Source organism: Atopobium fossor DSM 15642, assembly GCF_000483125.1.
GTDB lineage: Bacteria > Actinomycetota > Coriobacteriia > Coriobacteriales > Atopobiaceae > Atopobium > Atopobium fossor.
In genome coordinates, this window is record NZ_KI519553.1 from 507,639 (window position 1) to 565,309 (window position 57,671).

The following is a 57,671-nucleotide window of genomic DNA, read 5'->3' on the forward strand; positions in this document are numbered from 1 at the left end:
AAAAATCCGAGCTGAGCAATGTCATTATCGCTCATACGTCCTGCCGCTAATAAAGCTGCACGACCATCTAAAGGTCCTAAAATTTCAAATACTTCTCTGGCGGCGGATTCATCAAAGCCACGCACTACAAAGCCCTTGCGCGGAACGCGCTCCAAATAGCCTTCATCAGAAAGCTGCATCAGTGCTTCTCTGACAGGAGTACGGCTTACAGACAGAGCATCTGCAATGCTTTGCTCGCTAACATGTTCAAACTCGCCGAGCATACCTTCGTTTATGAGATCAGTAATGTGTGCGTATACGTGGTCTTTGAGGGAGAGGTATCTGTCTTTTGCCATGGGAAACCCTATTCCATTAAATGTATTTAAAGCAATATTGTATACAATCAACAATATTGCTTATATAAACAAAAAAGTAAAGGTAAAAAGTACTTTTTAAACCGTTTACAGTTCAAAATATACCACTTAAGTTCACAGTGTACATAGGTGAAGGACCATCAAGATATGTTGGGATTGCAAGCACACAGTGCAAGCAAATCTATGCGATCGCAAGTAACAGTTGAGGTAGTTCTTTGGAAAAGAGGTTTTAAAATGACCAAGTTTACGCACTGCATCGTTCGTCGTCCAAGCCACTCTTTGCTCGATGGTATCACCTCTGCTCCTGAGTTGGGCAAACCTGATTATGATCGCGCTTTAGAAGAGCATAATGACTACATTGATGCACTTACGCGCTGTGGTGTAGACGTTACCGTTTTGCCTGCTTCTGAAGAGTATCCAGATAGCTGCTTTGTCGAGGATACCTGTGTAATTACACGCTGTGGTGTCATTGTAGATAACCCTGGTGCAGACAGCCGTCGTGGTGAAGCTGCGCTACTTGAGCCTGTTTTACATCGCTTCTTTGACTATGACAAGATTCGTCACATTACCTCACCTGGCACTCTTGAAGGCGGAGATGTCATGATGGTAGGAGACACTTTCTATGTAGGTAGGTCTAAGCGTACCAACGAAGAGGGTATTCGTCAGTTTTCTGCCATCTTGGAAGAGTGGGGGCTTAGGTGTGTAGAGGTTCCTCTTGAGAAGGTTTTGCACCTTAAGACAGGCGTTAACTACATCGAAGATAACAATATGCTGGTTTCCGGTGAGTTTATCGACAAACCCGAGTTTGCTCAATACAACAAGATTGTGGTACCAGAAGAAGAAGCCTATGGTGCCAACTGCATCTGGATGAATGGCACTGTTATTGTTGCAGAGGGTTATCCCACGGTGCTGAAGGCTGTTCAGGATGCTGGCTATAAGACCATCGTGGTTGATACCTCTGAGTATCGCAAACTTGATGGCGGTCTATCTTGTCTCGGCCTGCGTTTCTAACATGAGTTTGTAATCCCCAAGGGCTGCATGGATCTTTTCTGGACGGGTTCGTGCAGCTCTTTTTACGGAAAGGGGCTTTACGATGGAAAAATCCCATATACCAACAAGTGATGCAGACAATCTTTTGGTGGATGAGCAAGGCAATAAGATTATTGATCCTCATGGCATGGGTCTGCTGCGTCTTTCCATGATGGTTATTACCGCAAGTATTTGTGGTGGCATATTTTCGCTTGCAGGAGATTTAGCTGCGGGTGGAGCTAATACAGCTGCCGTACTGGTAAGTTGGGGTATTTGTTTTGTAGGTGTGTTAGCTTTGGCTATGTGTTTCTTTGGATTATCGCGGGCTCGTCCTGATCTTACGGGTGGAATATATGCCTATGCGGCGGCTGGCTTTGGTGACTTTGTTGGATTTATTTCTGCGTATGGTTACTGGATTTCTGGTTGCTTATCCAATGTTTCGTTTGCCTTGTTGCTCTTCTCGGCATTGGGATACTTTTTTAAGCCGTTTGAGAGCGGTAACAATTTACTTTCTTGTATTTGTGCCTCTGCCTATGTTTGGTTTTTGGTGTGGCTGGCAGCCAAGGGCGTTAAGGAGGCGGCAAAACTCAATATTTTTGTAACGATTGCGAAGATTATTCCGTTAGGCCTGTTTGTAGTATCTATTTTGCTGTTGGGAAAGTTTGATCCTGCCATTTTTATGGATAACTTTATAGGTGAACCTGGCGGGCCTGGCTTTTACGAGCAGATTGTTTCTACTATGGTGGCATTGGTCTGGATCTTTACCGGTATTGAGGCTTCAGTTGTTATTTCTGGTCGTGCCCGCTTAGCTAAAGATGTTGGACGATCTACCATTATTGGATTTGTATTTATCTTTGTGCTCTACATGTTTATTTCGGTATTGAGTATGGGTGTGGTACCTCGTGCTCAAATGGCAGAGTTGTCAACGCCTTCCATGGCAGGAGTGTTGGAAGCTGCTATTGGTCCTGTGGGTGCTGCCGTTGTTAACCTAGCTGTTGTGTTGTCCTTATTGGGCGCTATGCTGGGTTACGTCATTATTAATGCAGAGACTCCCTACGAAGCAGCAAAGAAGGGCACATTTCCCAAAGTGTTTGCACGCTCAAACGAAGCAGGATCTCCCATTGTTACCCTGATTGTTTCCTCTGGCATTACGCAGTTGTTCTTGGTTTTGGCGGTATTTGCTACATCTACCTATCAGTTTATGTACAACTGTGCTGTGTGTACAATCCTAGTTCCCTATGTGGCATCTGCTTTGTATTTTGCAAAGATTGCTTGGCAAAACAAGTATATGGGGGACGATGGTGCTGGTAGTGTAGCTAAGGCACGCTTCTTTGGTACCTTAGGATGTATCTATAGTATCTTTTTGGTGTGGTCTTGTGGTGTCACAGGCATCATGATTACTACCATTTTGTTTACGCCAGGCATTTTGTTATACGCTTGGGGAGAAAAGACACAGGACAAGAAAATTTTGCCAACTACTACCGATAAGATCATTGCCCTTCTTATTGTTGGCACTATGTTGGTATCCGTATATCAAATTGCAACAGGCGCTATTTCTGTAATCTAGCTATTTGTCTTTAGCATTACCTTTTTGATAGTTTTTCTTAGATGAGTACCTATACCTTGTTTGGGTTAATCTCAAGCAAGGCATAGGTACTATTGGCATAATGTATCTGGAATAATGCATGAGGACAGCTTTATTTTAGAAATGCTGGTGTGAGGTAGGATATGCAGCAAGAATATAAAACCTTGGCACAAGAGGTAGTGCATATGGCAGAAGTTATAGATCGCCGTAGTCGTTTTATTGCCGCGCTTACTCATGTTTCTTCGGAAGCAGCAGCACAGGCGTTTATTGCCTCTGTAAAGTCACAGCATTACGATGCTCGCCATAACGTTTTTGCTTGGGTGTTGGCAGATGGTCGTGAACGTTTTTCTGATGATGGTGAACCTTCGCGTACAGCGGGTATGCCTGTACTCGATGTGCTTCATGGTGCTGGTTTAGCAGATGTGTGTTGTGTTGTTACGCGCTATTTTGGTGGCACGCTGTTGGGGCCTGGTGGTCTGGTGCGTGCATATGCTGCTGCTACACAAGCCGCACTCACCAAAGCTCAAGAGGCAAATCACATAGTTAGCATGGGGCTTACCACGCGCGTAACCTGCTGTATCCCATATTCTTTATATGATCGCGTAGTACATATGGCAACTTCTACTGGCGGCAAGCAGTATGATGCAATCTTTACTAATGAAGTGCAGCTTACGTTGAGTTTTGCCACGGGTACAGAGCAAGCCTTTCTTGCTGCCATGTACGAGTTTGCTAATGGAGAAGACCTCTGCGTGGTGGCAGATCCCGTTTTTACTGCACGATAATCTGACAGGTCTCCATAGCGGCTAATGCGCGTTCGTGGCTTTGAGGAGTAACGCCTGCGCAGCAGTTTTTCTCTACAACAATGCGTGCTTCGGGTAAAGCTGCCTTGGCGAGCAGGGCATTGGAAATAACGCAAATATCTGTACAAAGACCAATAAGTGTAATGGTGTCAATATGCTCGGTGGTGTTGAGCTGCTGTAAATAGCTAGCAAGCTCTATGCTGCCAAAGCTGGGTTTATCAAAAATGTGTACACCGGCAGTCTGGACAGCATCTGCAAGTTCGGGAATAATCTGCCAGCCTTCACTATTCTTTATGCAATGTTCTATTGGAAGATTGATGCCTTCTTGTGTAGATAAGTAATCAACTGGGTGGGTATCGCGTGTAAAGATGATTTTCTCATTATGCCTTTGAGCTGCATTAATACGAGCTTTAACGGCGGGCACTATGGTAACTGCTTCGGGTGTGCCCAACGCATGGGTTACAAAGTCGTTTTGCATATCAACCACAATCAAAATGTCCATGTCATACTCCTCAAATCATTGTGAGGTTGTTAGCGCCATATGCGCATGTTTCCAGTAGAGTGTTTGAGCAAAAAATTGCAGGTTAAACGTGCTTTTGTAGCTACGACTAGTATAATTATTCAAATGCTTAAACGCAGGTAAAACACACTAAAAGGATGAGGAGTTCATTATGAAGGCACGCTTTGTTCATCGTTGTACACATGTTATCGATCGTGAGGCTACCGTTGCATTTTATGAGAAGGCACTTGGTTTAGTTGTAAACCGCGTTCAGGGACCAGAGGACGGTAGTTGGTCAAACACGTTTATGGTTGACCCTCAGTCTGGTTTTGAAATTGAGCTTACATGGAATCGTGGTCAGGTAGAGCCATACGATAATGGCGGTATGGATACCCACATTGCCTTTAGGGTGGATGATTTTGAGGCTGCTCATAAGTTGCATGAAGAGATGGGCTGCATTCAAAAGGAGAATCCCAAAATGGGCTTGTACTTTATTGTGGACCCCGATGGCCAGCGTATAGAAATTTTGCCCGAGAACTAACTGAAGTGCAGTATGCATCCTATTTTGACTTTATGTAAAAAATGTCGGTCTTCTCTGTAATTCTTGGCTTTAACAAAGTTAGTTGATTATTACTTAAGATAGCTGTACTAGGATGAATAGTTACAAGCAATACGTCCTGAGAGTTTGCAGGTTTAGGCCTGCAATGGGATTCGGAGCACTATGAAACATTTAGACAGACAAGGTATAAACAAAACACTACGAGCGCTACGTGCGTTACTTTTTGGCGTGTCGTTACTCGTAGTGTTAGGCCTGCCTAGTACGGCGCTTGCTACAGAGATATCTACAGGGGTGGTATTAGCCTCGCCAGATACTACAACATCTGATGTTGTGGTAAAAAAGGGTACTGCTGCAGATCAAGCTAATGCAGTAGTGGAAGAGGCAGTTTCTACAACTGAGCCTGCAACAGCAGATAAAGCAGACAATGCTGAGAGCGAAGATGCTACCACAAGCGCTGCTCCTGAGGCGCCCAAGCAAGATGATCAGCCTGCATCAGAAGAGCGCTCGGCAGCTCCAGTTGCTGCGGATTCTGCTGCAAGCGCTGCCGATGGTCTTGTTGCGGGGGATACCTACTATATCCGTTCGGCGATAGATTCGGATAAGGTCTTGGATGTATCTGGTGGTTCTGCTGCAAATGGTGCTAATGTGCAGTTGTGGGATAAGAATAATACTGCAGCGCAACGTTGGAAACTTATTCGCAGTGGTCAGTATTACATGCTTATTAATGAAGGTTCCAATAAGGCTTTGGACATCTATGCTGGCCGTGTCTTTAATGAAGCTAATGTACAGCAGTATCAAACCAACTATACAAATGCGCAAAAATGGATTTTGAGGCGCATGACTGATGGTAGTTTTGCTATTGTATCCGTACAAGATCCAAGGTATGCCCTTGATTTGTATGCTGGCAAGACTGCCAATGGCACCAATATTCAAATGTTTATGTATGCTGGTGGTTCCAACCAAAGATGGTGGCTAGAAAATGCATCGGCATCCTTACGTGAAGCAAAACAGGCTCAAGATGCCGACCGCCTACCTGAAGGCGATTATCTGATAGAGACTAACGTAACTACTGGTAAAGCCATGGATGTGGATTATCCTACCGCTGATTCCGGTTCGAGCGTATTATTGTGGCAGACTACTCGCCACAAGACTCAGGTTTGGCATGTTTCTTACGATAAAGAAGGTCTAGCCAAACTTACCAATAAGTATTCCGGCAAGGTTTTGGATGCGTATGGCGGAAAAGCTGCAAATGGTATAAACGTTCAGCAGTTCAATTCCAATGATGGTAGGGCTCAGCGCTGGCTTATTGTTAAGATGGCCGATGGCACACACAAGATTTTGTCGGCAATCGATCCTAGCTATGCTATTGACCTGCATGGTTCTTATACAGCAAACAATACCAATATTGAGTTGTTTGCTGTTCATAATGGTGCTAACCAGCGTTGGCGTTTTATTTCGCTTGATATTGCCGTTCCTGGCACACAGCCTGATGTAGCAGGTTCGCTTGAGTCTGACGCAATGTACACTATTGCGAGTGCTCAAAATACGGATTATGTCATGGATGTTGCAGGCGGAAAGACGGATAACGGCACCAATGCGCAGCTCTACAGTGCAAACGGAACATCTTCTCAGGCCTTTAGTTTTGTTTCTGCAGGTAATGGTTATTATCTTTTGAAGTCTGCTCGTGGCAATATTGCTCTGGCTTCTACGGATGGTATTCCCACGTCTGGCAACAATGCTCAGTTTTGGCAGGTCAATACTACCGATGAGAACCTGCAGTTTGCAATAATCCGCAATGCAGATGGAACTTACTCCTTTAGGAATGTTGCTACAGGATTGTTATTAGATGTGCAGGGTTCACTGCGTAGTGGTGCAAACTTGTATTTGACGAGTTTTAGTGCCAATCCTTCGGATACCCAAAGATTTTCGCTGCAAAAAATTACCAATATTATTCCGAGCGGTTTGTTTACTCTTAATGCTGCTGGCAATAACTCAATGGCGCTTACCACAGATGGTTCTGCTTTGTCCATTGCTTCCAATAGTAAGCGCTTGAATCAAAAGTGGGCTATTAAAAAGGTTGAGGGGAAGGACAATACCTATACGCTTCAATCTTTGGATAGCGGCAAGTTTTTGACTACGATGAATAATCGTGTGGCATTTTCTGGCTCTTCTACTACATCTGCCGCTCACTGGCTTGTAAGTTTTAATGGGGCAAATTTGCAGTTTAAAAATGTGTTGTCGGGTACTGTTTTAGATATCAACAATAGTAAGTACACCTCGGGTACTTCTGTTGCTGTTTGGAAGGCTCACGGTGGAGTTAATCAGCAATGGATTATAGTTCAGGCAATTGAGCTGGAAAACGGTACGTATGAGCTTATGTCTGGTGTTGGTAACAATATGGCACTCGATGTAGACAATGCATCTAAGGAAGATGGTGCAAACGTCCAAATTTATACCAGCAACCATACGGGTGCTCAGAAGTGGAATGTATACCGTCTGTCGAGTGGCTCTTATGTGATTATTAATATTAATAGTGGCAAGACGCTTGATTTGCAAAACAGCCAAGTCAAAAATGGCTCCAATATTTTGCAGTTTAGGCACACTGGTAATTCTAATCAGCATTGGTATGTAGAGTGGAACGCTAAGGGCTACTTCGTCTTGCGCTCAGCGCTTGACCCTAATTTTGTTATAGATGTAGCTGGCGATAAAGCAGCTAACCAGACCAATGTACAGCTTGATAAATACAGGGGTTCCTCTGCTCAAGGTTGGAACTTTAAACAAGTATCTTCCTTTGGCAATAACGATGACAATCAGCAATATAATGGCACCTTCCGTTTGTATTTGGATGCTGGTCATGGTTATAGTGCACCAAAGGGCTGGGATCCTGGTGCTATAGGCAACGGCTATAGGGAAGCAGATCTTACGCATGAGTTGGTAAATCTTATTGCTCAGCGCTTGGATAAAAAGGGTATCGATTACCGCAAGTCTGAGGCAGATGGCGTTAATTACGACCGTAGACAGGAAGCCGCAGCTAGTCACGGTTGTACCACCTTGCTATCAATCCACTTCAACTCGAATCCCAATGCAAGTGCCTCTGGTTTTGAGAGCTATAGGCATACCTATAATGCAGAACCTGGTTCTATCGATCTTCAGCGTTACATGCATCAAGCTCTAAGAGCTTCTGTTGGTCTATCTGATCGCGGTATGAAAACACAGGAAATTGCTGTAATCAGTGGTAAGAAGGGGCATTTACCTGCAACACTGCTGGAGATTGCGTTTGTCTCGAATGCATATGACATGCGTGTATATCAGCAGCGTAAATATATAATTGCAGATGCATTGGCCGATGCTATAGAGAAGTACGCCAAGGACTTCTTTAAAGGTAATTCGCCTGAACCAGATGTTCCTTACCCTGGTTTTGATGAGGGTCCCAACAACGATGTTCCCTTTACGCCGGATTATTCTTCTGATGATTCTTCACAGCCCCTTCCTCCCACGGAAGAGGACTTGAGTGCACAGACCTATACCATTATGGGTAGCTCAAGCGTAACAGCCAATCAAATGGTTGCTTTATTTAAGCAATCAGGCAAGACATATCCCAGCTCCGTATACACTCGTTATGGTGCGTCCTCTATAGAGGAGTTTTGTGGACTGGTAATACAAGAGGCTGCTGCAGAGGGCGTTCGTGCTGAGGTTGTATTTGCTCAGGCCATGCATGAGACGGGTTGGTTGCAGTTTGGCGGCGATGTTAAGAATTGGCAGTGCAATTTTGCAGGACTTGGTGCTACCGGTAATGGTGTACAGGGTGAGGATTTTAGTACGTACGGTAGTCAGGCCGTACGCTATGGCCTTCGTGCTCAAGTGCAGCATCTTAAGGGTTATGCAAGTACGGATGCCCTTAATAACGCCTGTGTAGACAATCGCTTTAAATACCTTACCAATAAGCGTGGTTCTGCTCCAACTATCTCGGGTCTTACGGGTACCTGGGCAATGGATCCTAATTATGGGAATGCATTGTTTGACCTCGTTAAGCGACTCAGGGCAATGCCTTCACGTTAGTAGCTACACTCTGTCGTGCAGCAAAAATAGTAATAAAAATTCAGCCGTCTCTCTTGTGAGGGGCGGCTGAATTGTATTGTACAAGAATGTAATTTCTTATTTGCCTTGGCCTACACCTAGAGCAAATCCACTCCAAGGAGCGCATTCTTCAGCAGGGGCGTTATCCCAAAGATCGCGAATCTCGCTAGGCAGGAACTCACGACGAACAACAACCTCACCGCCGTAGATACAAAACCACTCAGCGCTCATGTATAGATAACCATCCTTGCCAGAATCCTTACCCCAGCTGTTTTCTACACGCCAAGCAACAGGAGCGCCTTTCTCGTCAAGCTCTACGCCTTGGAAGGTCATAGCGTGGGTGAGGGATGTTTCGCCCATGTCTAGCATGTCAGTGCGGCTCATACCCAACTCCATGCCAAACAGGCCATCCAAATCTACGCCATCCATGGCTAAAACGCCCTTGAAGTCCTCAATGTTTCGAGGATACTCCTGCATAACATCGCAGGCCATACTTACGGGCTCACCAGCCTTAAGCTGAGCGATGGCTGCTTGTTCCAGTACAGATTGCTCTACATTAAGGAAGCGGTTAGGACGACCACCTTCAACGCTGTCAATAGAGCAAACGTGATAGGGGGTATTGAGCTTGGAATCACTGGAAGGAATGCAAACGAGCTCTGCATAGTCGTAGGGATTAAAAGGAACGTAGCGCTGGGCAAACTCCTGAGGAGTAATGTTGAGGTCGCGCAACATACGCTTGGGGTCTTTAGCGTCCGTGTCTTCTTGGGTGGGAAGAATAGTGACAAGTTTAGAAGTATCCACCTTACAGTTTTTGCCTACACGAGTTTCCAGATTAAAATGTGTAGGAGGCTCGCCTAAGCAGATGGAGAGCAGCTTATACACGTCTGCAAGCATTTGCTGTTTGTGCTTTTGGAGTTGCTCTGTTGTAAAACCCGCAGCAAATTCCTTGCGAAGAATAGAAGCATCCTTGCGTAGTAGGCGTTCTAGCTGAGCATTCATCTGAGCAGAGGATTTAGAGCTGGCGGTTTCCGGCATAACATCTTTAGGAACCATACCCCACTTGTTAATGAGGTTCATAGCAAAAATCCAGTAACCGCCATCGCCCATGCCATCGGATAAGACGCTCATAAGCTCGCGATCATCATTGGGTTTATCGGCAAGACGAATAATGTTCTCTAGCATTGCATTGGCTTTTTCGAGCTTGTCATAAAACATGCCGTATGCCTGAGAGAACTCAAAGCTATCTACATCAAGAAGCTTCATAGTGGCAGTACGGGCTACGTTGTAGGCACTAAAGAGCCAGCATCGTCCGCTTTGGCGCTGATTGGTAATGGGTGCAGTTTTAAGCTCTACGCTGTAGCTGTCATGGTACGTGCGCATACGGTTATAATCACGTGCGGCAGCCATCACATTCATGCTGGTAACGGCATTGCGAGCTACGCGATTGGCACGCTCAGATGCAAAGGACTCGTTTTGTGTAGCAGCCCAAGCAGGATCAACGGTATGTAAACTCATATAAAACTCTCCTTAACGGGCTAGTGAACCCATGGGGTCCCAAGGGGCGAGCTCAATATCATCATGAGCGTCATAGATTGCACGTTGCTCTTCGGTTAGATACTTCTTGTCTACTACAATTTGGTAAACATACTCATCAAACCATGCATCTGAGAGAGTATCAAAGCCATTACGACCATGATCTTTACCCCAGCTGTTTTCTACCTTCCACATGGCAGGCTTGCCCTTATCATCAAAGCGCACACCCTCCAAAACCATGGCGTGTGTCATAAGAGACTCACCATAGTCAAGACGCTCTTCTCGGTTAAGGGCGGCTTCGATAGCAAAACCAAACAAGCCGTCTACATCTATCGCAGCGGTGTCCATAATGCCCTCATCTTGCAGGTAAGACTGCATAACGTCACAGCCAAACCATACGGGTAGGTTGTCTTGCATCTGTGCAATGGCTACATGCTTAAGTTCCTCAATGGGGAGGTTAAGGTGGCGTACCTGACCAAATTCAACTACATTACCCAAGCGAGAAACGGTAAAGGTGCGATTATAAGGTTTGTCCGCAGTGGGAGCAGAAATCAAGGAGATGTAATCATCAAGATTGGTTTGAACGGTCTTCTCAAAGAATTCTACAGGTGTGAAGTTGCCAGAAAGTACGAGCTTATCGTCCTTATCGCGCAGACGAACATCAAAGTTTACAGGTGGTTCACCCAAAGAAATTACAAGCAAACGGTAAATCTCACTCATCATTTCTTTCTTCATAGCAATAAGGTCCTCATGAGAGGAACCAGCTGCTTTAGTCTCGCGCAAACGTTTGGCGGCACCGCGCAAATAACGAGTGAGGTAGGTGTCTAAATCGTGGGTATTGCAGGAGTTAGCGGTTTCTGGCATTGCCTCTTTGGGGACTACACCATATTTCTTTACCAAACCCTTAAACATGTCCCATTGACCACCATCGCAAATGGGGTCAAACAAAAGATAGCTCATGAGACGGCCATTAAGCGGCTCATCCGTGGTGTCTAAAATGTTTTCCAAGAACCAGTTGCACTTTTCCAGCTTGTCCCAAAACAGGGGATAGGCTTGCGACAACTCAAACGTTTTAAGGTTGTAGTTTTGCATGATGCGAATACGAAAGGTGTTAAGGGATGCAAACATCCAGCAACGGCCAGAGCGCTCCTGGTTGGTACGATCGCCCTGCTTTACCTCCACGTCAAAGGCTAAGGCATTGTGTGCAATGGCCTCGGGCACGCGGGCAACAGTGCGAATACCCTTGGCAGTTGCAGCATTTTTAGCAACAACATTGGCACGCTCTGCAGCAAAATCCTGGCGAGCGGCAGCAATGTCGTCAAAGGTGACAGACATATTTTGATCCATGAAAATCCTCCATACAAATAGGGTTTTAACATAAGAAGAATACCATGTCTTTTTTGGGTGACATGCACTTGTATATGCCCGTTAACATTCATTTATTCTGCGCGCTATACTATGTACATACTGTCTGCTGTTTATCTGTTGTTTGTCTGTTGTATATCCGTTGTTTGAGCCAAAGGTTCATCTATGAGCCATTACATTTTGCCAGCTAGTTTGCCCGCATATGCTCTAGCTGTGTTGTCTACTTTAGAAAAAGGTGGATATGAGGCCTGGGTGGTTGGTGGCTGGGTACGAGATGCCCTTTTAGGCATGCCTTCGCATGACGTAGATGTGTGTACCAATGCACCCTGGCAAGAGTCTGTACGTTTGCTCAAGGCGGCAGATATAGAGGTGCACTGCACGGGTATTCAACACGGGACCGTAACGGCTGTGTTGGAAGGTCATCCAGTAGAGGTAACCACGTACCGCGTGGAGTCTGGATATTCTGATTTACGTCATCCAGATAGCGTGCAATTTGTGGATTCAATTTTTGACGATCTTGCACGCAGAGATCTCACTATCAATGCTATGGCCTATCATCCTATACGCGGCCTTCTTGATCCTTATGCTGGCGAGAAAGACCTTACGTTACGGCTTATTCGTGCCGTGGGAGATCCATATCGTCGCTTTAGCGAGGACGCCTTGCGTGTGCTTAGGGCTGTGCGCTTTGCCGCGCGTTTAGGTTTTGAAGTAGAGCCAGCTACACAAACCGCGTTGCAGCAGTGTGCGCCCGAGTTGGCACACATTGCGCGCGAGCGTATTGGTCACGAGCTCACGGGTATTATCGCCACCGGACACCTTGCTTGGGCTATGCGTACTCAGCGTTGTGTGTTGTTGGCGGCACTACCTTCACTTGCTCCTATGGTAGGTTTTGAGCAAAACAGTCCCTACCATTGCTACGATGTGTACGAGCACACCATGCAGGTGGTTGCTGCAACAGAGTGCTTTGCAGGCGGTCATGCATCTATGCGCTTACGCTGGGCTTCTTTGTTGCATGATATTGGCAAGCCGCATACCTTTACTATGGACGAGAAGGGCCAAGGTCACTTTTTTGGTCACCCTTCTGCAGGTGCTCAAATGTCCGAGTCTATTTTGCGCATGCTTGCTCTTCCAACAAGCCTTATTACGCCTTGCCTAGATTTAGTACGTTTTCACGATAGGCCTGTTAAAGCCACACGTCACTCCGTGCTTCGTATGATGAGCGATCTTGATAGCCGTTGCCCTGGTCAGGCCGTGCCACTTGCTTTTGAAACACTTATACTTAAGCGCGCGGATGCTATGGGTAAGGCAGCTCCTTATCGTTCGTATGCCATAGAGATAGATAAAATTGAACTAATATTGCGTGAGCTAGTGGGTCAGCAGGCTCCATATCGTGTAAAGGATTTGGCTATAAGCGGTGCCGATGTTGTGGAAGTTTTGGGTGGACGTCCTGGTCCCTGGATTGGCACCATCCTAGAAAGTGTGCTGCGTGAGGTGGTACATGGTCGTCTGGATAACTCAAAGTCCGCTCAAGTAGCTTGGATTTTGGGCGAGAAAAGCGTGTAATTGTTGCTTAATACTACTTTTGACCTGATGTTTCAATAAATTTTCCAAAACTTGGTAATTTTTTTCAAATTAGGACTTGCACTTAAGTCATATATCCCGTAAAGTACTTTCTTGCGTTAAGGCGCGTAGGACGTATCCCTTGGGACGTCGTCTAATGGTAGGACAACGGATTCTGGTTCCGTCAGTGGGGGTTCGACTCCCTCCGTCCCAGCCAAGAGTCCTACCTTATAGTTTGGCCCGTTCGTCTAGCGGTTCAGGACGCCGCCCTCTCAAGGCGGAGATCACCGGTTCGAATCCGGTACGGGCTACCACATGTTCAAGGGTCGGTTATCCGACCCTTTTTTCATAGCTCTTACGCACTTATAGTGGGTTTACTTGCCCTGGGGTGGGCGAGTGTTGCGTGCTCCTGTATCATTTAAGTACTACAACTTAAACGAAGCACTTAGTTCTATCAACTGGAGATTCATGTCCAACAAGGTTACTCATACTTCTGAACCCCAGAAGTCCAAAATAAAGTTTGGCTCAAAACCAAAAACGCGTGTTACGTCCAAGGATGAAGAGACGTCAAGTGTGCGAAGAGGAGCTCAATTCTTAGCAGTAGTTGTGGCTGCTTATATCATTTTCCTTATTGTAACGGGACAAATGGCAACTTTTATTGATGCGCTTGCTCATGCAAATCGTGCCTGGATTTTTGGGGCAGTAGTATGTTTTGTGCTCTACTTTGTTTTTGGCGTTATTGCATATGCTATTGCGGTTTGGCTCGATCCAGATTCTCCCGTTGGCATTCGTGACCTTATGAGTGTTGAAGCCTCGGGTATTTTTTTTGGTAACCTCACGCCCATGATGGCGGGTGCAGTTCCTTCTCAGATTTTGCGTCTCACGCGTACGGGGTTAGATGCAGGTGAGGCATCTGCCACGCAGTTTACACGCTTCATTATGTTTCAGTTTGGTGTTGTTCTCTTTGCTGCGCTTGCGCTGCTAGGTAAGTTTGAGTTCTTTTTGCATACCTATGGTGATATTGTCATTTTAAATCTGTTTGTGTTTGGTATGCATGCTGTCGAGCTCATTGTTCTTTTTGTAGTGTGCTTGTGCCCAGGTTTTGTTAAGCGCTTTGGAAATGGCTTTTTACGCTGGATTAAAAAGCGCGGTCTGGTTAAGGACACTTCCAAGTTTGATGATCTTATCAATCGCCAAGTAGATGAGTTTGCAGATGCCTTTAAACGTGCTGCTGTTCATATCCCTAGCATGGCGTTAACCTTGCTTGTTACCATGTTGCAGCTTGCTGCGTTTTACACCATTCCATGGTTTGTTTTGAATGCTTTTGGTCAGACTGCGGACTTTTGGGCCTGTTTGGCTGCAGGTTCCATGGTACAAATGGTTGCAACTGCAGTACCTTTGCCTGGTGGAACTGGCGGTGTAGAATCTGGCTTTGCCCTGTTTTATGGTCCGTTGTTTGGCGCTTCTGCAACGGCTGGTTATTTGGTATGGCGTATCGTTACCTTTTTTGCACCTACAATTCTTGCTGCTCCTTTATTGGGGTTGCGTTCTAACAACCCCGTGTCTATCCGTCATAGATGTGATCGTATGATGGGTAGGCGTTTTGTAGCTGAGCCTGGTAATAAGCGCAACTATGGTGGCGCTGGTATGAGTGGTGCTACGGCTGCTAAATTGGCTGCTCGTGCCCATAAGCAGTCCTCTGGCAAGAAGCACGATAAATCTAACTAAAACCGTACGGTTTTAGTTACAGCCACCGCACGCAAGGCAAGAAGGAGCTTGTGCAAGACCGCCTAAGGCTGTTTCTCGCAACGTTGCAGGAATGGACTTGCCAACGGAGTACATAACAGCTACAGCCTCATCAAAGGGGATGGGGCAACCCACGTTGGAAAGAGCAAGCTGAGCAGCACTAAAAGCATCAGAAACACCAATGGCATTGCGATCTTGGCAAGGAAATTCCACTAATCCACGTACGGGGTCACAAACTAAACCTAAGAGATTAGCAATAGCTATAGAGGCCGCTTCCAAGGCTTGTTGCGGACTTCCGCCGTGTAACTCCACTAGAGCTGATGCTGCCATAGCAGCCGCAGCACCAACCTCTGCTTGACAACCACCCTCTGCACCAGCAACAGTTGCATTACGAGAGATAATGGCACCAATAGCTGCAGAATTCCAAAGGGCATTGAGCAGTTCTGCTTGGCTTGCCTGTCTAGCTTGAACGCTTGCGAGTACAGCTCCTGGGACTACGCCTGCAGATCCTGCGGTGGGAGCAGCAACAATAACACCCATTGCAGCTGAGCGTTCAAGTACTGCCATTGCGCGTGCCACTGCACGGCTGAGTGTGTCACCCAAAAGTGTGGATGCATAGGTAGATGTATTATTAGCAACAGCCTTAGCCTGACCATTTAAAAAACCACCAAGAGAAAGCTGGGGTTCTGTCAAAGGCTTAGTGGACTCTTCTTCCATGACTTCTGCTACGTGGACCATACGCTTATTTTGAGAAGTAAGGTCAGTATGTTCCAGCTCGGCCTCACGTAAAGCCATAATCTCGCCAATGGTTTTATCGGTTTTCTCACAAAGAGCAAGAAGTTCTGCTCCACTATCAAAGCCATAGGCAAGCTGAGCATCGGGAGCTACTTCGCTGGTGCCAGGTACCTTTACCATGGCGGTTTCCACTACATTGTCCATAGAGCGAATGGAATCAAGATATGATTCGGGCAGTGCTTCGTCCGTCTCGATAATCGTATAAGCACGGCCACCCTTAGCAGTGCGGTAGGTACGAATAGTAGCAATATTTGCCTTAACATCGGCAAAGAAACCAGTAAGAGAAGCCAGAACGCCGGGGCGGTCCCAATGGCCTACAAACAATGTGGGGTAGTCACCTGTAAGGTCCACTTCAACACCATTGATGGAGCTCAAACGTACACGACCTCCACCAAGAGATTCACCACGAACTTCTAGGGAGCTCCCATCAGTGCAGGTCATACAAATATCTACGGTGTTGGGATGTAGACCAGGATCGTCTCCAGCCTCTACAAACTCTACCTCTACGCCAGCTTCTTTTGCTAAAGCAAAAGAAGTGCGCATGCGTGTGTCATCTGGCATGAGACCTAAAATGCCAGCTACCAAGGCACGATCGGAGCCGTGACCCTGGTAGGTATGAGAAAACGAATTATGTAAAATAAAACGTACGCTCGCCAGCGGTGCGTTGATGAGCGAGCGAGCGACCAAAGACAAACGAGCGGCACCAGCTGTATGAGAGCTGGAGGGGCCAACCATAATGGGGCCAAGAATCTCAAATGCCGATGTTGTCATCATGGGCATGTGTCCTAACTATGCGTTACGCTTGGGCTAGCTCATAAGCTTGCTCAAGGCGTGCCAATACAAGATCACGGCCAAGGAGCTGCAAAGACTCGCCCATAGGAGGCGATACTTGGTTGCCGCACTCGGCTACGCGAACCGCAGCATAAAACTTACGCTTATTTGCCTCAAGCTTCTCGGGAAGTGGTGCTAATGCCTCATCTAGGTTTGAAGCTGTCCACCCATCTGCATCAATAGAGCTTAAAGCCTCATAAGCGGACTTAAGGTAGACAAGCGTACCTGGTTTAGCAAGGTTTTTGGTTACGCTCTTTTCGTCATATGAAAGTGCACTGCCTTCGTACAAGAAGCGAGACTTTTCCACTACCTCAGGCGCAAGCTTAATACGTGGCTTGAGGATAGAAGCTAAAAGCTCGTACCACGCATCCTCATGTGCACGTTCACCATCCTTCTCAAACCCTGCGGCTACCAGTTGAGGGATGAGCACATCACGGGCAAAATCTGCATCAGTCTTTGCTGCAAGATACTCACCATTTACCCAATCCAGTTTGGTTTGATCAAAGGTTGCAGGATTTTTTGATACATGCTCAAGAGAAAACTCACGCGCAAGTACGTCACGCGGAATGATGGTTGTCTTACCGTCGAGTGCCCAACCCAGCAATGCTAGGTAGTTTACAAAGGCATCGGAGTCATAACCTGCCTCACGATATTCTTCTACGCTGGTAGCGCCGTGACGCTTGGAGAGCTTCTTGCCATCTGCACCCAAAATCATAGAGATATGAGCAAAGGTGGGGATGGGTGCGCCAAGAGCCTCGTACACCATAACTTGACGTGGTGTATTGGATAGATGATCGTCGCCACGAATAATGTGAGTAATGCGCATATCTGCATCATCCACAACGGTGGCAAAGTTGTAAGTAGGGGTGCCGTCAGAGCGGAAGAGAATAAAGTCATCCAGTTCTTTAGCGTTAAAAGTAACATCACCATGAACTGCATCATGGATTATTACATCGCCACGATCTTCAGGTACTTTAATGCGAATGGTATAAGGTTCACCTGCTTCTGCACGAGCACGAGCTTGATCGGGATTAATGTTGCGGCAGGTACGTTGATAGCCCTGGAAGGAATCATGACGTTCTTGGGCTGCCTTGCGGTCTGCCTCGAGCTTATCGGGAGTACAGAAACAATAGTAAGCCTTGCCCTCATCCACCAGGCCTTGAGCAGCATTGCGATATATATCTAGGCGTTCGGTCTGCCAATAGGGACCGCAGTCTCCACCAACCTCAGGACCTTCATCCCAGTCCAAACCAAGCCAACGCATGGCACGCAAAATAATTTGAGTGTTCTCATCTGTGGAACGAGTTGGATCGGTGTCATCAATACGCAGAATAAAAGTACCGCCGTTAGCACGTGCAAAAGCCCAGTTATAAATGGCTGTACGAGCACCACCAATGTGAAGTTTGCCAGTAGGTGAGGGTGCAAAGCGAACGCGAATTGGTGTGGTGTTGGACATGCGTAACTCCTCTAATGATAAAAGCGGCCGCTGGAAAATATGTTCCAGCGGCAGTTGTACAGTTTATTGCACAAACCTAATCGACTTATTATAACGCGCTACCTAGGCACTGTGTGGTGTAGTCATGCGTGTGTAGATAGACGGTAGGTGCTTTACATTGCCTGAGTACAATCTGAATATACCTGATATCTTTGTTTTATACAAAAAGAAGAAATTAATATGCCAATTGTTACCTACTAATGCAATAGGATTATGTACAATTCTGTTTATCTTTAGGTTAAATACAGCTTTGTTGTTTTGCGGATTTTATGACTTCTTAGTATAAGAGGTTTTATCTGGGTAAAACGGTGGCATTACTGTATTTTTGATACGGAGTTAATTTTTTACATGCAGGGTTTTTAAAGTTCTGGAGAGATACATGTCAGAAGCTACAAAGCAAAAAACAGCAAAGAGTATGCGTACTCGTAAAACTATTCTTGCAGCTGCAGCAGACATCATTTCCGAGCGTGGACGCGTTGAGTTCCAAATGACGGAGGTGGCGCAGCGTTGCAACATCACCAAAGGCGCCTTGTATTATTACTTTGCAGATCATGACATGATTGTGGATGAAGTACTGGACGATGCCTTTGCGGGCTTTTTGGAGCTGTTAAGTCAAGCTGCCGAGAAGGGCGATGGTTCGTTTGAGTCTTTGCGCAATCTTTGTTTGGTATTTTGTGAAAGTTTGTACGACAGTCCTACCATTGCAATTGCTCTAGCAGATGACATTGCTGAGTCTGATGCCTTGGTGCGTGACCCTAATTCTCGTTTTGCTTTGACATCTAAGATTATTCAAACTGCGCTCGAGAAGGGCAAAGAGACTGGCAGTGTACGGGCAGATCTTAACAGCCAACTTACAGCAGATTGCCTAGTAGGATCATTTTTCTTTGCCGCACGTAGTGTGGCAGAACAAAGCGATAGCGTTCATGTGTCTGATTTTGCACGCAGAGTAGTAAATGTTGTGACATACGGTATTGCAGAGCCAGAAAAGAAATAACCTAGCTATAATTTAGGTATTCTCGTCAAGAGGCGCTTGTATGTATGCCATCAGCCATGGCGGCACACATACATGAGCGCATAGAGCTGAGGGACCGAGCCCTGTGAAGCTCCGGCAACCGACTCCAAAAGTGGGGCGCGGTGCCAAATCTCGGCAGATTGTATCTGGAAGACGGGGGAATATACACGCGGATGTATGCTGCCCCCACGTTATAGAGCTGGGGGCTTTTTGCTTTCTAGCTACAGACTTACTGACGCTTGCTGCGTTAGAAGACTGCATGAAAGGGTGTTTTGCATGGCTGGAAAAAGCTATTTGTTTACGTCAGAAAGTGTGACAGAGGGTCATCCCGACAAAATGTGCGATCAGATTTCTGACGCAATTGTAGACGCTATTCTCACTAAGGAGACCCAGCTCGAAGCAGCTGGCTATGTGGACTGTGATGGTGTGCCTGCGCGCGTGGAGAATGTACGTTGTGCGGTAGAAACCTTTACTACCACGGGAACCATTGTGGTTATGGGTGAAGTTCGTACCCAGGGATATGTTGATATTCCAGCTGTGGTACGCAATACAGTTCGCGAGATTGGCTATGACCGCGCCAAGTATGGTTTTGACTGCGAAACCTGCGGTGTCCTTAATCTTATTCATGATCAGAGTCCTGATATTGCACAAGGTGTGGATGGAACCTATGCGGATAAGAACTGCGATCCGCTGGACAAGATTGGTGCTGGAGACCAAGGTATGATGTTTGGTTATGCCTCTAATGAGACAGAGGCACTTATGCCCATGCCAGCATACCTAGCTCAGCGTATGGCTGCACGTCTGACTGCTGCACGCAAAAATCATGTGGTTGACTATTTGCGTCCCGATGGCAAAACCCAAGTAACTGTGCGTTATGAGGACGATAAGCCCGTGGAGGTGACAGCCATTGTTGTTTCCACTCAACATGACAGCGCCGTTGAAGATATGAATATCATTCGTCAAGATATGATTGAGCATGTGATTGCCCCTGTTTTGGATGAGGTTGGCATTGTTTGGGACAATGCTCATATATACGTTAACCCTACTGGTCGCTTTGTTATTGGTGGTCCCATGGGAGATACTGGTTTGACGGGCCGCAAGATTATTGTGGACACCTATGGCGGTATGGGTCGTCATGGTGGAGGCGCGTTTTCCGGTAAGGATTGCACGAAGGTAGACCGCTCTGCTGCATATGCTGCACGTTGGGTTGCCAAAAATGTTGTTGCCGCAGGCTTGGCTTGTCGTTGCGAGATTCAACTAGCCTATGCCATTGGTGTTTCTCAGCCACTATCCATTATGGTGGATACGTTTGGCACAGGTATAGTAGATGATACTCAGATTGAGCAAGCTGTCGAGAAGGTTTTTGATTTACGCCCCGGTGCTATTATCCGTGATTTAGACTTGTTCCGTCCTATCTTTAAGAAGACAGCTGCTTATGGTCATTTTGGTCGCATGGATGCAGACTTTACTTGGGAACAAACCAACCGTACGCAAGAATTGCTCAATGCTCTAAAGTAGGTGTGTGCCTACTGTCCAATCATGTAGTAGTACATCTCGTTAAGAAGCGAGTCCACGGTAATCTCGGAAGAGCGGGTTTCTACCATATGCTTGGCTGTAGGAACATCATCGGTAATGATGTTGTCCACACCGTTTTCTAGAACGCGTTCCATATTAGCAGGCTTATTAATGGTCCATGCTAATACCTGCTTGCCATTCTCATGAGCAAAATTGACAAAGCGCTTGGTGCAGCTGTTTTCTTCTACAGAATAAATGTTTGCTGCATCAAGCTCGTCAATCTTGCCATATACCAAGCTCATGACATACACGCGGGGCATATCAGGTGCTACTTGTGCAATATTTTTGACGCACTCGTAGTTTTGAGAGGTTACAATTACGTTTTTGGTCATGCCTGCATCGCGGATTTCTTGGGCTGTTTGCGCTTCAAGATTAGTGTAATGTTTGTTGGGCTTGAGTTCTATATTAAGACGCATATCATTGGTTTTAGCCCAAGCAAGTACTTGTTTGAGAGTGGGGTAACGCTCACCCTTGTATTGCTTATTCAAGAGCCCACTTGCATCGAGCTTGGCAATTTCTGAGTAGTCCATATCCCAGGCATTTTTATTAACGCCAGAGATTCTAATAAAGTTAGAGTCATGAGAAATAAAGAGCACGCCATCTTTACTTTGTTGGACGTCTAATTCCACCCAATCTGCACCCTGCAGTTTTGCACCGCGAAACGCTGCCATAGTGTTTTCTGGGTAGTACTTACTGGCGCCACGATGAGCGGTCACTTCAACCTCAGACAATTGTTTTTCAGTATCTAAATCTTCGGTGGTAATGGAATATTGTGCAAATGAAGTGGCGCTTACACAGAGGATTAAGTAACACGCAGCAGCAATGCCAATAATCCAGCGGTTGGTTGGCGTGGTAGGAAGTCTAATCCATTGAGGAGGTTCTGGATTAGGGATTTCTTCTTCAAGTAAAGTTAAATGGTTCCAATAACGTGTACAGACAATGGCATAACTGGTAGCGGAGCCTAATACAATGGTGAGTAGCATAATGGCAGCTGCGGTTGCTGCAACAATACCGACAACAACAGATTTGATAAATACGCCTGCATTACTGAGAAAAGCCATCATGGCAATGATGCTTGGTATGGCCACAATAACAAGAAGCATGCCATCAAAGAGAAATTTCAACCCAACAATAGAGACAAGATCTCCCCAAAAATGTTTCTTGGTTAAGCAAAAAGAGCGTTTTACAGACTTAACAAAAGACTGTCCTTCTAGTAGGAAGCTTGGAAAGGTATAAATCAAGCGAATGAAGATATAACCCATTACAAGGGCAATGCATACATACGCAGCAGTGAATGCTTGATTTTCCAGAATATAGTCCATGATAAATTCTGGAATGGGAATTGAATTGATTACGTTGGAGGTAATACCTAAGTTAAGGAGGGGTACCAGCAACAATGCATACAAGGGCAGCATGATGTTACGTGGATAAAACGTACGTACAGACTGCTGAAGACCAAAGGTAAAGGCCTCACGTATAGTAATGTCTTTATCTTCTCGAGATTGATCAAAGATGAGCAATACAGCCGAAACATCAAAGATTGAGATAGCAGATAGTATCAGTAACAGGATGAGTATGGCTAATAGTACGCCGGGATGTGCCAAGAAAGCAGGAAGACTTTCCAGCGTAATAAATGAGTAGCCATAAAAAGCCATAAGACGATCTATAAATAGCTGAACTACAGGCACAAGAGCAAGGGTGGTAAGCAGTCTGAGCACTGCCTCAAAGCCAAGCAGTGTCCAAAAGTTACGAGCCAATAAATGAATAACATAGCGAATCGTTTTCATAGATTCCTTCTAATCAAATCCGAGTCAATATAGTGTACCAGTAGCCTTATATATCTTTGTCATATTTAGCAACTATTACGAATTTGTAAGTAGAATAAAAAGACCTAATTTGAGGTAGAGCTTTGAGGTATACAAACCTAAAGAGGTAGGGAGGGGACATGTTTGCATCGGTAGTGCTGGATATTCCAACACGCTCTATTAGCACTGCGTTTGATTATGTTGTTCCCGCCAATTTGGAATCTAGCTGCAAGGTTGGAACAACCGTATTGGTTACTTTTTCTGGTCGCGCTGCGGTTGGATATGTAATTGCTCTGGTACAGCATGCACCAGCGGGTGTGCCGGCAGGTAAAATCAAGCCCATTGAACGCGTTCTTACAGATTCTGCTTTTGATGAGAAATCCGTTGAGCTTGCTTGGTGGATGTGTGAAGAATATGCCGCTCCACTCTCTGATTGCTTACGCTTGTTTATTGCGCCTGGTCAATCCATGCGTGTGCATCGAGAAAATGCGTCAAGTCCCTGGGAGCTTATCTGTGAAGCAACAGGTGCTGTGGACGACCGTTGGATTGAGCTTAGTTCTACTGCTCAAGAGTTTATTCCTCGCAAAAATGCTGCACGTCAACGTGCGGTGCTTGCTGCACTTACATCAGGTTCTTTGCGTATGTCAGAGCTCAACGCAACTATTGTAGGGGCTTCATCTGCAGTTCGTACACTTGAGGCTAAGGGTGTTGTGCGTATTTTTACCAAGCGTCGAGTGCGTGGATATGCCAACACTACACTCTCGAGCGCTCAGGCTGCTCAACCTGAGCAACTCACACGCGGCCAGCAAGATGCTCTTGCAGCTATTAATGCTGCCTGTAAGAGTGGCAGAGGAGATGTTGTTTTAGTAGATGGCGTTACAGGCTCTGGAAAAACAGAAGTGTATCTTGCTGCTATTCAAAAAGTACGCGAACAAGGCAAAGGTGCCCTCGTATTGGTGCCAGAAATTTCTTTGACAGCTCAGACGGTTGGCCGCTTCCGCTCTCGTTTTGGAGATGATGTTGCGGTTCTCCACTCTCGTCTTTCTGCGGGAGAGCGTTTTGACCAGTGGGATATGGTGCGCCAGGGTCAGGCGCACGTAGTGGTAGGAGCACGGTCTGCTTTATTTGCACCGCTACGTAATGTAGGGCTTATCATCATTGATGAGGAGCATGAAAGCTCCTACAAACAAGATTCGAGTCCACGCTACCATGCACGTGAAGTAGCTGCACGCCTAGCTCAACTTTGTGAGTGCGCACTGGTTTTGGGTAGTGCTACGCCATCCTTAGAGAGCCTAGCTCGTACACAACACGGCACCCATGCAGGTGTTAGTTGGGTACGCTCGAGCATGAATGAGCGTCCCGGCACTGCGGTATTGCCTCGTGTGCAAATTGTAGATATGACTCAGCAATTTGGTGCGGGTAACCGTTCCATTTTTTCGGAACCGCTTGTGTCTGCCTTGCATGATGCTGTTTCGCATGGCGAGAAGGCCGTACTCATGCTTAATCGTCGTGGTTTTGCTAATTTTTTAATGTGTCGCGAGTGTGGTTGCGTACCCACTTGTCCACACTGCTCAACCTCTCTGACTTACCACGAGCGTACGCATGAGCTTATGTGTCACAGCTGTGGGCGCACCTGGCCAGTACGAGCATTTCCAGACCCTTCCACCAAGTGTCCAAGTTGTGGAAGCCGCTATTTGGCGCAGTTTGGTGTAGGTACTCAGCGCGTCGAAGATGAGCTTGCTATGCTGCTGGGTCCAGATGTGGATATTATTCGCATGGATGCAGATACCACTAAGGGCAAGGGTGCACATCAACGTCTACTCGAACAGTTTGATGCAAGTCCTTGCGCAGTGCTTATTGGCACGCAAATGATTGCTAAGGGTCTGGATTTTCCGGATGTTACGCTTGTAGGGGTTATTAATGCAGATACCACACTTAAATTGCCGGATTTTCGTGCAGCAGAGCGAACGTATAACTTGCTAGAACAAGTTGCAGGTCGTGCGGGTCGTGGTAGTAAGCCAGGGCGGGTCATTGTGCAAACCTACTGGGCTTCTCATCCAGCTATTCAGGCTGTTTTAGCACATGACCGTAGATTGTTTTTAGAGCCAGAACTTCTCGATCGTAAAGAAGCAAACTATCCGCCCTACACTCGACTGTCCAATGTGGTGGTATGGGGTAAAAACGAACGAGCGGTCAAACAAACAGTAGCAAACTTTGCCGCTGTTTTGCGTGAGGAAGTGCACGATATGGACAACTGGCATGTTTTGGGTCCTGCGCCATGTGTAAAAGCCAAGGTTAAAGACCGTTTTCGTTGGCATATTCTTGTAAAATCGCCTGTAACTTCTAATCCTGGTTCTGTGCTCAGTACGTGTGCTGCACAAATTGGACCAAAGTTGGGTATTAACATGGCATTGGATATTGACGCGTATGACCTGCTGTAATGTTGGACTCTCTTGATGTGTCAGTCCAAACAACCAGTTTACCTGATGGTCGTACGAGATAAGACATAAGGAGAAACCATGAGTGCACTCGATGACATTGTATTGTCACCAGATCCACGCTTGAAGCAAGAATGTGCTCCCATTGAGCATATTGATGCCAATATCAAACAACTCGCCAAGCGCATGCTTAAGGATATGTATGCTGCTGAAGGCTGTGGTTTAGCTGCGCCACAAATTGGCGAGAACATCCAGATGGTTGTTATTGACGTAGATTATGCGGAAGACAAACCAAATCCCTATGTTTTGATAAACCCAGAAATTATTAAGGCCGATGGCGCTCTAAGTGTCTACAACGAGGGTTGCTTAAGTTTTCCAGGCATTAGCGTTCCCGTAGAGCGTCCTTCTCACGTAGTGGTTCGCGCTCTTAACTTGGATGGCGAGCTTATGGAATATGAGGCAGAAGGCAACTTACTTGCCATATGTTTGCAGCATGAGATTGATCATTTGCATGGCATTACTATGGTGGATCATTTGTCTATCACGCAGCGTGCTGCCGCTATGCGTGAGTACGAGCAGGCCTTGGCTGCTGGCGCTCGTCCTGGTGATACAGATATTGACTAGCGTGTACTGATTGGAGCCTCATGCGTATTGTATTTATGGGTACGCCCAACTTTGCTGTCCCGTCGCTTGAAGCTGTTGCTACAGCGCACGAGGTTGCTCTTGTAGTAACACGCCCTGATGCGATACGTAAACGTGGCAAAAAGCTGGAGCCCTCCGCTGTTAAAACGCGTGCATATGAGCTCGATTTGCCTGTGTTAGAAACCGCTCGCATGACACCAGAGGCACTTGCTGCTATACAGCAGGTTCGTCCAGATATTATTGTAGTTGCTGCATATGGCTGCATTTTGCCCGATGAGCTGCTCGCCATTCCAGCTATTGATTGTATTAATGTGCACGCATCCTCACTGCCGCGTTGGCGTGGTGCGGCACCCATTCAACGTGCAATTTTGGCAGGAGATAGGCGTGCGGGTGTGTCCATCATGCGTGTGGTACACGAGCTGGATGCTGGTGCTTATTGTGCTCAGGCAGATCTTGAGATTGGTACAAGTAATACCACCGAGCTTACTGAGCGCCTTGCTGTTCTTGGTGCCCAGACGCTTATACATGCGTTAGATGCTATTGCAGATGGAAACGCTGTTTGGCAAGATCAGGATGAGGATCAAGTTACGTATGCTTCCAAGGTCTCCAAAACGGAAATGCTGCTGTCTCCTAAGCTGTCTGCTGTACAAAATGCACTTTTGGTACAAGCTTCTTCCGATACTGCCCCTGCACGTGTAGTAATTGCTCAGAAGGGTGTGCGTGTGTTAGAAGCCTTTGTGGTAGATGCAGACAATACAGCTACCATGGTTGCTGGAGAGGTTATTGTGAAGCACGGTCATGTCTATCTTACTTGTACAGATGCCCTTCTTGAGCTTGTGGTAGTACGACCTGATGGTAAGCGTGATATGCCCGCTCAGGCATGGTCTGCTGGTCTGCGCGGTGAGGGACTTACGTGGGAAAAGCTGTAGGACAGCAACACAGTCAAGCCACGCTTGCACGTACAGTTGCTCTTTCATTACTTCAAGAGGTTCGCCGCCGAGAAGGACACGCACGTGATATCTTGCGCATGAGCAAAGATCTTCGCACTATGGATGCACGAGATGTGGGTTTTGTGCAGCGTCTAGTGTTAGGTGTAACACTTGCTTCTGGCATGCTTGATACGTTCATTAACAGTCATGCTATCAAGCCTTCTAAGATTCAACCGCAGGTGCGTGATGCTTTGCGTGTTGCCTGCTATGAGCTTTGCTACTTACAAACTCCGGCACATACTGCTGTTAATCAGGGTGTTGAACTAGCACGCGGCGTTGTACCCCGTGCAGCAGCTATGGTTAATGCAATCTTGCATCGTGTGGCAGACCAAGAGGTGGCTCGTCTTGTTGCAGCACGTCAAGCAGCACAAACAAAAACACTGCCAACCATTGAAGACCTTACGCTTGTTATGGCAGCTCCCAAGTGGTTAGTGCGGCAGCTCGTGGATTCTATGGGGCTTCATGCTGTTTGTGATATGGCGCTGTGCGCTCATGAGCCCGCACATGTGTGGGTGTCTGCTAATAGTGGCAAGCATACACAACAACACGTGCAAGAACTTCTCACCAACGAAGGTATCAAGCTAGAACATACGGTGTTTCCAGCTGTGTGGCGTGCAAAAAATACCGCTGCGTTAACCTCATCTTTGCTGGTTAAGCATGCAGATGTAGTTGTGAGCGATCTTGCTCCTCGTATGATTTGCTATATTGCGTCTCCACAGCCTCGCTCTACAATTCTTGAAATTGGGCAGGGTAGAGCCACTAAGTCCATCTTGCTTGAAGAGATTGCTTTGCAAATGGGCGCACCAGCACAGTTGGTTGGTGTGGATATATCTCCCTTTAAGACTGCTATTGCTACGCGTCGTCTTGAAGCAGGTTGGAGTTCGTATTGTCAGTCTCTTGCATATGATGCCTGTATGCTGGGGGATTGTATACAAGATGAGGACTTGTTCTATCCCAGCAATACCTTGCCTAAACCACTACGTCGTAATTTTGATGTGGTATTTGTAGATGCTCCCTGCTCTGGCACGGGTACTATGCGTCGTCATCCAGAAATTGCGTGGACTCTTGTACCAGAAGCATTACAGACTAAAGGCGTACATGCTATTCCTGCCATCCAGCTTCGCATGCTTGTATCGGCAGCAAGTCGTGTACAAAAAGATGGTGCACTGGTGTATTCCACGTGCTCGGTGCTCAAACAAGAAAATGAAGATGTTGTACAAGCCTTTTTACAAACCAAAATTGGGCAGCATTTTGAACTTGTGTCAGCTCTGGATGCTCCTGCAGTTTGCATGCTTGCACAGCAAAACCCGCGGGCATATGAACTTCTTTCCAGTTGTGTAACAGATGAGGGCATGTTCCGTTCACACCCGCAAACAGGGTCGTTCGACGGTCATTTTTGCGCACGTTTTGTGAGACGCGCCTAGCACTTGTGTAAGTTAGTTACGCTGCAAGCATAGTGAACACGGCACGATAAACGTGAGGGGTGTAACTGTGCGACAAAGTTTAATTTCTAATTTTCAGCGTGTGTGCGAAGCAACAGCAATTGAGGCATCTAAATGGGCCGGTCATGCAGATAAAGTATCTGCTAATAATGCTGCAATGAAGGCAGTTCGCCACGGTTTGGGCGATATGAGTATGTCTGGTCACGTGGTCATTGGACAGCGTCCTCTTACGGAAGGTCCCCAAGATCAAGCTGCCGAGAAAAACGATGATCTGCTGGTGGCAGGTGAAACGCTTGGACGTGGGGGTGATTCCTTAGATATTGTTGTTGATCCAATTGAAGGCACCAATTTGGTTGCTAACAATCAACGTAATGCGATTTCTGCCATTGTGTTTGCACCTCGCTCTACGCTGCTTAATGCTCCTGTTAAACGTATGGCAAAAATTGCTTGTGGACCTGCGGTTCATCCCGAAGCTGTGGGGATTGATAAAACGCCGGAAGAAAATATTGCTGCTGTGGCACGTTCGCTTTGCAAGCCTGTGCATGATGTCATGGTATGTATCTTAGACCGTCCACGCCATGCACAGCTTATTGAGCGTGTTCGCGCAACAGGTGCGCGCGTTAAGCTTGTATATGATGGTGATGTTCAAGCTGCTCTTGCAACAGCTATTCCCAATACAGGTGCAGATCTCATGTTAGGAGAGGGCGGCGGTCCAGAAGGCGTCTTAGCGTGTGCAGGTCTTAAGGCGCTTGGTGGATTTTTCCAAGCACGCTTCCACTTTACAGAAGAAGGGGAGCGTGAGGCGGTGGCTGCTGCTTGTGATTTTGATATCGATCAAGCTATTACTATGGATGAGATGGTCCGCACTAACGATATTCATTTTGTTGCAACAGGCATTACAAATGGCAGTATGTTGGCGGGTGTCAAGCATAATTCTGATGGCTCTATTCAAACGCACTCCATTGTAGTGAGCTCCATAGACAATACCACCTCATATGTCACGCGTATTTATCGTGATGGAAGCTTTGGCTCTTCCATTTCCGAACCTGGATTACATGACTCTATTTTCTAAAGTCATACAGCATCGGTAGCAGTCTGTATGGCTTGTATGATATGCATAATAAAATGCACCTTGCTTGCATAAGCAGGGTGCATGTGTATAAAAGCCAAGGTAAAAGGTTTTATAAAGGCTAGAGAAAACTATTTTTTACTACGCTGATCCGTGTTGTAAAAACCTGTTCCTTCAAACTTAATGCCACTAGCTGCAAAAAGTTTCTCGGCCTTTTTGCCACAGTTGGGGCATGCTATCTCCGGTCGCTCCGACATAGGATGCTCAACCTCAAATGTGGTGCCGCAGGATGGGCAGCGATAGTCATAACGAGCCATACAAAAAGCCTCCGAAATTATGCAAAACAATACTGCGTTGCTTACTTTACCCAAAGTGAGTGCCAAAACATCTCGACATTGTACTCAAAAAGGCTTTACCATGAACCCTGCACGCATTTTTATTCGATAGAGGAGCATGTATGGCAATAAGCGGTGCAATTTTTGACTGTGACGGTACCTTGGTGGACTCTATGCCCATGTGGTGGAATGCATTTCCCCGTCTGCTTGCTAAGCATGGTTTTGCCATGTCTCCTCAGATAGAGAAAATCTTGGAGGAATGCGAAGCTGTGAGTGTGGATGAAGAAATCCAAACCTTGCGTAATGCCCTCGCCATTCCTGCCACGGTAGATGTGTTAGCTCGTGATTTGTCCAAAATCATTAGTGATGCTTACGCGTCAGAGATTAAGGCTTGGCCTTATGCCCAAGCCTTTCTTAATCAATTGCGCGATGCTGGCATTCCTATGATTATTTGCACTTCTACCGGCGCTAAAGAAGTTGCACTGTGTTTGGACCATTTGGGTTTGCGTGACTACTTTATAGATATTGTGAGTGCAGAAGAAAAGAATTTTACCAAGACTGAGCCTGATATTTATTACTATGCCTTAGAAAAGCTTGGTACTACTAAAGAGACCACTTGGGTATTTGAGGACGCTCCTTTTGGCTTGACCACCTCCGAGCGCGCGGGCTTTCCCAATGTATGTGTCTTTAATAATCATGACCTGCGTGATGAAGCCTTCCTACGTGCCCATGCAACCAAGTTTACCTACATCTACGAGGATTTATCCCTTATGGATTTGCAATCGTACCCAACTCAATAGCTCAAAGTAGCTTGATTTGGATAAGTGGGAAATTCAAGTAAGAAGTTCTGGCGAGAAGATTGAGCGAGAAGTCCATGACACAACAGCCTATACATACAGTTTTATTAGTAGCTGGCTCTCCAGAATCCAGCTCTGTGGACCTAGTGCGAGAGCTTGCTAACAATGCTCACTATGTTATTGCTGTTGATCGTGGTGCCAACGTGCTAAAACGTGCTCATGTGCTACCCAACCTGTTTGTTGGTGATGGAGATACTGTTTCGTTTGAGGCTCGTACTTGGATAGAAGATAACCAGGTACCTACACGTATTTTCTCGCCAGAAAAAGACTATACAGATCTTGACCTTGCGTGTAAGTCTGCTGCTGCATACGGACAAGACAATAAGGTACAAATTGAGCTTATGCTGTGTTGTGCTACGGGAGGCAAGCCTGATCATGCATTGTGTGTGTACGGCGTTATGGCACATTATGCACAGCTGCGCCCCACTCTGGTAGAAGATGGTTTTACCTGCAAGGTTTTATCGCCAGAAGGTCAGTCTTCGTGGACGTTGCATGATGCGCAAGGACAGAGTTTCTCGGCAGTGGCCATAGCGCCGCATACCATGATTTCCGAGAAGGGATTTTTGTGGGAGGTGGAGTGCTTGGAGCTTCCGGTATTACTTGACAGAGGAGTGTCTAATTGTGTGAAAACTCCCGAGGCAAGCATTGTGTGCACAAGCGGTGTTGTGGCTGCTTTTTTGCATGCCGTATAAGAGATATACATATGTGATGTTATTACATAAAAAGTATGAATGTACAGGTGTATGGGTAAAATTTCTCCTAACGTTTAAAAATATTTTTAAAAGTTTGGGAGAGAATGTAAATAATGTCTCATACACCATCTGTATTACGTCCATCACGTTTGAGCGTATTTGCTCGCGTGTCTCTGAGTTTTCTTTTAGCAAGTTCTTTGGTAGTACCACATGTTTCTACAGCGTATGCAGCTCAGCAGGCGCAGGAAGACTACCAAGATGTTGTACAAGAACAAACACAAGAACAGGCGCAAGTCGTCCAAGAGCAAACCTTGGATACTGCATCCACTCAGCAAGGGCAGCCATCTTCAACCGCTAGCGATTTGATAGATCCTCCTACAGAGCCAGATACTGCAAAAGCTACCGAGAAGCCCGAGCAAACTGCTATAAGTACAGAATCCAAGCCTGTCCAGACGCAGAAGTCTGATGCAAGCTCATTGTTGGCTTATCAGACAAAAACAATCGTCGTTGCAGATAGTACTATTACCTTGACTGGATATTTGCCTCAGGATGTCCGCGTGGTTGCAAAGCGTGTACACCCCTCTATTCCAGGGCAAACAGTTTTGTATGCGTATGATATTACTATTTATGATATGAATGGCTCAGTATTTGAGCCACAAGATTCAAGTATTGCGGTACGCATTACTAATCAAGCTCTTGCCAAAAGTTCTTCTACGCGCGTCTATCATCAAAACAGCTTAACTGATCCTGCCCAGCAGGTAAGTTCTTCTCAAAACGATGCTACGGTGTCGTTTGAAGCAAATCACTTTTCTATTTATACGGTAACTACTTCAGAAGCACACTTTACGCAAACATACGTCTTTCATTATCTCAATGAAGAGGGGAAAGATGTAATTGTTTCCACCCAAAAGCTTTCTGATGGAGAAAAAGTTACCGAACCTACTATCCATGGCGTAAATCCACAATATATTGCGGGTTGGTATACCAAGCCAACTGATGGAGAGAAGCTCGATATTTTTGGGAAAACCATTCAAGAAATTAACGGGGCAGCTCTTACCAAAGATGTAACAGTGCAGGTATATGCCCGTCTTACACATGACCATAGCGTTTACTACATGAGCGATTCTTCCAATGATGCTAAGGTTCTTTTTACACAACTGTATAAAGATGGGGATGCAATTAACGCTCAAGGTTTAGATTCTATTGCTAAGCCTAAACAAGCAGAGCAATCGTTTTTAGGTTGGTCGCGTAACCTGGATGCAGCTACTCCTGATGCAGATCTTGGTATTGTGGAACATGCAGATGTTGTCCTCTATCCTGTATTTGCTACAGGAAACTGGCTTTCTTTTGATTCCAACGGCGGAAGTCCGGTAGATGCTCAATTTATTGCACAGGGGCAAAAGACTCAACAACCTGCACAGCAGCCTTCCAAGGTTGGATATGATTTTGTAGGTTGGTTTGACAAAGACGGCAATGCCTTTGTATTTAACACAGCCATCTCTGCTCCTACTACGGTATTTGCACAGTGGAAACCAAGTGCCAATACGTCATATCGCGTACGGTATTGGATTCAAAATACGAGCGATTCACTTACTGCTACGGATGAACAAAAAACATATAGCTTGATTGCTACTGAGCTACAAACAGGAGAGACAGGACGTGAGGTTACTGCTGAGCAATTTAAAAACTACAGCACTCGTTATGGTAAGTATGCGATTTTTAATCCAACAAACTCTTCAAAAACTATAACAATTGCTGCTGATGGCTCTAGTGTTGTAGATGTTCGCTTTGATGTTCGTATACTCACTGTTAAGTACTACAAAGATAAAAGCGATGTGGATAATGACATTGTTTTAGAGCAAGATGGTAAGAAGCTGCAGTTTAACGGCTATGCGCTTACTCGCTATACGCAATATGGTTATACCGTTCCTAACCCTGCTCTTGCTGGTGAAGGAAATACGGTTTGGGGATATACCAACGCTGGTGGTGGTGTCTCGGTTCTTAATGGAGCTTCATTTAGTACGGTCACACACGGTGATAATGAGCTGCGTGTGTACGCTCTTAAACGAGGTGTCAGCTTTACTGGGCTTCAAATTAACGAGGGTATACATACTAAGATTGATTCTGTTTCTGTAACTAAGGCGAGTAGCTCTGCAACTGGAACCTTAACAATAAGTCCTTCGGAAGGCTATACCCTTGTGTTAGCTGCCTATAGTGACTCTGTGTATGAGACTCAGGAAGATATTGCGGCGCATTGGGACGAATTGCAATGGTTTGGTCGTGGCTATACCGAGGGCGGCGTTGAGCTGTGGCAAACACAAAAAGTTGATGGCATTAAAGATAAGTTCCGCTTACGTGGAAAGAAGGCTGTCTATTTGTATCGCAAGCTTAATGAATATGATTTGCAGTTGGTGCATGCAAAGGTAGAACGTAGTCATATTGATGCGTCGGGTACCACTTCTAAGTCTTTGCTTTCCCAGGCGGCTCCTGTTAAACCTGCCGAGAAGGTTAAATATACTGCACCTATTGATTCATACCTTGTTATAGATATGAATCAATATCGTCCAGCAAACCTGCCTTCGTATTATGTGTTTGCGGGCTGGTATCTTGATGAAGATTTAGCCACGCCACTAGAGGATGCCTCAAATCTCACGATGCCTGCCAAGCAATTAGATCTCTATGCTAAGTGGGAAGCACCCAAGATTGATGTCACCTTTATCTATGACAATGGAGATGCAGATAAAAAGCTGACGATAGATGCAGGTTCTACAATTCAAGTTCCTGCAAAACCTGAGCGTACAGGTTATGTATTTGCTGGTTGGGTAGATCAAAACGGACGTCCAGTACACTTTGGTGATGAGGTTACTCAGTCAGTTGTTTACAGGGCTTCGTGGGTAAAACTTACTAACTATTACAACGTTAGTTACAACCTTAATGGTGGTGTGGGTTCAGTTGTTGATGCTAATGAGTATGTGAATGGCATTACGGTACTGGTAAAGTCACCTACTGGTGTTGTTGCTCCAAAACCACATGAACAGTTTAGTCATTGGACTGATGACAAAGGCACCATTTATTATCCTAATGACAACTTTATTATGCCTGAACATGATGTGGTGCTTACTGCTCACTATGCACCGGTTGCCAATCCTGACAGTCGTCCAACGTCACTTGTATATGCACAAAATGATGGTAGTAATACTATTTTGGCAACCGTTCAAATTGAGCAAGCGAATGCTGCATATGTCATTGCACAGCAAGATCCTGTACGAGATGGATATACGTTCTTAGGTTGGAACACCGCTGCCGATGGTACGGGTGTTACGCTGCAATACGGTGAAACTATTTATGTAGACACCATTAATGATCACGAGAATGTGTTGTACGCACAGTGGAAGAAAAATCCTCAGCTAGCTAACCAGCCCACTAAGAAACCTGTTAAGAAGTCCAAGATTCAGCCACACACTATATCGGTACTACCTAAAACATGGGATGACTTTAATGGTTCTGCCGTGGCCCTTTTGGCTGGAATAGCAGGTGTGATTTGTGTTGTAGCCTTAGTTATTAAAATAAGGAACAGCAAGCGCTAGGGCATAAGTTTGTAAAGCTTTTAGCTATTTGTATGCTCAAAGATTAAGAGATGGTTTGAATATATTCAAACCATCTCTTTTTGTTCTATAAGCGCTTTGTGCTGACATAATAAAAAAGCCGCCTCAAGGACGGCTTGCAAATACCTGTTAGTTAGAGTTATGAACGAGCAACCTTGCCAGACTTAAGGCAGGTAGTGCAAACGTTCATCTTTTGGCGATGACCATCAACAACAACGTTAACAGACTGAATGTTTGGCTTAAACTTACGATTGACAGTGCGGTGGGAGTGGCTAATAGAGCGACCAGCAACGGCGTGCTTACCGCAAACTTCACATACCTTCGACATGGTTAATACCTCCGTTGGAGTGCACGCGCAGGTGCACGCAATGACACAAAGCTGAATTATATTAGCACACAGACGGTATTTTGCAAAAAGAAAAACCCTGATGATGTGTTGGTTTCGTAGTGGCATCCGCAAAATATTGGTAACGGCGTGATGAGTCGTTGTCATTTGATACCAAAAACCCTCGGTGGTCTATACTTTACTATGGTAAAGCGAGAAAATATTTCAACGCATTTGGCGTTTTTTATCGAGAGGAGAGGGCATGGCAAATTCCGTACCCGGTACCTTGAGGGTTTCTAATGATTGCATCGCTGACCTTGCGGGATATGCGGCACTTGAAGCATACGGCATCGTGGGTATGGCTTTTATTGATGCAAATGAAGGTGTAGCGCGCTTGCTCCCCAATAGCCGTTTGCGTAAGGGTATTGATGTAGATCAGAAGGATGGCCAACTCACTATTGATATGCACGTTATCGTAGAAGAAGGCGTCAATATGTCTGCTGTGTCTGCCAATCTTAAAGATAATGTGGCGTTTCTCATTAAGAAAATCGCTGAGATAGATAACGTACTTGTCACTGTTCACATCGAGGGTATGCGTACTCACTAGTACAGCTCCAGCGTAAGACCGTTTATAGAACCGAGGATCTAACACATGATTTCTTCCGTCGTTAGGAAATGCTTTCCTGTTGCTGCACAAGTAGTTGCTACCAAGGCCGAGGACATTAATAAGCTCAATGTTTTCCCTGTGCCTGATGGTGATACTGGAACTAATATGTCTCTTACATTGGGGACTGTAGTAGGCGAGCTTAATGCGCTTCCCGCAGATTCTGATATGGCTGCTATTGCAAAGGCCATCACGCATGGCTCTTTGATGGGTGCTCGTGGTAATTCCGGTGTTATTACATCTCAGATTTTGCGCGGCGTTGCCGAGGGTTTGGTAGAAGCTGACGAGAATAACCTCAGCTCTGCTGATATTGCTCGTGCATTTCAGCGTGGCCAAAAGGTTGCTTTCCAGGCAGTCCGTAAGCCGGTAGAGGGTACCATCCTTACCGTTTTGCGTGATGTAACCACCAAGGCATCAGAGTGTGCTGCCACCAAGATGTCCGTAGAAAATACCCTCACCGCACTGGTGGTAGAAGCCTATGAATCCGTAGCACGCACACCAGATTTACTCCCTGTTCTTAAAGAGAATGGTGTTGTGGACTCTGGTGCTTTTGGTTTTGCTACATTTATGGAAGCTTTTGTTAACTGTGCTTTGGACAACGATACAACACTGGATTTCTCACCAACTATTGTTTCGGATGATGAAGCTAAGGCTCACGTAAGTGCTAAGGTAGCCATTGAGCTTAATGATGACTGGGAGGGCTCGGAGTTTCGTTACTGTAACGAGTTCTTATTCCAGGCAAATGATGATTCTTTTGATGAAGATGCAGCCCTTAAGTTTTTGTCTACCATGGGTGACTGTGAGCTTTTGGTGGGTGATAACCCTACCTATAAGGTACATGTTCATTCCAATAATCCAGACCAAGTGCTAAAGTACATGCTTCAATATGGTCAGGTATTTAATGTGTTTATTCACAACATGGACCTTGAGGCTCAGGAGCGCACCGAAAAGATTGCATCCGACCAACAATCGGTCCAAGAAGAAGAGACAGCACTTCCTCACAAAGAGCTTGGTTTTGTAGCAGTAGCCGCTGGTGATGGCGAGGCAGATATTCTTAAATCCCTTGGCGTAGATGTCGTTGTTTCTGGTGGTCAGACAATGAATCCCAGTACCGCAGATATTATTACTGCAATAAACAAGGTCAATGCCGATAAGGTTATTGTTCTTCCCAATAACTCCAACATCCGCATGACTGCAGAAGCCGCATCTGGTTCCTTTGATGAGGGAACCGTTGGTGTTGTTCCTACCAAAACAGTTCCTCAGGCTTTTGCTGCTATGTTTTCTGTGGATCCTGATGCCTCACTGACGGACAACGTGGAAGCTATGACTGAGGCTATTGCTGCTGTTCGCGATGGTGAAGTTACCACTGCCGTTCGTGATTCTGCAGCAGCAGATGGCACTCCTATCCATAACGGTGATGTACTGGGTATTGTCCAGGGTGTTATTGAGGCTGTAGGCAACAATGTAGCCGAGGTTACATTGGATATTATCAACCGCATGCAAGAAAAACAGGAGGGTGATACCCTTACTATTCTTGCTGGCAGTGACATGTCTGATGAGGACTTTGAAGCTTTGTGTGCCGCCATTGAGCAGGCTCAGCCTGATCTAGAGATTGATTCCCAGCGTGGAGGCCAGCCTTTGTATCCCGTTATTTTCTCGATTGAATAGTCGAGAAAATCAGAGTAGTTTGAACGTTTCTTGTCTTCGCTTGATATTTCACACAAGGGTGTACCTGCGGTTGCTGATGTATCCGACCGCATGGGGTGCACCCTTGCATTATCTGATGCGGTATCACGTTTGCGCTATGTGTCTGAGGCCCGCGCAGAAGTTCTGACACGCCTTGGTATTACACGCGTGCGTGATCTCTTGCTTGCTGCACCTCATCGCTATGTAGACTTTTCCAATAAAGTTGCTATTGCTCATGCAGATGTAGGCACCACTGCTACGGTGGTTGGCGTGGTTGATAAGATTGTATCCAAGCGTCCTCGTCCACGTATGAGCGTGGTAGAGCTGTCTGTTATGGATGATACAGGCGTTATTATAGCCACGTTTTTTAAGCAACCTTGGGTGGCTGAACAGGTGCATGAAGGTGACGTTCTTGCTCTTTCTGGCAAAATTACCTTTGCTTATGGATTTAAGCAAATTAAGGCTCCTTTTTATGAAGTGCTTGCCTCGGCGGGTGAGCAAAGTGACTACTCACGTATCTTACCCGTGCATCATGTAAGCGAAGGCCTTAGTGTTGCTTGGATGCGCCGTATTATATCCGCAGCTTTGGCAGATCGTGGTAATGTGTATGACTATCTTCCTGCAAGGTTTGTGGCCTCGCGGGGTTTGATGAGCTTTGCTCGCGCACTGCGTGAAATTCATTTTCCGTCCAATCTGTCGAGCGCGGCTGCAGCGCGTATACGATTTGCATATGATGAGCTGTTTTGCTTGCAACTCGCGCTCCAAACACGTAAACGCTTAACATTGCGAGATATTGCTCCATGCACACATGTGGTTACTGGTATGCATGTACGTGCGCTTCAAGCCGCTCTGCCTTTCTCGCTTACTCACGAGCAGCAGATGGCTGTAGAAGAAATCTTTGCTGATATGGCAGCTCCTCAGGTCATGAATCGCTTGCTGTTGGGCGATGTTGGCACAGGTAAAACGGCTGTAGCTGCTATGGCTCTTGCAGCAGTGGCAGATTCTGGTACTCAAGCTGCTATGATGGCACCCACTTCTGTATTGGCTCGCCAGTATGCCGATAAACTCGGTCCACTTCTAGATGCTGCACATATTGGGTGGACGCTCATTGTGGGCTCCACACCTGCTATTCAACGCGAGCAAGCCACTCATGCACTTGCAGCGGGGGACATTTCTGTGGTGTTTGGTACCACAGCGCTCTTATCTCAAGACGTAGTATTTAACAAGCTCTCTTTGGTTATTATTGATGAGCAGCATCGTTTTGGTGTAGAGCAGCGTAGTGCCTTGCGCAAAAAGGGGATTGGTGCAGACTTGTTGTCCATGACAGCAACACCCATTCCTCGTACCTTGGCACTTTCTGTATATGGAGATATGGAACTTAGTCGTATTGCTCATCGTCCTGTACAAGGTGCTGGGGTGCAAACACAGGTACTTGCTTACCAGAATTTGGATCTTGCATATGGAGCTATCCGAGAAGCTCATGAGGCTGGCCATCAGGCTTACGTGGTCTGTCCACTTATAGACGAGACGGATGATGGTGCAGATATGGCAGATGATACTCCGCAAGCAGATTCAGCAGTGCCACGTTTACATTCTGCTCAAGCGGTATACGAGGAATTATCTTGTTCTATATTGCACAATATGCGTATAGCCTTGCTTACAGGTCGTATGTCGGCTCAGGAAAAAGATCAGGTTATGAGTGATTTTCGTGCGGGTGCTATTGATGTACTGGTAAGTACTACCGTCATTGAAGTTGGTGTGGATGTACCTAACGCAACAGTGTTATTGGTGCATGATTCCGAGCGTTTTGGTTTGGCAACGTTGCATCAGTTGCGTGGACGTGTAGGCCGAGGCAAGTATTCGGGCTCAGTGTTTTTCTCGACACATGCAAAAAAAGGTACGGTGGCTCGTAGGCGCTTATCGGCATTAGAGGCTACGACCGATGGCTATGAGCTTTCCCAGATGGATTTGCGCTTACGTCACGAGGGAGAAGTACTGGGTTTTAGGCAAAGTGGTGGCGTGACCCTGCGATATGTAGACTTAGCACAGGATGAAGAGCTGGCTGCACATGCACAGCAAGATGCGCGCGACATACTTGCAACGGATAGTGATTTAACAGCTCATCCAACCCTAGCACTTGAAGTGCGCGATAGGTTTGGAGCTTATTTTGAGGAGGTAGAAGGCTCGTGAGGGTAGTTGGAGGAATGTGGCGTGGTAAGTCTCTTGAGGCACCCGATGCGCGCAATGTAACGCGTCCAACCACAGATCGTGTACGTGAGTCTATTGCATCTATGGTGCTTTCTGCCTTCGATTTGGATATGAGCGGTGTTCGGGTATTGGATGCATTTGCTGGCTGTGGTGCACTTGGCATAGAGATGCTTTCTCGTGGAGCTTCTCACGTGACTTTTGTGGATGTAGATCGCAAAACGGTGCAGCTTATTAAGAGGAATTTGGCGCACGTACAAGCTGGCTCTACGAGCTTTACTGTGCTTGGGTCAGATAGCTTTAAGCTTGCCGAGAACCCCGTGTTTGGTACAAATCCATTTGATTTGGTGATATTGGATCCGCCCTATGCAATTACGAGTGAGCACGTGGCACACATGCTGGCTGCGCTGCACGTCCACGGTGCCCTGACACCCAAAGCATTACTCTTGTATGAGCGTTCATCTAAGATGCCAGAGCTTTCATTAGATTTTGCCAGCATTATTAAGCAGAAACGTTATGGCACTACCTGTGTTGATTTGCTACGAGTGGAGTGCTTGTATGAATAATACTCAGACTAATTCTCAAACAGAGAATGACTTTATTGCTCATATTGTTGTGCCTGGTACGTTTGACCCTGTAACGTACGGACATCTTGACGTTATTAGGCGTGCCCGTAGGTTCTGTGCACGTGTAACCGTTGCGGTTGCAGCATCCGTAGGCAAAAATGGCACAGGTCCGGTCTTTACCATGCAGGAGCGTGTCCAAATGGTACGTGATGCTTTGCAAGAAGCCTGGATTGAAGATGGGGTAGATGTGGCACCTCTTACGGGGCTTCTTGTTGATTTTTGTCACGAGGTGGGTGCTGGTGGTGTGGTAAAAGGCCTTCGTGCAACTACGGATTTTGAGTACGAACTGCAGCAAGCAGACTTAAATGCACGCCTTGCACCAGATATCGAGAGCATCTTTGTTATGTCCAGTCCCGAGCTGGGTTGTATCTCGTCTTCGGTAGTACGAGAGCTGGCTGCTTTTGGTTCGGACGTACATTTATTGGTTCCACCAAGTGTCGAGCAAAAATTACACGAGCGCTTTAATAAATAGTTTTGTTAAATAATGTACCGTTAAGCATGTGTATAGCACGTGGTAGTTGGCGCGTACTTGCAAAAACCTGTATACTTTGCTCATTTAGAATGCAAGTTTATGGCCTGGGCGCCTCTTTGGGGTACCAGAACAGCATATCCTCACGAAAGGAGACCCTTATATGCAGCCAGGTGAGGAAATCGAGAGCTTGGTAGACGAGCTTGAAGGAATTGTTGCAGACGCACGTGTACCCTTTGCTGGTGGCGGCCAGAAAAAAATCATTGATTCTGGTGACGTGTTTGAGATTCTGGACGAGATTCGTGCTCGTTTCCCAGAAGAATTCCAAAATGCTCGTCGTATCCTTAAAGAAGAGGATGAGATTTTGTCTCGTGCTCAGCAGCAGGCTGATTCCATCATCGCAGATGCTCAGCAGCAGGCAATGATTCTTGCCGGTGATCAAGAGATTGTACGTCTCGCTCAACAGCAAGCAGATGACATTCGTGATCAGGCTCAGCAATATGAGCGAGATACTCGTTACAACGCAGAAGAGTATGCAGAGTCTGTACTTGCTCACTTGGAAGAGAATCTCAAGTCTCTTACGAGCACAGTTTCACGCGTACGTCAGACATTGGATGAGAATTCTGGTGCACGCAATACTTCCAACAATGTACCTTGGTAGTCAACGTGAGTCAGTTAGATGCACTTATTGTTAAGGTAGATGATCGCCTGGCTAACCCGGGCGACATGCTTTCCTTAAATGGTCATATAGATCAAAAGAGTTTCTCGCTTGGAGATCACGACTTTACGCTGCCTAAAGGCATTGATTACGACTTGGTTCTTACCAATGCGGGTGAAGGAATTTTAGTCACCGGCATTGTTAAAGCCCAGGCAGATGGTGTATGCGATAGATGTTTAGATCCTGCGCATCTTGATCTTTCTGGTGAAGTAGATGAATACTTCTTGTTTGAAGAACCCCAAAAAGTTTATGAGGATGAAGCGGATGAAGAAGAAGGCGTGGATTTCTCTTTGGTTTCGGATGACGAGACAATCGATGTAGCTGATGCTGTTTTAGCGGCTCTTTTGATGGAAACTCCCTATATTGTGTTGTGTCGCGAGGACTGTAAGGGTCTTTGTCCTACCTGCGGCACTAATCTCAACGAAGAGGATTGTGGCTGTGCAGCTACAAGAGAAGAGCAACAAATACTTGAAGGTCCCTTTGCTGCTCTTGGCACACTCGACCTTAATGATTAAAGTCGTTAAAATGTGATAAAACGACATAGACCTTACAAAACGCTCGTTTTGTGGCTATGATGTGGTACTATCTGCATTTGTGATTTGATACGGGCGTTGGCTCGATATCGTAAGGACGTAAGAGAGGCAACCATGGCAGTACCTAAACAGAAAAAGGGCCGCGGCGCTACGCACACTCGCCGTTCCGCCAACAGCAAGCTCGCCGCACCAGCACGTTCTGTGTGCCCACAGTGCGGTGCCGTTAAGCTTCCGCACCACGTGTGCCCCAATTGTGGCTACTACAAGGATCGCGAAGTTATCGTAACCGAGTAGCTCTTGCTATGTGAACGGCCTGGGAGGCTGGCTCTTTGAGGGGCCGGCCTCCTTTTCATATCTAGGGATGGACAAGCATGATTACAGTTTGCGTAGATGCAATGGGTGGGGACGAGAAACCCGAGATAGTATTGGAAGGTATTGCTGCTGCACTTAAGCGTGATCAAGACCTTACTGTACTGGTAGCTGGTAGCAAAGAGTATGTTGTTCCCTTTTGTGAGACTCATGAGCGTGCACGTGCGCTGATTACTACGCAGGAAATTGGTATGGACGAACATCCTGCAGAGGCTGTGCGCGCTAAGAAAGACTCCAGTATTGTTCGTGGCTGCGCAGCAGTAAAATCGGGTGACGCAGATGGATTTTTCTCCGCTGGTTCTACGGGCGCTATTCTTACTGCTGCTACGCTCGGTATTGGACGCATTCGTGGTATTAAACGTCCTGCGGTTGGCGCTATTCTTCCTGGTAAAGATGGCCATCAAACCGTGCTTTTGGACATGGGTGCCAACGCAGATATTCGACCAGAGATGATTGTGCAATTTGCTCGTATGGGCGCAGCCTATGCACATATAACCTTGGGAACCACTAACGCTTGTGTTGGTCTTTTGTCTAACGGCGAGGAGGATACTAAGGGCTCTGAGCTCGTCTTGGCATACCATGCAGCATTGCGTGAAGGCCTTGCACAGGATAACTCATGTAGTTTTGTAGGTAATTGTGAAGGCACCGATATTCTTAATGGCAGCTTAGACGTTATTGTGTGCGATGGCTTTACGGGTAATGTAGCACTTAAGTCTTTGGAAGGTACCGCTAAGTACCTTATGCATGCCATTAAACAGGCAACCAAACAGTCATTTATGGCTAAGTTGGGTGCCTTACTCCTTGTTTCTGCTTTGCGTCGTGTAGCAGGTACACTTTCTGGTGACGAGAATGGCGGTGCGATTTTATTGGGCCTTAAGGCTCCTGTTCTTATTGGCCATGGTGCCACCAGCTCAGAAGCAGTTATGAATGGTACGCTTGCTACAGCTCGTTGCATTCGTGCAGATTTGTGCAACAAAATTGCTGAGGATGTTGCCTAAGCTTTTATGCATGTACTGATTGTTTGAGACCCTATGCAAACGGGGGTCAAACAGCGCACAAAACATTGAATACGGTTACAATTTAAAGCGTTGTAAAACGCTCATGTTTTTGTGAGCATTGCAAGTTCATTCATTGGGTAATACCAGTTATCTTGCGTGTTACTCATGCAATTATGAGGGAGGACTTTCATGGATCGCGCAGCTATTCTTGAGAAAGTTATTGCACTTGTGTGTGAAACACTGGAAGCAGATGAGGATAGTGTGGATGAGGATACCACCTTTGATGACCTCAACGCAGATTCTTTTGATAAGCTTGAGTTGGTAACAGCCTTTGAGGATGAGTTTGACCTAGCCCTTGAAGATGAGGTTTTGGTTAGCATCAATAGCGTTGGTGATGCGGTTAATGCTATCGAGAATGCACAGTAGTTGTGGCTGGAGCAACTAAGCAACAAATCGAAGCTGCAGAGAAGATTGTTGGGCATGTATTTACCAACAAAATGTTGGTACGTAGTGCTTTGACACATCCTTCTGCAACGGAAAACAAGCCTATTTCTGATAGCTATGAGCGCCTCGAGTTTTTGGGTGACTCAATTTTAGGTGGAATGGTTGCAGCAGATTTGTTTTCTCGATTCCCGGATATAGATGAAGGCGGTCTTTCCCAGATGAAAATCGCCCTTGTTTCTGGAGTTACCCTTTCCCGTGTTGCAGATGAACTTGGGCTTTCTGATTGCATTTTTTTTGGTGAGTCAGAGCGTGGTACAGGTGCACGTGGCATGCATTCTGCGCTGGAAAACGTGTATGAGGCACTGGTTGGTGCCCTGTATTTGGATGCTGGTTTTGATGCTGCTCACAGCTTTGTTGAGCGTACCTTATCTCCGCATATATCGCGCGATTTGTCGGTAGTGCCCGTGAGTTCAAAATCACGCCTACAGGCTGTTATCCAAAGTGATAAACATGTTCAGCCAGAATACAGGATTGTTTCGCAAGAGGGGCCTGCTCATGAGCCCACTTTTGTGGCAGTTGTTATGGTTGATGGCAACCGTATTGGTCGTGGTTCGGGCTCGTCTAAAAAATCTGCAGAGACCGCCGCAGCTCATGATGCATTAGAACGCATGGGCATAACCGATACAGATAATTCGTAATAGCTTAGCCTTAAGAAAGGTAGCGCGAGGTGTATTTAAAGTCGCTCACGCTTAAGGGCTTCAAGTCCTTTGCCGATAAAACGCATATGGTATATGACCCCGGTCTAACTGTTGTTGTTGGGCCTAATGGCTCTGGAAAGTCTAATGTTTCTGATGCTATTTTGTGGGTACTAGGCGAGCAAAGCGCTCGTATGCTGCGTGGTCAGGCAATGGAAGATGTTATCTTTAGTGGCTCCAGTGCGCGCCAGCCCGTTGGAGTTGCTGAGGTTACGTTGGTATTAGACAACTCCGATCACATCATTCCTGTGGACTTTAATGAGGTGGGTATTACTCGCCGTATGTATCGTTCTGGTGAGTCTGAGTATCTTATTAATGGCGCGCCTGCACGCCTCATGGATATTCAGGATGTACTCCATGACTCAGGTTTGGGTAAGGATACCCACTCCATTATTTCTCAGGGCAAACTTGATGCTATTTTACAAAGTCGTCCTGAAGAGCGTCGTGAACTTATTGAAGAAGCGGCTGGTATTTCCAAGCACCGCCGCCGTAAGGAACGCTCACAACGTAAGCTTAAAAGCATGGACGAAAATCTTCATCGTGCCAAGGATATTGCACGAGAGATTAATCGGCAATTACGCCCTCTTGAGCGTCAGGTAGATAAGGCAAAACGTGCCAATGACTTGCAGGGACGTTTATCCGAGCTATCTTGTATTTTGGCTGTAGATGATTTGCGTGCATTACAGCGTGAGTGGACAAGTCTTAGCTCTAAGAGCAAAGAGTCTGATGCAGAGTTAGAACTTGCACGTTATCGTTTGGATGAGAAGCAAGCAGAGCTCGAAAAATTACAATCTATGCTTGAGCAAAAAGGCTTGTTTGTGGGTGACTTGGGAGATCAGCGTCGCCGTATGCAAGATGCGCTGGGTCGTCTTAATTCTGACATGCGCTTGTTGGAAGAGAAGGGCAAGAACATGGTTGCCAAGCTCTCTGATATGCGTATGAATCTGTCTTCCTTAGAAAAACAAAAGGCAGACCGGACGCGTGATTTAGACCGTAATCGTGATGAACTTGCCCAGCTTACAGCTCGTTTTAATCAACTTGATCAAGAGGTAAGTGAGCTTGGTCCTAAAGCTATGTCTGCTCGAGAAGAGCTACGTGAGGTTGATGGCAAAATTGCTCAACTTACCGCAGAGCAACGCGCTGCCCAGCGTATAAGTGACCAGGAAACCTTGTCTTATGCACGTCTAAAAGAACAGGTTTCTAATGCTGAGCTTGAGGACTCTATGTTTGTGAGTCGTCTTTCTCAGCTTGATGAGACCATTGCAATTTGCAATGAGGCTCTTGGAGAGCGTACAGCGAAGAAGCAAGAACTCACAGATTCTATTGCTCAGCTAGAAGAGGGCATACGTAAGGCCACTTCTAGTATTGAAACAAAAAAGCAGCAACTCATTGAGGCTACCGCTGCAGAAGAAACTGCCCGCCAAGCTCTTGGTGAGGCTAAGGCATCTCTTAATGCTCTGGACGCTGTGGAACGAGCCAGTACTCATGCAAATCCCCTAGTAGCACGCTTGCTCAAAAATGAGCAGACTGCATCTTTAATTAACGGTCGTCTTAGTGATTACATCGAAGCACCTCAAGAGCTTGAGCCTTTGGTGGAGCGCCTGCTTTGTGATGATATTTCCGCTTTGGTTACCTCTGCCGAAAAAGATTTGAACACACTACTTACTCAAGCACTTCAAGATGCTTCTCATGATGGCCATGCAACTCTTGTAAGTACGGATTTTACAGAGGCATGTGCTGTTGCTCAGCAGCAAACAAAGTCTCTGTCTGCACGTGCAGTAGATGGAACAATGCTGTTGGACCAACTAACCATTGCGCCGGGTGCTCAGGCTTTAGTAGCTGCTCTTTTAGGTAATGTATGCGTTTGCCCTAATGCAGCTCAAGCATTACGGGCTCATAAGCACAATCCGCAACTGGTATATGCCACATTGGAAGGTACATGCGTGTTTACGGATGGCCGTGTGTTGGTAGGCACAACCGCTTCGAGTGAGACTGGTTCACTGGAGCGCAAGCGTTCTATGCGTAAGCTACGGGCTGGTATGGAAGGCTTACAAGCGGCTCTTACCCAGGCTCATGGTGCAGTAGAACAGGCACAAGCATCTTTGAGTTCTTCAAGGGAAGAACTGGATAGTTCTAAGAGCAATTTGGCATTACTTAAAGGTGAGCTCTCCAGTGTGTCTTCTGAATTGGGTCGCCTTCAGGGTCAGCGTGACCAAACACAAAACGAATATGTGCAGGTTTCTAAGCGTCGTGAGGAAGTAGGAGAGCGCGCTCGTGAGGCTCAACCTCAGTTGGATGAACATAAGTCCAAGGCTCAGCAGGCTGCACAAGAGGCAGATTCCATTGCGCAGAAACTACAAGAAGTTGTTGAGTCTCGTGAGGAACTTTCCACACATGAGGCTCAGTTGGCAGCCCAATTATCTGACGCACGCTTGCAGCTGGCTACGGTGCGTGAGCGCAAACGTCATTTAGAAAACAGCGTAACAGAGCTTGAGCGTCGTTTGCATGGTTTGGAAAGTCGTCATAGCTCACTGGAATATAGCGCGCGTTCTCTTGAGGTACTGCGTCTGCGCGTACAACCATTGCATGAGCGTTATTCTGCTATTCATGAAGTTGCTATGACCTGGGCTTCTAGGCTTCAAGATCGTGCGAGTTTGGCAGAGGCGGACTCAGAGTCTCTTAAGAAAACCATTAACGATGCTCGTGCTCAGGTTGCAGAAGCCCAAAAAGCTTACGAGAACATCCAGGTAAATACTGGTGATCTTAAGGTGAGTATGGGTAAGCTTGAGGTGCAGGTGCAACAGGCAATCCAGGCTATCGTAGCGGATGGAGCACATTCGTTAGAAGAGGCCTTGGAGCTTCCCGAGCCTGAGGATCGTGAAGCGGACGAGCGCGAGCTTGCATCTCTTAAGCGTCAGTTGGCAGATATTGGTCCTGTTAACCAAGTTGCTATGGATGAGTACACCAAGCTCAAGACGCGTTCGGACTATATTGGTGCTCAGGTAGAGGATTTGGAAGCTGCTCGTACTTCGCTTGTAAAGATTACAGCTGCTATTGAGCGTAAAATGCGTAAACAGTTCTTGGTTACTTTTGATACGGTTAATAAGAACTTCCAACAAATATTTTCAATGCTTTTCCCGGGGGGTAAAGCTCACCTAGAAATGACCGATCCCGATCATTTATCCGAGACAGGCATAGAAATTGTTGCTCAACCTCGTGGTAAGCGTATTACCAAGATGATGCTTATGAGCGGTGGCGAAAAGTCACTTACGGCACTTGCATTGCTGTTTGCAGTCTATCGTACACGTACCGTTCCTTTTTATGTATTTGATGAGGTAGAGGCTGCCTTAGACGATTCAAACCTCGATAAACTGTTAGGTGCTATTGAGCAGCTTAAAGAGTCTACTCAGCTTATTGTAATTTCTCACCAGCGCCGTACCATGGAGCAGGCCGATGTACTGTATGGTGTATCCATGCAAGCAGACGGTGTAAGTCATGTTGTATCGCAGCGCTTAGATCATGCAACTGGAAAGGTGGTTGACGCCTAAATGGGCATTGCAGACCGTTTACGAGAAGGTCTTTCTCGTTCGCGAGAGGCTTTAAGCGAACTCTTTTATTTGGGTGGCGAAGTTGACGAGACCTTTTGGGAGGACCTAGAAGATACGCTTGTTATGGGTGATATTGGTGCAGAGGTTGCTCTACGTGTAACCGATGATCTACGTGAACAGGCCGCTAAGGAAAACTTACGTACCGCTTCTTCACTTCGTCGTGCTCTAGCTGCCAAGCTTGCAGCAACTTTTCCAAAAGTTCAGCATGATCCTTTTACCAGCCTACCAAGCTGCGTGCTATTTGTAGGTATTAATGGTGCCGGCAAGACCACTACGGTAGGTAAGCTGGCTGGTAAGGCAAAGTCTGACGGTGTGCAGGTACTTATCGGTGGCGCAGATACTTTTCGCGCTGCTGCAATCGAGCAGCTTGAGGTATGGGGCAAACGCGCAGATGTACCGGTAATTACTCGTGAGCGCGGTGCAGATCCTGCAAGTGTATGCTATGACGTTTTGGAACAGGTCGAGAAAACCAATGCTTCACTCGTGCTTATCGATACAGCAGGCCGCCTGCACACCTCTTCTGATCTCATGCGCGAGTTGGCTAAGGTAGTTAACGTGACGCGCAAGCGTGCAAATATGCCTGTGACGGTTGTGTTAGTAATTGATTCCACAACGGGTCAGAATGGTCTGTCTCAGGCTAAAGAGTTTAATGAGGCCTTGGACATTGACGGTCTTATTGTCACTAAGCTGGATGGTACTGCAAAAGGTGGTATTGCGGTTGCTATTTCTAATCAGCTTAAGCTGCCTATTTATCGCATTGGTGTGGGCGAGGGCATTGAAGATTTGCAAGTATTTGATCCTCAGCAGTTCTGCGAGGCACTTGTGGGTTCTACTGAAGGGATTTAATTCATGTTTAACAACCTGTCTGACAGGCTCCAAGATACATTTGACAAGCTACGCGGTAAAGGTCGTTTGACCGAGGAAGACATTACCCTGGCAATGCGCGAGATTCGTATGGCATTGTTGGAGGCAGACGTTAATTATCGTGTTGTTAAGGATTTTGTTGCTTCGTGTAAAGAGAAGTGCCTGACAGCAGATATTTTGAGTTCACTCAATCCCACACAAAATGTTGTTGCGATTGTGTTGGATGAGCTTACGGGCCTTCTGGGCGAGACCGAGTCCAAGCTGGTACTTGCACAAAACCGTACACCTAATGTGATTATGCTGGTTGGTTTGCAGGGCTCTGGTAAGACTACGGCTGCGGTAAAGTTGGCATATTTGCTTAAGAAGCAGGGTCATTCGCCTTTACTTGCTGCGTGTGATACCTACCGTCCTGCGGCAGCAGATCAGTTGGCAACACTTGGCGGGGAGATTGGTGTAGCCGTATATCGTGGTGATGGTGCACATCCGGTAGCTATTGCAACCGAGGCTATTAGCGACGCAGTAGATCGTTTGTGTGACGTTGTAATTGTGGATACCGCTGGTCGTCTACAAATTGATGAAGCCATGATGCAAGAGGCTGTTGATATCAAAAACGCCGTTCGTCCCGATCAGGTTTTGATGGTTGTAGACGCCATGACTGGTCAGGACATCGTAAACGTGGTTTCCGAGTTCTCTGAGCGCACGGATTTTGATGGCGTTATCATGTCCAAACTCGACGGTGACGCTCGTGGTGGTGGTGCTTTATCCGTTCGTGCTGTTACTGGCAAGCCTATCAAGTTTGTTTCTCTTGGCGAGAAACCCGACTCTCTTGAGGTATTTCATCCTGATCGCATGGCCAAGCGTATTTTGGGCATGGGTGATATGTACGGCATCATTGAGCAGGCTCAACAGCTTGCTAATGAAGAATCCATGGCTGCTGCACAGCGTATGATGCTCGATGGCTTTACCATGGACGATATGCTTTTGCAGATGCAGCAAATCCGCAAGATGGGTGGCCTCTCTAAGCTTGCAAGCATGATTCCCGGTGTTGAACGTGCCATTAATCAGGCCGGAGGCGCTGGCAATCTTAATGATGATGCCATTACTCGTATTGAGGCCATGATTCGCTCCATGACTGCGGAGGAACGTCGCCGTCCAAAAACAATTAACGGTCAGCGTCGTAAGCGCATTGCTGCTGGTTCTGGTCGCAGTGTGCAAGAGGTTAATGGTCTTTTGCGCCAGTGGGGCGAAATGAACAAGATGATGAGTAAGATGAAGACCATGACCAATAATGCTAAGTCTGGTAATAAAGGCAGTATGCGTCAGATGAAAAGCATGATGCAGCGTATGGGTATTGATCCGCGCAATATGAAGTTTTAATTTTGAAATCCTAGCGTTTGCTTTCTTGTGTTACGAGTTGGATTACACATAGATGGATAAAAAGAGGTCGAGAAAAACTCGACCTCTTTTTACGTTTATGAGCATTTGGATAATCAATATCCATTGGTATTATTCGTGAACAACAACAACGGTTCCCACGGGAACAAGATTGTACAGTTCAGCAGCTTTATCTGCAGGTAAGTTTACACAGCCATGACTGCCGTTGTATTGGTAAATAGTGCCGCCAAAGTTGCCACGCCAAGGAGCGTCATGGAAGGCAACTACATTGTCAATAAAAGGAATCCAATAGTTAACATGACTCTTGTAATCCGGTTTACCGTCATGGTCTTCATCGAAGCCAATAAGCATCTGGTCAGTTCCTTTGTAATTATTAACGGCGTATACACCAGTTGGGGTTCCATGGCGGTTTGAAGTTTTGCCACTTACTAGATAGCTTTCCCAGGTAAGAGTTCCATCCACGTAGTAGCGGGCATACTGCTCGCTAATGCTTACGTCGATGTAGCTATTGCTCCAATCTTGACCACCCGCTTCTGTCCAAGCTTGAGCGGTTTGCTTGGCAGGAATTTCAATGTCGTCGGTAGTCTTTGCTTCAATCTGCGCCACGATTTTATCGGCAAGTGCTGTGCCATCAATAATCCAGCCGTATGTGCCACCTGTGACAGAAAGTGCAGTGCCATCAGGACGAGTGTAATAGCGCGTGGTTCCTGCGGTATCAAGTTGCTTAGATAAATCACCTTTTGCCCAGGTATAAATTGCATTGGTATCAAGGCTTGCGTCAGTAGTTCCTGAGAAGAGCACCCATTGTGCAATATCCTCGTTGGAAAGTACGCGTGCTTCCGTACCATTAAACGTAAGCTTGGTGTTGCCAATCATAAAGCTATTTGCCTTGTCTACCTGCGCTTTAAGATCTGTATTATCGGAGGTGATGGCGGGTAGCATAAGGGACTCTTCACCGAGTTTTATGTTAGATTGCAATGCAACAATTTTGCTTCCTACAAAGGCGTTGAGAGCTTCTTCGTCAATAGCGGTGCCGTAGATTTCCTTAGCAGCAATAAACTTTTGTTGGTTTGCATCAAATTGAGCAGTTGCATTTTGTGGTTGAGTTGCATCCTTGTTTATGACGGCAATGTCTTCAGTTAAGGCAGCATGTAGTTTATCTTTGTTATAGCTTGCCTTGTATTGTGCTTGCAGGTGGTGGCTCTTAAAAATCTCAACAGGCCATGCCCAGATGTTTTGCTCGCTCAGAGCTTCTGTGACAAATGCATTGGTATCAAGCTTGATGTCTAAATCGTCGGCAAAGAGCGTCTTGGAAATACCATCGCCACTAATAGTGATTTTAAATGTATCTAAGTTTGAGTTAATGCGGCCAGAAACGTCACGAGCAGCTTTGAGCGAGACATCTTGCGCTTGTAGGGTGGTTTTAGGATAAAATCTTCCGGAGAATACCAGTGCACCTGCGCAATAAATACCAGCTAAGACAGCTATTGTAATGCCACCAATACGTGCAGCACGCTTCTTGTTAAACGGGTGCTTCTCCTGCTTAAGCTCAGTTGAGTCAGATAGGTCTGTGATAGTAAATGATGTGGTATCAGAGGCAAGATCTTCGGATGAGATGACATCAGCCAAAGACGTTGCCTCAGAAAGAACTGTTGCATCTAAGTCCTCTGACGAAATATCCGACGAATCGTCAGAGGATGCAGAGAAATGCTTTGGATTAGACATACAATTAAACCACTCTCTAAAAGCTGCACATGCAGCAAAAAGTACACAGTGTTTCTTATGATACCTTGTTATGAACAAATAAAGTGCGGTATTACCATTTGCAAAGAAAGTTTACTATGTCAATTATACGAGTTCAAAATTTAGATGATCCGCGTCTTGAGGTATACACCAAGCTTACGCAGCATCAATTAAGAAATGTAATTGATCCTGAGCGAGGTATCATGATTGTTGAGTCAGAAATTGCAATTCGAGTTGCTTTGGCTCACGGCTTAGAACCTTTATCTCTTTTGCTGGATGAGAAAAAACTATCAGCTATGGATGATGTGATATCGTGGCTGGACTCTGAAGTACCGGTGTTTGTTATGGCTCATGCGCTTGCAAGTGAACTTGTAGGCTACAAGGTTACACGTGGTACGTTTGCGGCTATGAAAAGACCAACTACTGTAGATATGGCAACACTTTTAGAAAAAGCAAAACGGGTGGCTGTGCTTGAAGCTGTGGTAGATACTACTAATGTGGGAGCTATTTTTAGATCTGCAGCAGCGCTTAATGTAGATGCAGTTTTGTTATCTCCTGATTGTGCCGATCCATTTTCGAGGCGCTCTATTCGTGTGTCTATGGGTAATGTTTTTCTAATTCCGCATGCGCGTTTTAAGGGTAGTTGGCCTGCAGATGTCATGGCGCAATTGCATGAAGCAGGTTTTACCTGCGCAGCTTTGGCATTAACTGATGATTCCGTAAGCCTCGACAATCCACAGCTTAAAGCATATGACCGTCTTGCTTTATTTTTTGGTACCGAAGGTGATGGTCTTACGTCTCAGGTCATTGATGGCTGTGATGTGGTTGTACGTATTCCCATGGCGCACGGCGTAGATTCCCTTAATGTTGCAGCTGCATCTGCTGTAACGTTTTGGGAGCTTTGCCGCTAGATTGCCATTAGAGCAAAAAATGTAAAAGGGGAGAGAAGAACAATTAGGGTAAAAATACAAACAGCGCAGCTGGAAATACCAACTGCGCTGTTTTTGTCATACAGTATGTAGGTATAAGAAGCTTACTGCTCGTAGGCAGATCCTATAGGAGCAAAACCATCTTGGCGCTCAAAGATGCGCATAAACTCTTCTCCTGTAATGGTTTCCTTTTTTTGAAGGTAGCGCGCAAGTTCATGAAGTTTAAAGCGATTAGCGGTAAGGGCATCCTTAGCGGCCTGATGGCCCTTCTCGACAAGACGAATAACTTCTTCATCAATTTGCTGGGCAGTTCCTTCAGAGCAGTTAAGCTCGGCGCCACCACCAAGATAGCGGTTGCGTACCTGACCTAAGGCAACCATACCAAATTTATCAGACATGCCGTATTGTGTAATCATGTTGCGAGCAATTTGAGTGGCCTTTTCGATGTCATTGGAAGCACCTGTAGTAATTTCGTTAAAGATAAGCTCTTCTGCAGCACGTCCACCGCATAAAACGGCAATCTTGTTCTCTGCTTCCTCACGCGTGGTAAGGAATTTCTCATCCTCTTCTACCTGCATGGTGTAACCAAGCGCACCTGAAGTGCGAGGAACAATCGTAATTTTTTGGACAGGTGCAGTTCCCTTTTGAGATGCAGCTACAATTGCATGACCAATCTCATGGTAGGCAACAACCTGCTTTTCATGCTCAGAAAGTACGGTAGACTTGCGCTTTTCGCCAGCGATAACTACCTCTACAGATTCCTGAACATCTTCCTGCGTTACACGAGCGCGACCCATGCGTACTGCACGTAAAGCTGCTTCATTGATGATGTTTGCCAAATCTGCGCCAGAAGCACCAGGGGTGGAGCGTGCAATAACGTCTAGGTCAATGCCCGGCTCCATTTTTACATCATGGGAATGCAGGGTAAGAATGGAAGTTCGGCCTGCAAGATCGGGGAGTTCTACGGGGATACGACGGTCAAAACGACCAGGACGCAGCAAAGCAGGATCCAAAGAATCTGGGCGATTGGTTGCTGCAAGCACTACGATACCCTTGTGGTTATCAAAACCATCCATTTCGGTTAGAAGCTGGTTGAGGGTTTGCTCGCGCTCATCATTGGTCGAAAGGCCAGTATCACGGCGCTTGCCAATGGTATCTATCTCATCAATAAAAACAATGCAGGGGGCCTTCTCGTTAGCTTGTTTAAACAAGTCACGAACTTTAGCAGCGCCACGCCCAACAAACATCTCTACAAATTCAGAGCCAGAGATAGAGAAAAATGGAACATTTGCTTCGCCAGCAACTGCTTTAGCAAGCAATGTTTTACCTGTTCCCGGAGGGCCTACCAGCAAAGCACCATGGGGCAGTTTTGCGCCAATAGCAGAATACTTTCCTGGGTTTTCCAAAAAGCTTACGATTTCTGCAAGGGATTCCTTGGCCTCATCTTGACCAGCAACATCTTTAAACGTTACACCGGTTTCCTCGCCACTTACTACTTTTGCGCCAGATTTACCCAAACCACCACCAAAGGGACTTCCACCAAAGGGATTGCCACCAAAAGTCATAGAGTTGTCATCACCCATGGCTTTTTTAAGCCTACGATTAAGCCAAACACCTGCGGCAATCATAAGGATTAAAGGCAAAATAGTGGTTATTAGGTAGTAAATAATAAGCGTATTAGAGTCGCTATTTTGTGTGGTTGCAGAATATTTAACACCCTTCTGGTTGAGGGTTTCTACCAGTGATGTGTCTCCGGGGAATTGCGTTGTTACAAAATCCTGAACTTTATTGTCTTTGGAAGCAGTGTAAAACAGCTCACCAGAATTGGTGTTAAGCTTTACAGAAGTCACACTTCCCTTATTGAGCATGGTAGAAAACTCGCTGTAACTTGTCTGGATAGCGTTGCCCGAGCGCAGGCTGGAAAACGCAGAGTTAAGAGCAAAAATTACAGCTGCTGCCAGAAGCGCATATAAAAACATCGATTGATGCTTTTTGCGCTTATCCATTTCCATCAGGTACTTCCTCTCTTAGTGCATTAGTGGCAACAATGATAGGAAAATACCCCTTGGAGTTAGGATTCATACGCATATATCTATCGATTATGTACGCATGGTGTATAGAAAGCCTATCCGTAAATGGGTGTACTTCGACTAGGCTTTGTGTTCAGCAAGTTCTCCTGTGCGATAGGCAAAGAGAAGTGCAGATAATGAACTAATACGCTCTTTGATGGAAGTGCCAATATCTGTGTTAGCAATTTTGAGCGGCTTTTCTTCCAACTCAAAGCTGTCATCATCAGATTCAATATCTGCATTATTTACCAACGCATAGGCAACTCCTTGGAACGGTCGATGAGCCTTTATGCGCATACCTCGTGCGCTTGCAATAAGGGTGTAACCAGCAATTCCCGTCTTAGCGTGATAAGCCTTACAAAAGCCACCATCAATGACCAAAAGTTTTCCCTGTGCGCGCAGGGGTTTCTCGCCCTTAATAGTTTTAACGGGTGTATGACCATTAATAATGTGGCAATGGTCACCAGTAAGGCCAAACTCTGCCAAGATACGCTCACATACATGAGCAGATTCGGTAAGGTTGTAATAGGCATCCTGAGGTTCTACCCAACAGCTTTTATCGGCAATAAACGTTCGTTCAAAGGTTTTTACCACTCGACCAGAAAGTGGGGAGTACTTGCCACACCACAGATACCACATCCAATCCAAAGCAGCCTGATCATGTTCATGCCATGCACGGCGTGCAATGCGATCACAAAAATCTAGGTAGTCCTTGCCAGCAAAATGTCTTCCAGCACAGGTAACAGGCCTAAAGCTGCCGTACATGTGCAGAGGAATGCAACCATGGAAAAGAAGATTGTTGTTGTATACCAAATAGAGTGAACCATTTTCATACAAAAAATTAATGTGTTTTTGTAGGCGCTCGGACTCGCGGAAAGATTTCCGTAATCCCTGCATGATGGAAGTCTCTTCGGGAGAAAGTGCATAGGGGTCTGCCGGGTCAATGGTGGGAAAGTCTGCAGTAATAAGATCAAAGCTTTGATTGCCAATCTGTACCGTTTTATTAGTTAGATCAATCTTATCTAGGAACAAGCGGTCACCCATGGCAAAGTCTGGACTACGCTTTATAAGTTGACCTTCTAATTTAAAGAGAATGACAGCAATTGCCTTATTAATAGGGGTGATTGCGTCGTCTGTACAATAGGTATTTTGTGCAAATAACGCTAATTCGCGCAGTGAAATGCCATAGGAACGCTCGAGAAGGTCGTAGGAGTTGTAGCGGATATTGTTGCGTACGACTGATGCAATACAAGCATCGGATCCTGCAGCGGCTCCCATCCAACATATGTCATGATTGCCCCACTGAATGTCGAGAGAGTGGTATGACATAAGACGATCGAGGATTTTATCGGCATGCGCACCGCGATCAAAGAGGTCACCCACGATGTGCAGATGATCAACAGCTAGTCGTTTAATGAGTTCAGAGAGAGAAATAATAAAGTCATTGGCTGAACTTGTAGCAACAATAGACTCGATGATGTGAACATGATAGTCATGACGACTTTCTTCGCCAATGGCAGAGGCACGCAGCAACTCATCAATAATGTAAGCATAGGTTTGTGGCAGAGCTTTGCGAACCTTGGAGCGCGTGTAGACACTGGAGAGATGACGAGCAATGCGTACAAGTTGGAGCAAAGTATCGTAATACCACTTGTCGGTTTTCTCGTTTTTGTCTAGAAGTGCCAATTTCTCGCGTGGATAGTACACAAGGGTGCAAAGGTCATCTTGCTCCGAAGCGGTGAGCTCGTGTCTAAAAATAGCACGAACGCGCTCACGAATGACACCAGAGCAGTTGTTGAGGATATGCTCAAAAGCCTCTGCCTCACCGTGCACATCGCTCATAAAATGCTCAGTTGCTTTTGGTAGATTAAGAATAGCCTGAAGATTGATGATTTCGGTATATACAGCTTGTGATGTGGGGAATTGTTCGGATAGAAGTTTAAGGTACTTTTCGTCAAAATACTGTTCCGCAATGTGATGTTGCACAGGACTTCTCCTTTTGCCATCGGTTGCAAGATAGTTGGCATACATAACTTTGAACAGATCAACCAAACGTGTAATGCTTCTGATTGTACGGGTACGCAGGTGTAGATAAGAGAAGTGTTAGGTGGACGTATCCTGGTCAAAATATATTCATGAATATACAACGTATTATTCACAAAGTGCTGTCATGCCGCGGTGGTATGCGGAACTTTTAAGGGTAAGAGCGTGCTATTATAACGATTTATATACATGCATCCAATGAGACCTGTGCGTTGCGGGTTCTTATGTTAGGCGGTACGAAAAGGGGTACTTGAGTGGCAAACGAGTATAAGAAGACAATGAATCTTCCGAGCACTGGTTTTCCCATGCGTGCAAGCTTGGCTTCTCGTGAGCCTGAGCGTCGTCGTATGTGGGATGAAGAAGGCGTCTATGAGCAAATGCTCAAAAAGAATGAGGGTCATAAGAAGTTTGTTCTGCATGATGGTCCTCCTTATGCAAATGGTCCCATCCACCTTGGTCACGCTCAAAATAAAATTTCTAAGGACATCATTAATCGCTATTGGTCTATGCGTGGTTATCAGACCCCATATGTTCCTGGTT

General features: G+C 46.1%; 45 protein-coding genes and 2 tRNA genes (2 of these 47 cut by a window edge). 35 read left to right on the forward strand and 12 right to left on the reverse strand.

Translation table 11 applies throughout. The features are described 5' to 3' along the window. Positions 1-335, reverse strand: the 5' portion of a protein-coding gene (locus tag G469_RS0105130; protein ID WP_028264133.1) for a GntR family transcriptional regulator. Its footprint begins 319 nt before the window's first position; only the first 335 of its 654 coding nucleotides appear in the window; it begins with the start codon at positions 333-335; its stop codon lies beyond the left edge, outside the window. A gap of 252 nt (positions 336-587) precedes the next feature. On the opposite strand from G469_RS0105130, the gene G469_RS0105135 reads away from it, so the two are divergent. From G469_RS0105135 to G469_RS0105145, 3 genes are all read left to right on the forward strand, one after another. Next, entirely contained in the window at positions 588-1,364 is a 777-nt protein-coding gene (locus tag G469_RS0105135; protein WP_028264134.1) for a dimethylarginine dimethylaminohydrolase family protein, read from the forward strand. Between the two features lie 82 nt (positions 1,365-1,446). Next, entirely contained in the window at positions 1,447-2,949 is a 1,503-nt protein-coding gene (locus G469_RS0105140; RefSeq protein WP_051353781.1) for a basic amino acid/polyamine antiporter, read from the forward strand. A gap of 203 nt (positions 2,950-3,152) precedes the next feature. Further along, positions 3,153-3,749 (forward strand): IMPACT family protein, encoded by a 597-nt coding sequence (locus G469_RS0105145; protein WP_245579122.1) that lies wholly within the window; start codon positions 3,153-3,155, stop codon positions 3,747-3,749. Here the strand turns inward: G469_RS0105145 and G469_RS0105150 are convergent. Beyond that, on the reverse strand, positions 3,736-4,269 hold the full coding sequence (locus tag G469_RS0105150) for a cysteine hydrolase family protein (RefSeq protein WP_028264137.1): 534 nt from the start codon (positions 4,267-4,269) through the stop codon (positions 3,736-3,738). The genes G469_RS0105145 and G469_RS0105150 overlap by 14 nt on opposite strands. 169 nt (positions 4,270-4,438) lie before the next feature. Between G469_RS0105150 and G469_RS0105155 the strand changes: the two genes are divergently transcribed. Both G469_RS0105155 and G469_RS08920 read left to right on the forward strand, forming a co-directional pair. Then, positions 4,439-4,807, forward strand: a complete 369-nt coding sequence (locus tag G469_RS0105155; protein ID WP_028264138.1) for a VOC family protein — start codon at positions 4,439-4,441, stop codon at positions 4,805-4,807. 180 nt (positions 4,808-4,987) lie between these two features. Beyond that, positions 4,988-8,884 carry an RICIN domain-containing protein gene (locus G469_RS08920; RefSeq protein WP_051353782.1) on the forward strand — a complete coding sequence of 1,299 codons (3,897 nt, stop codon included), beginning with the start codon at positions 4,988-4,990 and terminating at the stop codon, positions 8,882-8,884. A 96-nt stretch (positions 8,885-8,980) separates the two neighbouring features. Here the strand turns inward: G469_RS08920 and G469_RS0105165 are convergent, their stop codons facing one another. Together G469_RS0105165 and G469_RS0105170 are read right to left on the reverse strand one after the other, a co-directional pair. After that, complete coding sequence (locus G469_RS0105165; RefSeq protein ID WP_028264139.1) at positions 8,981-10,417, reverse strand: C1 family peptidase; 1,437 nt, start codon at positions 10,415-10,417, stop codon at positions 8,981-8,983. Positions 10,418-10,429: 12 nt separating this feature from the next. Continuing rightward, positions 10,430-11,782 carry a C1 family peptidase gene (locus G469_RS0105170; RefSeq protein ID WP_028264140.1) on the reverse strand — a complete coding sequence of 451 codons (1,353 nt, stop codon included), beginning with the start codon at positions 11,780-11,782 and terminating at the stop codon, positions 10,430-10,432. A 183-nt stretch (positions 11,783-11,965) separates the two neighbouring features. Between G469_RS0105170 and G469_RS0105175 the strand changes: the two genes are divergently transcribed. The 4 genes from G469_RS0105175 (at position 11,966) to G469_RS08485 (ending at position 15,088) form a co-directional block, all read left to right on the forward strand. Then, positions 11,966-13,363 (forward strand): CCA tRNA nucleotidyltransferase, encoded by a 1,398-nt coding sequence (locus tag G469_RS0105175; RefSeq protein ID WP_028264141.1) that lies wholly within the window; start codon positions 11,966-11,968, stop codon positions 13,361-13,363. Between the two features lie 140 nt (positions 13,364-13,503). Beyond that, positions 13,504-13,577, forward strand: a tRNA-Gln gene (locus tag G469_RS0105180). A gap of 20 nt (positions 13,578-13,597) precedes the next feature. Further along, positions 13,598-13,674 (forward strand) — tRNA-Glu (locus G469_RS0105185). Between the two features lie 154 nt (positions 13,675-13,828). After that, positions 13,829-15,088: a lysylphosphatidylglycerol synthase transmembrane domain-containing protein gene (locus G469_RS08485; RefSeq protein ID WP_051353783.1), complete on the forward strand. Its 1,260-nt coding sequence runs from the start codon at positions 13,829-13,831 to the stop codon at positions 15,086-15,088. Positions 15,089-15,100: 12 nt separating this feature from the next. Here the strand turns inward: G469_RS08485 and sdaAA are convergent, their stop codons facing one another. Together sdaAA and gltX are read right to left on the reverse strand one after the other, a co-directional pair. Then, positions 15,101-16,675 (reverse strand): L-serine ammonia-lyase, iron-sulfur-dependent, subunit alpha, encoded by a 1,575-nt coding sequence (sdaAA, locus tag G469_RS0105195; RefSeq protein WP_028264142.1) that lies wholly within the window; start codon positions 16,673-16,675, stop codon positions 15,101-15,103. A gap of 22 nt (positions 16,676-16,697) precedes the next feature. After that, entirely contained in the window at positions 16,698-18,188 is a 1,491-nt protein-coding gene (gene gltX, locus G469_RS0105200; protein ID WP_028264143.1) for a glutamate--tRNA ligase, read from the reverse strand. 418 nt (positions 18,189-18,606) lie between these two features. Here gltX and G469_RS0105205 point away from each other — a divergent pair, with 418 nt between their 5' ends. Continuing rightward, a complete protein-coding gene (locus tag G469_RS0105205; RefSeq protein WP_028264144.1) occupies positions 18,607-19,221 on the forward strand; it encodes a TetR/AcrR family transcriptional regulator in 615 nt (204 codons plus the stop codon). Positions 19,222-19,515: 294 nt separating this feature from the next. Then, entirely contained in the window at positions 19,516-20,757 is a 1,242-nt protein-coding gene (gene metK, locus G469_RS0105210) for a methionine adenosyltransferase (RefSeq protein WP_028264145.1), read from the forward strand. 8 nt (positions 20,758-20,765) lie between these two features. Here the strand turns inward: metK and G469_RS0105215 are convergent, their stop codons facing one another. Beyond that, the gene (locus G469_RS0105215) at positions 20,766-22,601 is read right to left on the reverse strand and encodes a glycerophosphodiester phosphodiesterase family protein (protein ID WP_028264146.1); all 1,836 of its coding nucleotides are present in this window, start codon (positions 22,599-22,601) and stop codon (positions 20,766-20,768) included. 158 nt (positions 22,602-22,759) lie between these two features. On the opposite strand from G469_RS0105215, the gene priA reads away from it, so the two are divergent. From priA to G469_RS08490, 5 genes are all read left to right on the forward strand, one after another. Beyond that, positions 22,760-25,060 carry a replication restart helicase PriA gene (gene priA / locus G469_RS0105220; protein ID WP_028264147.1) on the forward strand — a complete coding sequence of 767 codons (2,301 nt, stop codon included), beginning with the start codon at positions 22,760-22,762 and terminating at the stop codon, positions 25,058-25,060. A 78-nt stretch (positions 25,061-25,138) separates the two neighbouring features. Then, entirely contained in the window at positions 25,139-25,681 is a 543-nt protein-coding gene (gene def / locus G469_RS0105225) for a peptide deformylase (protein ID WP_028264148.1), read from the forward strand. A gap of 20 nt (positions 25,682-25,701) precedes the next feature. Next, positions 25,702-26,628, forward strand: coding sequence for a methionyl-tRNA formyltransferase (fmt, locus tag G469_RS0105230; RefSeq protein ID WP_028264149.1), 927 nt, complete (start codon positions 25,702-25,704; stop codon positions 26,626-26,628). After that, positions 26,613-28,112 carry an RsmB/NOP family class I SAM-dependent RNA methyltransferase gene (locus G469_RS0105235; RefSeq protein ID WP_028264150.1) on the forward strand — a complete coding sequence of 500 codons (1,500 nt, stop codon included), beginning with the start codon at positions 26,613-26,615 and terminating at the stop codon, positions 28,110-28,112. Before fmt ends, G469_RS0105235 begins: the two co-directional genes overlap by 16 nt. 67 nt (positions 28,113-28,179) lie before the next feature. Then, the gene (locus tag G469_RS08490) at positions 28,180-29,202 is read left to right on the forward strand and encodes a fructose-bisphosphatase class II family protein (protein ID WP_051353784.1); all 1,023 of its coding nucleotides are present in this window, start codon (positions 28,180-28,182) and stop codon (positions 29,200-29,202) included. A gap of 128 nt (positions 29,203-29,330) precedes the next feature. On the opposite strand, the gene G469_RS0105245 is transcribed toward G469_RS08490, so the two are convergent. Beyond that, positions 29,331-29,516, reverse strand: a complete 186-nt coding sequence (locus tag G469_RS0105245) for an FmdB family zinc ribbon protein (protein ID WP_028264151.1) — start codon at positions 29,514-29,516, stop codon at positions 29,331-29,333. Positions 29,517-29,656: 140 nt separating this feature from the next. Here G469_RS0105245 and G469_RS0105250 point away from each other — a divergent pair, with 140 nt between their 5' ends. From G469_RS0105250 to G469_RS0105260, 3 genes are all read left to right on the forward strand, one after another. Then, on the forward strand, positions 29,657-30,334 hold the full coding sequence (locus G469_RS0105250; RefSeq protein ID WP_028264152.1) for an HAD family hydrolase: 678 nt from the start codon (positions 29,657-29,659) through the stop codon (positions 30,332-30,334). A 74-nt stretch (positions 30,335-30,408) separates the two neighbouring features. After that, positions 30,409-31,083 carry a thiamine diphosphokinase gene (locus tag G469_RS08925; RefSeq protein ID WP_051353785.1) on the forward strand — a complete coding sequence of 225 codons (675 nt, stop codon included), beginning with the start codon at positions 30,409-30,411 and terminating at the stop codon, positions 31,081-31,083. A 113-nt stretch (positions 31,084-31,196) separates the two neighbouring features. Continuing rightward, a complete protein-coding gene (locus tag G469_RS0105260) occupies positions 31,197-34,670 on the forward strand; it encodes an InlB B-repeat-containing protein (protein WP_028264153.1) in 3,474 nt (1,157 codons plus the stop codon). Between the two features lie 157 nt (positions 34,671-34,827). On the opposite strand, the gene rpmB is transcribed toward G469_RS0105260, so the two are convergent. Next, complete coding sequence (gene rpmB / locus G469_RS0105265) at positions 34,828-35,016, reverse strand: 50S ribosomal protein L28 (RefSeq protein ID WP_002563530.1); 189 nt, start codon at positions 35,014-35,016, stop codon at positions 34,828-34,830. 259 nt (positions 35,017-35,275) lie between these two features. Here rpmB and G469_RS0105270 point away from each other — a divergent pair, with 259 nt between their 5' ends. The 14 genes from G469_RS0105270 to ffh all read left to right on the forward strand — a co-directional run bounded on the left by G469_RS0105270 (position 35,276) and on the right by ffh (position 50,329). Continuing rightward, complete coding sequence (locus G469_RS0105270) at positions 35,276-35,620, forward strand: Asp23/Gls24 family envelope stress response protein (RefSeq protein ID WP_028264154.1); 345 nt, start codon at positions 35,276-35,278, stop codon at positions 35,618-35,620. 45 nt (positions 35,621-35,665) lie between these two features. Then, positions 35,666-37,345, forward strand: coding sequence for a DAK2 domain-containing protein (locus tag G469_RS0105275; RefSeq protein ID WP_028264155.1), 1,680 nt, complete (start codon positions 35,666-35,668; stop codon positions 37,343-37,345). 90 nt (positions 37,346-37,435) lie between these two features. Beyond that, positions 37,436-39,553 carry an ATP-dependent DNA helicase RecG gene (gene recG / locus G469_RS0105280; protein WP_051353841.1) on the forward strand — a complete coding sequence of 706 codons (2,118 nt, stop codon included), beginning with the start codon at positions 37,436-37,438 and terminating at the stop codon, positions 39,551-39,553. Next, entirely contained in the window at positions 39,550-40,134 is a 585-nt protein-coding gene (gene rsmD / locus G469_RS0105285) for a 16S rRNA (guanine(966)-N(2))-methyltransferase RsmD (RefSeq protein ID WP_028264157.1), read from the forward strand. The genes recG and rsmD overlap by 4 nt, the downstream gene beginning before the upstream one ends. Continuing rightward, the gene (gene coaD, locus G469_RS0105290; RefSeq protein WP_051353786.1) at positions 40,127-40,666 is read left to right on the forward strand and encodes a pantetheine-phosphate adenylyltransferase; all 540 of its coding nucleotides are present in this window, start codon (positions 40,127-40,129) and stop codon (positions 40,664-40,666) included. The genes rsmD and coaD overlap by 8 nt, the downstream gene beginning before the upstream one ends. 160 nt (positions 40,667-40,826) lie before the next feature. Further along, positions 40,827-41,324 (forward strand): ATP synthase subunit B family protein, encoded by a 498-nt coding sequence (locus G469_RS0105295; protein WP_028264159.1) that lies wholly within the window; start codon positions 40,827-40,829, stop codon positions 41,322-41,324. A gap of 5 nt (positions 41,325-41,329) precedes the next feature. Further along, positions 41,330-41,896 (forward strand): YceD family protein, encoded by a 567-nt coding sequence (locus tag G469_RS0105300; protein ID WP_028264160.1) that lies wholly within the window; start codon positions 41,330-41,332, stop codon positions 41,894-41,896. Between the two features lie 132 nt (positions 41,897-42,028). Beyond that, positions 42,029-42,208 carry a 50S ribosomal protein L32 gene (gene rpmF / locus G469_RS0105305; protein ID WP_002563538.1) on the forward strand — a complete coding sequence of 60 codons (180 nt, stop codon included), beginning with the start codon at positions 42,029-42,031 and terminating at the stop codon, positions 42,206-42,208. Positions 42,209-42,285: 77 nt separating this feature from the next. Next, positions 42,286-43,281, forward strand: coding sequence for a phosphate acyltransferase PlsX (gene plsX, locus G469_RS0105310; RefSeq protein ID WP_028264161.1), 996 nt, complete (start codon positions 42,286-42,288; stop codon positions 43,279-43,281). Between the two features lie 189 nt (positions 43,282-43,470). Then, positions 43,471-43,707, forward strand: a complete 237-nt coding sequence (locus G469_RS0105315; RefSeq protein WP_028264162.1) for an acyl carrier protein — start codon at positions 43,471-43,473, stop codon at positions 43,705-43,707. A 2-nt stretch (positions 43,708-43,709) separates the two neighbouring features. Then, entirely contained in the window at positions 43,710-44,423 is a 714-nt protein-coding gene (gene rnc, locus G469_RS0105320) for a ribonuclease III (protein WP_028264163.1), read from the forward strand. A gap of 29 nt (positions 44,424-44,452) precedes the next feature. Beyond that, positions 44,453-48,028 (forward strand): chromosome segregation protein SMC, encoded by a 3,576-nt coding sequence (smc, locus tag G469_RS0105325; RefSeq protein WP_028264164.1) that lies wholly within the window; start codon positions 44,453-44,455, stop codon positions 48,026-48,028. Continuing rightward, positions 48,029-48,934 carry a signal recognition particle-docking protein FtsY gene (gene ftsY, locus G469_RS0105330; protein ID WP_028264165.1) on the forward strand — a complete coding sequence of 302 codons (906 nt, stop codon included), beginning with the start codon at positions 48,029-48,031 and terminating at the stop codon, positions 48,932-48,934. It abuts the gene before it with no gap. Between the two features lie 3 nt (positions 48,935-48,937). After that, positions 48,938-50,329 carry a signal recognition particle protein gene (gene ffh / locus G469_RS0105335; protein WP_028264166.1) on the forward strand — a complete coding sequence of 464 codons (1,392 nt, stop codon included), beginning with the start codon at positions 48,938-48,940 and terminating at the stop codon, positions 50,327-50,329. A gap of 129 nt (positions 50,330-50,458) precedes the next feature. Here the strand turns inward: ffh and G469_RS08500 are convergent, their stop codons facing one another. After that, positions 50,459-52,072 (reverse strand): L,D-transpeptidase family protein, encoded by a 1,614-nt coding sequence (locus G469_RS08500; RefSeq protein ID WP_051353787.1) that lies wholly within the window; start codon positions 52,070-52,072, stop codon positions 50,459-50,461. Between the two features lie 116 nt (positions 52,073-52,188). Here G469_RS08500 and G469_RS0105345 point away from each other — a divergent pair, with 116 nt between their 5' ends. After that, positions 52,189-53,001, forward strand: a complete 813-nt coding sequence (locus tag G469_RS0105345; protein WP_028264167.1) for a TrmH family RNA methyltransferase — start codon at positions 52,189-52,191, stop codon at positions 52,999-53,001. Positions 53,002-53,123: 122 nt separating this feature from the next. Here the strand turns inward: G469_RS0105345 and ftsH are convergent, their stop codons facing one another. Next, complete coding sequence (gene ftsH, locus G469_RS0105350; RefSeq protein WP_028264168.1) at positions 53,124-55,031, reverse strand: ATP-dependent zinc metalloprotease FtsH; 1,908 nt, start codon at positions 55,029-55,031, stop codon at positions 53,124-53,126. A gap of 138 nt (positions 55,032-55,169) precedes the next feature. Then, the gene (locus G469_RS0105355; RefSeq protein ID WP_051353788.1) at positions 55,170-57,074 is read right to left on the reverse strand and encodes a fructose-bisphosphatase class III; all 1,905 of its coding nucleotides are present in this window, start codon (positions 57,072-57,074) and stop codon (positions 55,170-55,172) included. A gap of 311 nt (positions 57,075-57,385) precedes the next feature. On the opposite strand from G469_RS0105355, the gene ileS reads away from it, so the two are divergent. Further along, positions 57,386-57,671 carry the 5' portion of an isoleucine--tRNA ligase gene (ileS, locus tag G469_RS0105360; protein WP_028264170.1) on the forward strand. Its footprint extends 2,525 nt past the window's final position, so 286 of the gene's 2,811 nt are visible here — the first part of the coding sequence; it begins with the start codon at positions 57,386-57,388; its stop codon lies beyond the right edge, outside the window.

Excerpts from the sequence above, each read along its gene's own strand:
- G469_RS0105135 (WP_028264134.1), top strand. The coding sequence starts at position 588 with ATGACCAAGTTTACGCACTGCATCGTTCGTCGTCCAAGCCACTCTTTG.
- G469_RS0105140 (WP_051353781.1), top strand. The coding sequence starts at position 1,447 with ATGGAAAAATCCCATATACCAACAAGTGATGCAGACAATCTTTTGGTG.
- G469_RS0105145 (WP_245579122.1), top strand. The coding sequence starts at position 3,153 with ATGGCAGAAGTTATAGATCGCCGTAGTCGTTTTATTGCCGCGCTTACT.
- G469_RS0105150 (WP_028264137.1), bottom strand. The coding sequence starts at position 4,269 with ATGGACATTTTGATTGTGGTTGATATGCAAAACGACTTTGTAACCCAT.
- G469_RS0105155 (WP_028264138.1), top strand. The coding sequence starts at position 4,439 with ATGAAGGCACGCTTTGTTCATCGTTGTACACATGTTATCGATCGTGAG.
- G469_RS08920 (WP_051353782.1), top strand. The coding sequence starts at position 4,988 with ATGAAACATTTAGACAGACAAGGTATAAACAAAACACTACGAGCGCTA.
- G469_RS0105165 (WP_028264139.1), bottom strand. The coding sequence starts at position 10,417 with ATGAGTTTACATACCGTTGATCCTGCTTGGGCTGCTACACAAAACGAG.
- G469_RS0105170 (WP_028264140.1), bottom strand. The coding sequence starts at position 11,782 with ATGGATCAAAATATGTCTGTCACCTTTGACGACATTGCTGCCGCTCGC.
- G469_RS0105175 (WP_028264141.1), top strand. The coding sequence starts at position 11,966 with ATGAGCCATTACATTTTGCCAGCTAGTTTGCCCGCATATGCTCTAGCT.
- G469_RS08485 (WP_051353783.1), top strand. The coding sequence starts at position 13,829 with ATGTCCAACAAGGTTACTCATACTTCTGAACCCCAGAAGTCCAAAATA.
- sdaAA (WP_028264142.1), bottom strand. The coding sequence starts at position 16,675 with ATGATGACAACATCGGCATTTGAGATTCTTGGCCCCATTATGGTTGGC.
- gltX (WP_028264143.1), bottom strand. The coding sequence starts at position 18,188 with ATGTCCAACACCACACCAATTCGCGTTCGCTTTGCACCCTCACCTACT.
- G469_RS0105205 (WP_028264144.1), top strand. The coding sequence starts at position 18,607 with ATGTCAGAAGCTACAAAGCAAAAAACAGCAAAGAGTATGCGTACTCGT.
- metK (WP_028264145.1), top strand. The coding sequence starts at position 19,516 with ATGGCTGGAAAAAGCTATTTGTTTACGTCAGAAAGTGTGACAGAGGGT.
- G469_RS0105215 (WP_028264146.1), bottom strand. The coding sequence starts at position 22,601 with ATGAAAACGATTCGCTATGTTATTCATTTATTGGCTCGTAACTTTTGG.
- priA (WP_028264147.1), top strand. The coding sequence starts at position 22,760 with ATGTTTGCATCGGTAGTGCTGGATATTCCAACACGCTCTATTAGCACT.
- def (WP_028264148.1), top strand. The coding sequence starts at position 25,139 with ATGAGTGCACTCGATGACATTGTATTGTCACCAGATCCACGCTTGAAG.
- fmt (WP_028264149.1), top strand. The coding sequence starts at position 25,702 with ATGCGTATTGTATTTATGGGTACGCCCAACTTTGCTGTCCCGTCGCTT.
- G469_RS0105245 (WP_028264151.1), bottom strand. The coding sequence starts at position 29,516 with ATGGCTCGTTATGACTATCGCTGCCCATCCTGCGGCACCACATTTGAG.
- G469_RS0105250 (WP_028264152.1), top strand. The coding sequence starts at position 29,657 with ATGGCAATAAGCGGTGCAATTTTTGACTGTGACGGTACCTTGGTGGAC.
- G469_RS08925 (WP_051353785.1), top strand. The coding sequence starts at position 30,409 with ATGACACAACAGCCTATACATACAGTTTTATTAGTAGCTGGCTCTCCA.
- G469_RS0105260 (WP_028264153.1), top strand. The coding sequence starts at position 31,197 with ATGTCTCATACACCATCTGTATTACGTCCATCACGTTTGAGCGTATTT.
- rpmB (WP_002563530.1), bottom strand. The coding sequence starts at position 35,016 with ATGTCGAAGGTATGTGAAGTTTGCGGTAAGCACGCCGTTGCTGGTCGC.
- G469_RS0105270 (WP_028264154.1), top strand. The coding sequence starts at position 35,276 with ATGGCAAATTCCGTACCCGGTACCTTGAGGGTTTCTAATGATTGCATC.
- G469_RS0105275 (WP_028264155.1), top strand. The coding sequence starts at position 35,666 with ATGATTTCTTCCGTCGTTAGGAAATGCTTTCCTGTTGCTGCACAAGTA.
- recG (WP_051353841.1), top strand. The coding sequence starts at position 37,436 with ATGGGGTGCACCCTTGCATTATCTGATGCGGTATCACGTTTGCGCTAT.
- coaD (WP_051353786.1), top strand. The coding sequence starts at position 40,127 with ATGAATAATACTCAGACTAATTCTCAAACAGAGAATGACTTTATTGCT.
- G469_RS0105295 (WP_028264159.1), top strand. The coding sequence starts at position 40,827 with ATGCAGCCAGGTGAGGAAATCGAGAGCTTGGTAGACGAGCTTGAAGGA.
- rpmF (WP_002563538.1), top strand. The coding sequence starts at position 42,029 with ATGGCAGTACCTAAACAGAAAAAGGGCCGCGGCGCTACGCACACTCGC.
- plsX (WP_028264161.1), top strand. The coding sequence starts at position 42,286 with ATGATTACAGTTTGCGTAGATGCAATGGGTGGGGACGAGAAACCCGAG.
- G469_RS0105315 (WP_028264162.1), top strand. The coding sequence starts at position 43,471 with ATGGATCGCGCAGCTATTCTTGAGAAAGTTATTGCACTTGTGTGTGAA.
- ftsY (WP_028264165.1), top strand. The coding sequence starts at position 48,029 with ATGGGCATTGCAGACCGTTTACGAGAAGGTCTTTCTCGTTCGCGAGAG.
- ffh (WP_028264166.1), top strand. The coding sequence starts at position 48,938 with ATGTTTAACAACCTGTCTGACAGGCTCCAAGATACATTTGACAAGCTA.
- G469_RS08500 (WP_051353787.1), bottom strand. The coding sequence starts at position 52,072 with ATGTCTAATCCAAAGCATTTCTCTGCATCCTCTGACGATTCGTCGGAT.
- G469_RS0105345 (WP_028264167.1), top strand. The coding sequence starts at position 52,189 with ATGTCAATTATACGAGTTCAAAATTTAGATGATCCGCGTCTTGAGGTA.
- ftsH (WP_028264168.1), bottom strand. The coding sequence starts at position 55,031 with ATGGAAATGGATAAGCGCAAAAAGCATCAATCGATGTTTTTATATGCG.